The 57671-nt window shown below is 72.7% G+C and carries 44 protein-coding genes and 1 pseudogene (1 of these 45 cut by a window edge); 32 read left to right on the forward strand and 13 right to left on the reverse strand.

What is annotated here, in order from left to right:
• Positions 1-140: 140 nt before the first annotated feature.
• On the reverse strand, positions 141-1121 hold the full coding sequence (locus ACFXDJ_RS19105) for a LuxR family transcriptional regulator (RefSeq protein ID WP_384655794.1): 981 nt from the start codon (positions 1119-1121) through the stop codon (positions 141-143).
• Between the two features lie 148 nt (positions 1122-1269).
• Between ACFXDJ_RS19105 and ACFXDJ_RS19110 the strand changes: the two genes are divergently transcribed.
• The 11 genes from ACFXDJ_RS19110 to ACFXDJ_RS19160 all read left to right on the forward strand — a co-directional run bounded on the left by ACFXDJ_RS19110 (position 1270) and on the right by ACFXDJ_RS19160 (position 19697).
• Positions 1270-1440, forward strand: a complete 171-nt coding sequence (locus ACFXDJ_RS19110; protein WP_384655791.1) for a hypothetical protein — start codon at positions 1270-1272, stop codon at positions 1438-1440.
• A gap of 176 nt (positions 1441-1616) precedes the next feature.
• Positions 1617-3311: a condensation domain-containing protein gene (locus ACFXDJ_RS19115; protein WP_384655788.1), complete on the forward strand. Its 1695-nt coding sequence runs from the start codon at positions 1617-1619 to the stop codon at positions 3309-3311.
• Positions 3308-6829, forward strand: coding sequence for an amino acid adenylation domain-containing protein (locus ACFXDJ_RS19120; protein WP_384655786.1), 3522 nt, complete (start codon positions 3308-3310; stop codon positions 6827-6829). The genes ACFXDJ_RS19115 and ACFXDJ_RS19120 overlap by 4 nt, the downstream gene beginning before the upstream one ends.
• Complete coding sequence (locus ACFXDJ_RS19125) at positions 6829-8052, forward strand: cytochrome P450 (RefSeq protein ID WP_384655784.1); 1224 nt, start codon at positions 6829-6831, stop codon at positions 8050-8052. The genes ACFXDJ_RS19120 and ACFXDJ_RS19125 overlap by 1 nt, the downstream gene beginning before the upstream one ends.
• Positions 8053-8084: 32 nt before the next feature.
• Positions 8085-11939 (forward strand): type I polyketide synthase, encoded by a 3855-nt coding sequence (locus ACFXDJ_RS19130; protein ID WP_384849757.1) that lies wholly within the window; start codon positions 8085-8087, stop codon positions 11937-11939.
• A complete protein-coding gene (locus ACFXDJ_RS19135) occupies positions 11936-13309 on the forward strand; it encodes an MFS transporter (RefSeq protein ID WP_384657219.1) in 1374 nt (457 codons plus the stop codon). Before ACFXDJ_RS19130 ends, ACFXDJ_RS19135 begins: the two co-directional genes overlap by 4 nt.
• Before the next feature lie 11 nt (positions 13310-13320).
• Complete coding sequence (locus tag ACFXDJ_RS19140) at positions 13321-14586, forward strand: cytochrome P450 (protein WP_384657221.1); 1266 nt, start codon at positions 13321-13323, stop codon at positions 14584-14586.
• A 1-nt stretch (position 14587) separates the two neighbouring features.
• Positions 14588-15325: a thioesterase II family protein gene (locus tag ACFXDJ_RS19145; RefSeq protein WP_384657223.1), complete on the forward strand. Its 738-nt coding sequence runs from the start codon at positions 14588-14590 to the stop codon at positions 15323-15325.
• On the forward strand, positions 15316-16140 hold the full coding sequence (locus ACFXDJ_RS19150) for an SDR family oxidoreductase (RefSeq protein WP_384657225.1): 825 nt from the start codon (positions 15316-15318) through the stop codon (positions 16138-16140). Before ACFXDJ_RS19145 ends, ACFXDJ_RS19150 begins: the two co-directional genes overlap by 10 nt.
• Positions 16141-16216: 76 nt before the next feature.
• A complete protein-coding gene (locus ACFXDJ_RS19155; protein WP_384849760.1) occupies positions 16217-19009 on the forward strand; it encodes an amino acid adenylation domain-containing protein in 2793 nt (930 codons plus the stop codon).
• On the forward strand, positions 19002-19697 hold the full coding sequence (locus tag ACFXDJ_RS19160; protein ID WP_384657231.1) for a 4'-phosphopantetheinyl transferase family protein: 696 nt from the start codon (positions 19002-19004) through the stop codon (positions 19695-19697). Before ACFXDJ_RS19155 ends, ACFXDJ_RS19160 begins: the two co-directional genes overlap by 8 nt.
• A gap of 14 nt (positions 19698-19711) precedes the next feature.
• Here ACFXDJ_RS19160 and ACFXDJ_RS19165 read toward each other — a convergent pair whose 3' ends face one another.
• Positions 19712-20161 carry an Lrp/AsnC family transcriptional regulator gene (locus tag ACFXDJ_RS19165; protein WP_384657233.1) on the reverse strand — a complete coding sequence of 150 codons (450 nt, stop codon included), beginning with the start codon at positions 20159-20161 and terminating at the stop codon, positions 19712-19714.
• A 130-nt stretch (positions 20162-20291) separates the two neighbouring features.
• On the opposite strand from ACFXDJ_RS19165, the gene ACFXDJ_RS19170 reads away from it, so the two are divergent.
• A complete protein-coding gene (locus ACFXDJ_RS19170) occupies positions 20292-21293 on the forward strand; it encodes an asparaginase (RefSeq protein WP_384657236.1) in 1002 nt (333 codons plus the stop codon).
• 37 nt (positions 21294-21330) lie between these two features.
• On the opposite strand, the gene meaB is transcribed toward ACFXDJ_RS19170, so the two are convergent.
• The 4 genes from meaB to ACFXDJ_RS19190 all read right to left on the reverse strand — a co-directional run bounded on the left by meaB (position 21331) and on the right by ACFXDJ_RS19190 (position 27751).
• Complete coding sequence (gene meaB, locus ACFXDJ_RS19175; protein WP_384657238.1) at positions 21331-22368, reverse strand: methylmalonyl Co-A mutase-associated GTPase MeaB; 1038 nt, start codon at positions 22366-22368, stop codon at positions 21331-21333.
• Between the two features lie 5 nt (positions 22369-22373).
• Positions 22374-24569, reverse strand: a complete 2196-nt coding sequence (gene scpA, locus ACFXDJ_RS19180; protein ID WP_384657240.1) for a methylmalonyl-CoA mutase — start codon at positions 24567-24569, stop codon at positions 22374-22376.
• Entirely contained in the window at positions 24566-26425 is a 1860-nt protein-coding gene (locus tag ACFXDJ_RS19185; protein WP_384657243.1) for a methylmalonyl-CoA mutase family protein, read from the reverse strand. The genes scpA and ACFXDJ_RS19185 overlap by 4 nt, the downstream gene beginning before the upstream one ends.
• Positions 26426-26557: 132 nt before the next feature.
• Entirely contained in the window at positions 26558-27751 is a 1194-nt protein-coding gene (locus tag ACFXDJ_RS19190) for a cytochrome P450 (RefSeq protein ID WP_384849763.1), read from the reverse strand.
• A gap of 734 nt (positions 27752-28485) precedes the next feature.
• Here ACFXDJ_RS19190 and ACFXDJ_RS19195 point away from each other — a divergent pair.
• The 6 genes from ACFXDJ_RS19195 (at position 28486) to ACFXDJ_RS19220 (ending at position 34290) form a co-directional block, all read left to right on the forward strand.
• Complete coding sequence (locus ACFXDJ_RS19195; RefSeq protein WP_384659765.1) at positions 28486-29436, forward strand: TauD/TfdA dioxygenase family protein; 951 nt, start codon at positions 28486-28488, stop codon at positions 29434-29436.
• Positions 29437-29507: 71 nt separating this feature from the next.
• Positions 29508-30065 carry an NADPH-dependent FMN reductase gene (ssuE, locus tag ACFXDJ_RS19200; protein ID WP_384659768.1) on the forward strand — a complete coding sequence of 186 codons (558 nt, stop codon included), beginning with the start codon at positions 29508-29510 and terminating at the stop codon, positions 30063-30065.
• Between the two features lie 83 nt (positions 30066-30148).
• Positions 30149-31183: an ABC transporter substrate-binding protein gene (locus tag ACFXDJ_RS19205; protein WP_384659770.1), complete on the forward strand. Its 1035-nt coding sequence runs from the start codon at positions 30149-30151 to the stop codon at positions 31181-31183.
• Between the two features lie 8 nt (positions 31184-31191).
• Positions 31192-32022 (forward strand): ABC transporter ATP-binding protein, encoded by an 831-nt coding sequence (locus ACFXDJ_RS19210; protein ID WP_384659773.1) that lies wholly within the window; start codon positions 31192-31194, stop codon positions 32020-32022.
• On the forward strand, positions 32019-32921 hold the full coding sequence (locus tag ACFXDJ_RS19215) for an ABC transporter permease (RefSeq protein ID WP_384659775.1): 903 nt from the start codon (positions 32019-32021) through the stop codon (positions 32919-32921). The genes ACFXDJ_RS19210 and ACFXDJ_RS19215 overlap by 4 nt, the downstream gene beginning before the upstream one ends.
• 34 nt (positions 32922-32955) lie before the next feature.
• Positions 32956-34290, forward strand: a complete 1335-nt coding sequence (locus ACFXDJ_RS19220) for an LLM class flavin-dependent oxidoreductase (RefSeq protein WP_384659778.1) — start codon at positions 32956-32958, stop codon at positions 34288-34290.
• A gap of 101 nt (positions 34291-34391) precedes the next feature.
• Here the strand turns inward: ACFXDJ_RS19220 and ACFXDJ_RS19225 are convergent, their stop codons facing one another.
• Both ACFXDJ_RS19225 and ACFXDJ_RS19230 read right to left on the reverse strand, forming a co-directional pair.
• Complete coding sequence (locus ACFXDJ_RS19225) at positions 34392-35312, reverse strand: NADP-dependent oxidoreductase (protein ID WP_384659781.1); 921 nt, start codon at positions 35310-35312, stop codon at positions 34392-34394.
• Positions 35313-35407: 95 nt separating this feature from the next.
• Positions 35408-36112, reverse strand: coding sequence for a DUF2470 domain-containing protein (locus tag ACFXDJ_RS19230; RefSeq protein ID WP_384659784.1), 705 nt, complete (start codon positions 36110-36112; stop codon positions 35408-35410).
• 213 nt (positions 36113-36325) lie between these two features.
• Between ACFXDJ_RS19230 and ACFXDJ_RS19235 the strand changes: the two genes are divergently transcribed.
• The 4 genes from ACFXDJ_RS19235 to ACFXDJ_RS19250 all read left to right on the forward strand — a co-directional run bounded on the left by ACFXDJ_RS19235 (position 36326) and on the right by ACFXDJ_RS19250 (position 39096).
• Positions 36326-36721: a cell division protein SepF gene (locus tag ACFXDJ_RS19235; RefSeq protein ID WP_053691438.1), complete on the forward strand. Its 396-nt coding sequence runs from the start codon at positions 36326-36328 to the stop codon at positions 36719-36721.
• A 67-nt stretch (positions 36722-36788) separates the two neighbouring features.
• Positions 36789-38060, forward strand: a complete 1272-nt coding sequence (locus tag ACFXDJ_RS19240; RefSeq protein WP_384659787.1) for an ATP-binding protein — start codon at positions 36789-36791, stop codon at positions 38058-38060.
• Positions 38057-38488 (forward strand): nucleotide pyrophosphohydrolase, encoded by a 432-nt coding sequence (locus ACFXDJ_RS19245; protein ID WP_384659790.1) that lies wholly within the window; start codon positions 38057-38059, stop codon positions 38486-38488. The genes ACFXDJ_RS19240 and ACFXDJ_RS19245 overlap by 4 nt, the downstream gene beginning before the upstream one ends.
• Positions 38489-38610: 122 nt before the next feature.
• The gene (locus tag ACFXDJ_RS19250) at positions 38611-39096 is read left to right on the forward strand and encodes a DUF6099 family protein (RefSeq protein ID WP_384849766.1); all 486 of its coding nucleotides are present in this window, start codon (positions 38611-38613) and stop codon (positions 39094-39096) included.
• A gap of 74 nt (positions 39097-39170) precedes the next feature.
• On the opposite strand, the gene ACFXDJ_RS19255 is transcribed toward ACFXDJ_RS19250, so the two are convergent.
• On the reverse strand, positions 39171-39434 hold the full coding sequence (locus ACFXDJ_RS19255; RefSeq protein WP_384662523.1) for a hypothetical protein: 264 nt from the start codon (positions 39432-39434) through the stop codon (positions 39171-39173).
• Positions 39435-39661: 227 nt separating this feature from the next.
• Here ACFXDJ_RS19255 and ACFXDJ_RS19260 point away from each other — a divergent pair, with 227 nt between their 5' ends.
• The 3 genes and pseudogenes from ACFXDJ_RS19260 to mmuM all read left to right on the forward strand — a co-directional run bounded on the left by ACFXDJ_RS19260 (position 39662) and on the right by mmuM (position 44516).
• Positions 39662-41434: a recombinase family protein gene (locus tag ACFXDJ_RS19260; protein ID WP_384662509.1), complete on the forward strand. Its 1773-nt coding sequence runs from the start codon at positions 39662-39664 to the stop codon at positions 41432-41434.
• Positions 41435-42723: 1289 nt separating this feature from the next.
• Positions 42724-43541 (forward strand): annotated as a pseudogene (locus ACFXDJ_RS19265) (LLM class F420-dependent oxidoreductase); the annotation flags it as partial.
• A gap of 15 nt (positions 43542-43556) precedes the next feature.
• A complete protein-coding gene (gene mmuM / locus ACFXDJ_RS19270; RefSeq protein WP_384662512.1) occupies positions 43557-44516 on the forward strand; it encodes a homocysteine S-methyltransferase in 960 nt (319 codons plus the stop codon).
• On the opposite strand, the gene ACFXDJ_RS19275 is transcribed toward mmuM, so the two are convergent.
• Positions 44513-44758 (reverse strand): hypothetical protein, encoded by a 246-nt coding sequence (locus ACFXDJ_RS19275; RefSeq protein ID WP_384662515.1) that lies wholly within the window; start codon positions 44756-44758, stop codon positions 44513-44515. The genes mmuM and ACFXDJ_RS19275 overlap by 4 nt on opposite strands.
• Positions 44759-44851: 93 nt before the next feature.
• Between ACFXDJ_RS19275 and ACFXDJ_RS19280 the strand changes: the two genes are divergently transcribed.
• The 5 genes from ACFXDJ_RS19280 to argF all read left to right on the forward strand — a co-directional run bounded on the left by ACFXDJ_RS19280 (position 44852) and on the right by argF (position 52034).
• Positions 44852-46351: a 3' terminal RNA ribose 2'-O-methyltransferase Hen1 gene (locus ACFXDJ_RS19280; protein WP_384662518.1), complete on the forward strand. Its 1500-nt coding sequence runs from the start codon at positions 44852-44854 to the stop codon at positions 46349-46351.
• Entirely contained in the window at positions 46348-48933 is a 2586-nt protein-coding gene (locus tag ACFXDJ_RS19285) for a polynucleotide kinase-phosphatase (protein ID WP_384849769.1), read from the forward strand. The genes ACFXDJ_RS19280 and ACFXDJ_RS19285 overlap by 4 nt, the downstream gene beginning before the upstream one ends.
• Before the next feature lie 186 nt (positions 48934-49119).
• The gene (locus ACFXDJ_RS19290) at positions 49120-49587 is read left to right on the forward strand and encodes a hypothetical protein (protein ID WP_384656230.1); all 468 of its coding nucleotides are present in this window, start codon (positions 49120-49122) and stop codon (positions 49585-49587) included.
• An 83-nt stretch (positions 49588-49670) separates the two neighbouring features.
• Positions 49671-50900 carry an arginine deiminase gene (locus ACFXDJ_RS19295; RefSeq protein ID WP_384656227.1) on the forward strand — a complete coding sequence of 410 codons (1230 nt, stop codon included), beginning with the start codon at positions 49671-49673 and terminating at the stop codon, positions 50898-50900.
• Positions 50901-51023: 123 nt separating this feature from the next.
• A complete protein-coding gene (gene argF, locus ACFXDJ_RS19300) occupies positions 51024-52034 on the forward strand; it encodes an ornithine carbamoyltransferase (protein WP_384656224.1) in 1011 nt (336 codons plus the stop codon).
• Between the two features lie 58 nt (positions 52035-52092).
• Here argF and ACFXDJ_RS19305 read toward each other — a convergent pair whose 3' ends face one another.
• Complete coding sequence (locus ACFXDJ_RS19305) at positions 52093-52539, reverse strand: ATP-binding protein (RefSeq protein ID WP_384656222.1); 447 nt, start codon at positions 52537-52539, stop codon at positions 52093-52095.
• A 230-nt stretch (positions 52540-52769) separates the two neighbouring features.
• Here ACFXDJ_RS19305 and ACFXDJ_RS19310 point away from each other — a divergent pair, with 230 nt between their 5' ends.
• Both ACFXDJ_RS19310 and ACFXDJ_RS19315 read left to right on the forward strand, forming a co-directional pair.
• Positions 52770-53597 (forward strand): enoyl-CoA hydratase family protein, encoded by an 828-nt coding sequence (locus ACFXDJ_RS19310; protein ID WP_384656219.1) that lies wholly within the window; start codon positions 52770-52772, stop codon positions 53595-53597.
• Between the two features lie 19 nt (positions 53598-53616).
• Entirely contained in the window at positions 53617-55968 is a 2352-nt protein-coding gene (locus tag ACFXDJ_RS19315; protein ID WP_384656236.1) for a bifunctional salicylyl-CoA 5-hydroxylase/oxidoreductase, read from the forward strand.
• Positions 55969-55987: 19 nt separating this feature from the next.
• Here ACFXDJ_RS19315 and ACFXDJ_RS19320 read toward each other — a convergent pair whose 3' ends face one another.
• Complete coding sequence (locus tag ACFXDJ_RS19320; RefSeq protein WP_384656216.1) at positions 55988-56827, reverse strand: GNAT family N-acetyltransferase; 840 nt, start codon at positions 56825-56827, stop codon at positions 55988-55990.
• 90 nt (positions 56828-56917) lie between these two features.
• A protein-coding gene (locus ACFXDJ_RS19325) for a PaaX family transcriptional regulator C-terminal domain-containing protein (protein ID WP_384656214.1) crosses the window boundary here: on the reverse strand, positions 56918-57671 show its 3' portion. 47 nt of this gene lie beyond the right edge of the window; the window shows 754 of its 801 coding nt (coding positions 48-801); its start codon lies off the right edge, out of view — the gene reads right to left on this strand; its stop codon occupies positions 56918-56920.

Below are 57671 nucleotides of genomic sequence, written 5' to 3' on the forward strand. Positions count from 1 at the left end.
CGGGGAACCAGCCGGTCTGCGCGGTGCGGCGGCCGGGGAAGGCCGAGCACGGGGAGCGTTGCCCGCACAACGTACATGAAGGCACGGGGAAGGTGAAGCGGCCCTCGTCACAGGAGTGTTGCCGGCCGCACCCCGGCGGCCTACTCCGGGCCGTCCTCCAGGAAGCCGCTCTTCGCGATGAGGTAGGCCAGCTGGGCCCGGCTGCGGCTGCCGAAGAGTTCGGCGGCCCAGCGCATGTGGTTGGCGATGCTGCGGGTGCTCATGCCGAGCCGGGAGGCGATGGCCTCGTCCGTGTAGCCGTTGACCATGTGGCGCAGGATCGCGCGGCGGATGTCGTCGGTGAGCAGGGGCGGCAGCCGGCTGCTCGGGAAGTTGCGCAGGGGCGAGGCGCGCTGCCAGGCGTGGTCGAAGATCCCGACGAGGTAGCGGACCACGCCGGGGTGCTCGATGACCAGGGCGATCTCGCTCCGTTCCGAGCTGGGGTCGGGGACGAACGCGATCCTGCGGTCGCAGACGATCAGCCGGTCGAAGACCTCGTCCAGGGTGCGGACCTCGCCGCCGGCCTGGGAGATCTGTTCCACGTACTCCAGCGTGGGCTGGTGCGAGCGGACGGTGTGCTGGTAGATGGTCCGCTGCCGGATTCCGCGGCTCAGCGCGGTCAGGTCGCTGGCCAGTGCCTTGTCGAGGAGTTCCTGCGGACGGCTGCCGCCGGGCTGGGCGGTCAGCAGTTCCTCCTGGCAGGCGTGGACGGTCGCGGAAAGGGTCGCGCTGATGGCGCCCGCGCCCTGGAGCGCCCGGATCAGGTGAGAGTTCCCCTGGCCGTAACTGTCCAGATAGATCTCCTGCGCGCGGGAGATCGACGTGCGGACGGAGGCCAGTGCGTTCTTCTTCTCCTCGATGTCCTGTTCCAGGCGTTCCATACGGCTTCCGGCGGCCAGCCGGGGCGGTATGGGTGCGAGGGTGCCATTCGGCAGGAGTTGGACGAGTCCCAGGTCAAGCAGGCATTGCGGACATTCGCCGGAGGTGGCCCGGCCCTGCAGGGAGTCCGAGTAGTACTGAAGGCCGTCTGCGCAGATCTCGACCCTGTGGCCTTCTGCCGCTATGTCCGTTCCCGTGCACATATTTCCATCCTGCTGGTTCCCGCATTGCACGATCATCCTGCCTGATTTCCGCTGGTCGAAGGGCAATGGCCGCGCATGATTTCGGTGGGGAACCAAGGTCAGGTCTTTACCTCGGCAGACAGAACGATTCAGGAAGCAAGGTACAAAAATGATCAAGAACGCTCTCGGTCTCGCCCTCGCCGCACTCGCCCTTGCCGTCGTCGCCGCGGCCGGTGTCGCCACCGACTCGGCCCCCGCCCGGACGGTCACCGTCGCGGACTCCCAGTGGGGCCCCGCTCCCGCGCCGATCCGCGTGACGAACGACTCCCAGTGGGGCTGATCCCCCTCTCGGCGGGGCTGATCCCCCTCCCAGTGGGGTTGATCCCCCTCTCTCGTACCGCCCCTGACTCCCAGGGGTGTCCGGCGCGCACCGGCCGGACGGCCCCGGTCTAAGGGTCCGCCGATCCGCGGGGCGGGTCGCCCACCAACGCTCCCGCAGATTTCGGAGGTCCATTCGTGCTGCCCGAAGCACCGCACGCACCGTCACGCGCTGATCACACCTGGTATCCGGCCACCCGGGTGCAGCAGGGAATCTGGGTCCTGGACCGGGACGAACTGCTGAGGCCCACTCAGCTGGTGCCCACGGTCGTGGAGTTCACCGGACCGGTGGACCACGGGCTGCTGGTCGCCGCGGTCGGGCGGTCCCTCGCCCGGCACCCCTCGCTGCGGGCACGCTTCCGGCTCGACGTGAAGCGGCGCCAGGTCGAGTACCGGACCGACGGCCCGCCGGCCGAGGCCGGCTTCCTCGACGCACTGGCCGACGGCTGGAGCGAGGAAGAAGTCGACCGCCTCGTCAGGGCGTTGTGCGTCACACCCTTCGACCTCGCCAAGGACGCACCAGCCCGCGCCGAGATCATCCGGATCGGGCCGGAGCGAACCCTCCTCGTGCTGAACGCGCACCACATCGTCGTCGACGGGGTCTCGCGCACGATGCTCCTGGAGGAGATCCGCGACGTCTACCGGGCCGGCCTCGAAGGGGTGGAACCGGTACTGAGCGACCCGCCGCACCCGGCGGCCGTCATCGCCGACCGCACCCCCGAAGAGATCGCGGAGCAGGTACGGGAGGTCGTCGACCGGCTGCGCGGCGCGCCGGCGGAGGTCACGCTGCCCTTCACCCGCCTCGCGCACCAGGGGGGAGAGGCCTCGCTGCTCGGCGCGACCCTGGCCCTGTCCCTCGACGAGGAGACCACCGCGCGGGTCATGGAGGTGGCCACCCAGGAGGGCTGCACCCCCTTCATGCTCGGCGTCGCCCTGCTCGCCGGCACCCTCGCCCGCACCGGCCCCCAGCGCGACTTCCTCATCGCCTTCGCCTGGCCCGGCCGCGACGACCCCGCCACCGCCGACGTCATCGGGATGTTCATGACGACCGTGGTGCTGCGGGCCTCGCTGGAACCGGGGGACACCTGGCGCGACCTGCTGGGCGGCGTACGGATCAACGGCATGGAGGCCTTCGTCGACAGCGACGTCCCCCTCGACGCCGTCTCCGCCGCCCTCAACCCGGACCGCAATGCCCTGTGGCCGCCCCTGTCGCCGGTCCTGGTCAACCTCGACGAGGCCCCGCGGTCGCTGGAGCTGGCACCGGGCGTACCGGCCCGACTGCGCCCGCTCGACCCGATGTTCATCAAGTACGACCTGGCCATGTTCGTCCGGCTGGAGGAGACCGCCGAGGGGCGGCGCCTGGCGCTCTCCCTCGACTACCCGGTCAACGTCTTCGGCCACACCGACGTCTCGCGCTTCCTCAACGCTCTGCGGCACAGCGCCGCGGACCTCGCCACTCTCCCGGAGAATCCCGTGCTCGAAGAGTCCGTAACCGCCACCGCCCTCGCCACCCCGGACCTGGAAGACCCGGCCGCACGCCTCGAACTCGTCCGCTCCATCTGGCGCGAGGTCCTGGAGGCCGACGAGGTCGACGACGACGCCAGCTTCTTCGAGTCCGGCGGCGACTCCCTGCTCCTGGTGCTCCTCGTCGAGCGCCTCGGCCAGCTTTCCGGCCGCGAGGTCCGCACCATGGACCTCTTCCGCAACCCGACCGTCACCGGCCAGGCCGAGCTCATCGCGGGCGCCGCCCAGCCCGCCGCGGCCTCCGCCGGCACCGACCGGGCGGCCCTGCTGAACGCCGCCCGCTCCCAGGGCGCGGAGGCCGCCCGATGACCCCGTCGACGCCCGGGGCCGTGATCCAGGCCGCGGAAGCCCTGGCCGCGGAGATCCTGGGGAGCCCGGACGGGCCCGAGGGCTTCGACACGGAGAGCTTCATCTCCCTCGGCGGCGACTCCCTGCGCGCCATGCGCCTGGCCGCCGTCATCGAGGAGCGCCTCGCGCTGCGCGTCTCGATCCTGGAACTGCTCGGCGGCTCCCCGCTGGCCGAGGTACTGGACGCCGCCGTGCCCGCCGCCCCCGCGGCGCCCGAGCCCGCGCAGGCCCCGGCCGCCGGCGCCGAGCAGGCGCTCACCCCCGCCCAGCGCGGGATGTGGCTGATGGAGCGGGTCGCCGGGGGATCCCCGTACAACCTGGTCTTCCGCTGCTTCATCGAGGGCGGCCGCCTCGACCGCGGCCTGTTCACCAAGGCCCTCGCCGCCACCGCGGAACGCCACGAGGGGCTGCGCAGCGTCTTCCGCGAGTCCACCGACGACGTGGTCCAGGAGATCCTGCCCGTCCACACCCCCGAGCTCGCCGAGTTCACGTACGACGGGCCGGCCGAGGCCTTCGAGGGGTTCGTCCGCCGGGCCAGCGCCGAGCTCGGCCGCCTCCCCTTCGACCTGGCGGCCGAACCCGCCTACCGCTTCGCCCACTACGGCTCCGGCGCGCAGGGCGACGAGCGCTGCGCCGTCGTCCTGGTCGCGCACCACATGGTGCTCGATGGGTTCGCCGTCGGCTACCTGCTGCGCGAGGTCTTCGAGACGTACGCCGAGCTCAGCGACGAGCAGCAGAGCGCCGACCGGGCCCCCCGCGACCCCGGCACCCCGCTGTCCGCGCTCACCCGCCGCCAGGCGGAGACCAAGTCCCGCGGCGCCTGGGACGAGCAGACCGAGTTCTGGAAGCAGCACCTCGACGGTGCCCCCTCCGTCCTCGAACTCCCGGCCGACCGCCAGCGCCCCCCGGTCCAGGACGGCGCCGGCCACCGGCTCGGCCTGGACCTCGGCCCGGCCACGACCGAGCTCGTCACCCGGCAGGCCCGCGGGCTGGGCATCACCCCGTACTCCTTCCTGCTCGGCGCCTTCGGCCTGACGCTCAGCCGCCTCAGCGGCAGCCGCAAGCTGCTGGTGGGCGTGCCCCTGCTGGGCCGCGGCGCCTCCGAGCTCCAGCGGCTGATCGCCGTGGCGGGCAACCTCGTACCGGTCCGCATCGACGTGGACGACGACGCCCGGGTCGGCGACTACCTGCGCGCCGTGCACCACGGCCTGGGCGCGGCCATCGAGGCCGGCGACCTGCCCTTCGAGGAGCTGGTCGCGCGCCTCGGCACCGAGCGGAGCCTCGGCTGCCACCCGCTGGTCCAGGTCTGCTTCGGCATGCACGACCAGCTCGTTCCGCGCGAACTGACCGCCGGAGCGCTGCGGGTACGCGTGGAGGAAGGGCACGGCGGCGGCTCCCAGTTCGACCTCACCATGCTCATCGGCCACGCCGACCCCTCGCTGGCCGGGCACCTGGAGTACGCCACCAGCGTCTGGAACGAGACCGAGGCCCAGTCCTTCGTGTCCGACTTCCGCGCCGCCGTGGAAGAGCTCGCCGCCGCACCCGAGGCGCGGCTGGAGGACATCCGCTGCATCTCCCACGAGGGCCGCGCGCTCCTCGACGAGATCAACGAGAGCGGCCGGGACTTCCCCGCCACCTCGCTGGACGCCCTCTTCCGCGAGGTGGCCGCACGCCGCCCGGGCGCCGTCGCCGTCCGCGACGCCTCGCACACCCTGACCTACGGGCAGCTCGCCGCGGCCGCCGCCGAACAGGCCCGGCTGCTGCGCGCCGCCGGAGTCGGCCCGGGCGACCGGGTGCTCGTCGGCGTCGAACGCTCGGTGGCCGAGGCCGTCGCCGTACTCGGCGTGCAGTGGGCGGGAGCCGCGTACGTCGGCATCGATCCGGCCCTGCCCGACACCCACCTCGCCCGGATCCTGGAGCGGGCCGCGCCGGCCGCCGCGCTGACCGGTCCGGTCGACGCGCCGACCGCGCGCCGCTTCGCCGGGCTGGGCGTCCCGGCGGTGGCCACCTGGGAGCCGGACTGGCAGCCGGGCGCCACGGACGCCGTGCCGACGCCGCCCGAGGACCCGTCCCGGCTGGCCTACGTCGCCTTCACCTCGGGCTCGACCGGGCAGCCCAAGGGCGTCTGCGTACCGCACCGCGCGGTGATCCGCCTGGTCCACGAGGCAGGCTACGTCCGCCTCGGCGCGGGGGAGCGGATGCTGCGGCTCTCCCCGCTCTCCTTCGACGCCTCCACCCTGGAGCTGTGGGGCGCGCTGCTCACCGGCGCCTCCCTGGAGGTCCACCCGGCGGGCCTGGCCTCGCCCACGGAGCTCGGCGCCTTCCTGAAGGAGCGCCAGATCACCGTGGCCTGGCTGACGGCCGGACTCTTCCGGCTGGTCGAGGAGTTCGCCCCCGACTCCCTGGGAGGCCTGCGCCAGCTGCTCACCGGCGGCGACGTGGTCCCGCACGAGCACACCGCCCGCGTGCTCTCCCGCCACCCCGACATCATCATCACCAACGGGTACGGGCCGACCGAGAACACCACCTTCACCACCACCCACTCGGTGGCGCGCGCCTCGGACGTGGACGGTCCGCTGCCCATCGGCCGCCCGGTGCCCGGCACCCGCGTGTACGTACTGGACGCGCGCCGCCGCCAGCTCCCGCCCGGCGCGGTCGGCGAGCTGTACACCGGCGGCGAGGGCCTGGCCGACGGCTACCTCGGCGACGAGGCCGAGACGGCCCGCTCGTTCGGGCAGCTCTCGCCGGACGTCGACGAGCGCCTCTACCGCACGGGCGACCTGGTACGGATCGACACCCGGGGCCGGATCCGGTTCCTGGGCCGCGCCGACGACCAGGTCAAGCTCCGCGGCTACCGGGTGGAGCTGAGCGCGATCAGCGACGTGCTCGCCGGGCACCCCGAGGTGCAGGACGCCGTCGTCCTCGTCACCGACGGGGACAGCGCCGAGAAGCGCCTCGTCGCCGCGGTGGTCCTCGCCGACGGCGCGGCCGTGGACGCGGTCGCCCTGCGGGCCCTGCTGGGGGAGCGGCTGCCGTCCTACATGGTGCCCAACCTGTGGGCCGTGGTGGACCGCCTGCCGGTGACCGCCAACGGCAAGGTGGACCGGCGCGCGCTCGCCGCGGTGGCCGGTCCCGCGCGGAAGGCGGGCGTCGCCGCGGCTCCCGCTGCCGAGCCGGTCGCCGAGCCGGTCGCCGAGCAGACCGTCGCGACGGCAGCCGCGACGGGCGCCGAGCCTGCCGGCCCGGGCCTCGAAGAGCGCATCGCCGAGCTGTTCGCCGAGGTCATCGACAGCCCGGAGCCGGTCACCGGGGTCACCGCCGAGACCGACTTCTTCATGATCGGCGGCAACTCCCTCGGTGCCGTACGGCTGATGCGCAAGGTGAAGTCGGAACTGGGCGCGTCCGTCCGGCTGCGGGACTTCCTGCTCTCCCCGACGCCCGCCGGGCTGCGCGCGCTCATCGAGAAGGCCGCCGTCTGATGGCCCGTACCGCGGCTCCGGTCCCGCCGCCGTCCCTCGTGGACGGCGTGCGGGCCCCGGAGTGGGACGAAGGACTGGACTGCTGGGTCATCGCCGACCCCCGGCTGGCCCAGCAGGTGCTCAACCACCCCGGTTTCGCCTCCGGGACCTTCGAGCGCTCCTTCCAGCTCTACATGACGGACGCGGCCCGCGCCGAGTACCGGGAGCTCACCGAGTTCCTGAGGCTGTGGTTCGTCCAGGCCGACGCCCCCGAGCACATGGCGCTGCGCCGGCCCGTCCAGCGGATGCTCTCCGCCTCCTACGTGCGCTCCCTCGCGCCCAGGATCGAGGAGATCACCGACGAGTGCCTCGACGAGCTCGCCTCGGTGCGTCCGTACGACGTCATGCCGCCGGTCGCCGACGGGATCTCGGGCAAGGTGATGGCCCACGTGGTCGGGCTGGACCTGCCCCCGGTCGTGCTGCACCGGTGGTCGCGGACGCTGTCGCTGTTCATCGGCGCCATGTACCGGCGCGACCACGCGCTGGCGGCCCACCAGGTCATGGTGGAGATGTCCGAGGCGCTCGCCGGCGCCCGGGCGCTGGAGGGCTTCCCGACCGACACAGAGGAGGACCGGGCGCGGACCACCGCGACCTGGGCCATGTGCCTCTTCGGCGGCCTGGAGACCACGGCCTCCCTGCTCGGCTCCACCGTGCTCACCGCGCTCGAAGACCGCGCGCTGTGGGACGCGGTGTGCCGGGAGGTGCCGGGCGCGGTGGAGAACCTCGTCGAGTCCGTTCTGGTGAGCCGGCCGCCGCTGCGGCACCTGGGGCGGGTGGCCGCGTACGACCAGGAGTTCGCCGGAGTGCGGCTCAGCGAGGGCGACCTGGTGCTGGTCAGTCTCACCGGCGAGAACCCCCTGAACGACGCCGATGCCGAGGTCGGCACCGACATGGCGCCGGCCGCGGTCTGCCCGGTGACGGGTGCGGGCGCCGGTGCTGGCGCCGGTGCGGATACGGGTGCCAAGGCGGCGGGCGGCGGGTCGGAGCGGCACCTGATCTTCGGACAGGGACCGCACTACTGCGTCGGCGCCCCGCTGGCCCGTCTGGAGGCGGCCATCCTGCTCCGCCGCCTCGCCCGGCGGTTCCCGCACGCCCGGCTGGCCGAGGAAGCCGCCGTATGGGGGCCCAACCTCAGCTACGTGGGCCTCGACCACCTCTACGTCGACCTGGACGGAGACGCCTGATGTACTCCTCTCCCGCAACCCCCGCAACTCCCGTGACAGAACACGCCGTTGCCGTCGTCGGCATGGCCTGCCGGCTGCCCGGCGCCCGCGACGTCCGCGCGTTCTGGTCGATGCTCCGCGCCGGCCGGGACGGCATCAGCCGCCCCGCCCGCGAGGAACTGCTCGCGCTCGGCGCGGACCCGGAGTACGTGGGCCGGGAGAACTTCGTCGCCGCCATGGGGGTCATCGAGGACTCCCGCCGCTTCGACTGGCCGTACTTCCGGTACAGCCGGGCGGAGGCGGCGGCGATGGACCCGCAGCAGCGGGTCTTCCTGGAGTGCGCGGCCACGGCCGTCGACGACGCCGGCATCGACCCGGCCCGGTTCCGCGGCCGGGTCGGCGTCTACGCCGGGGCCGACCGTTCGGGGGTCGGAAGAAACGATGCGGCACTGAGCGAACTGGCCCGGTACATCGGGCGGGAGAAGGACTTCGTCGCGACCCGCGTGGCCTACAAACTGGGGCTGCGCGGACCCGCGATCACCGTCCAGACGGCGTGTTCGACCTCGCTGACCGCCGTGCACCTCGCGGTGCGCGCGCTGCTGGGCGGCGAGTGCGACGCCGCCCTGGCCGGCGGCGTCACGGTGATGCCGCGGGGCGAGTGGGGCTACCTGTTCGAGCCCGGCGGAATCCTCGCGGCCGACGGGCACTGCCGTCCCTTCGACGCACTCGCGGGCGGGACCGTGCCCAGCGAAGGCGTCGGCGTGGTCGTCCTCAAGCGGCTCGCGGACGCGGTACGCGACGGCGACCGGATCTCCGCGGTGATTGCGGGCACCGCCGTCAACAACGACGGCGCGGACAAGATGGCGTACACCGCGCCGTCCGCGAGCGGGCAGGCCGAGGTGATCCGCGAGGCGCTGCGGACGGCGGGGCTGGCCCCCACCGCGATCGGCCACGTGGAGGCGCACGGCACCGCCACCCGGCTGGGCGACCCCATCGAGGTCCAGGCGCTGAGCGAGGTCTTCGGGTCCGCCACCGACGAGGCCGGCTGGTGCGCGCTCGGCGCGGTCAAGGGCAACATCGGGCACACCGGGGCGGCGGCGGGCGTCACCGGGCTGATCAAGACGGCGCTGATGCTGGAGCACGGAGAGCTCGTCCCGACCGTGCACTACTCCAGCCCCAACCCGCTGCTGGAGCTGGACCGTTCCCCCTTCCGCGTCGCCACCGAGCACCGGCCGTGGCCGGTCCGGGAGGACGGGGCGCCCCGTGCGGCCGCCGTCAGCTCCTTCGGCGTCGGCGGCACCAACGCGCACGCCGTCCTGGTCCAGGCCCCCGAGCGCGCCGTGCGGCCGGCCCGGACCCGGTCTGGCGCGTACGCCGGACCGCACCTGCTGCCGCTGTCGGCCGCGACCCCGGCGGCCCTGGCCCGCCTGGACGAGGACCTTGCCGAGTGGTTCGCCCCGGCTCGAGTCCCTGCCTCCGCTCCCGTTTCCGCCTCCGGTGAGGGCGCGGCGCCGGTGCCCGCCGCCGCCGAGGCCGCGCGGACGCTCGGCGGCCGCCGCAGGCACAAGTACCGCCAGGCCGTGGTCGTCCAGGACGACGCCGAGCAGGCCGTGCAGGCGCTGCGCGCCGCGGCCGCGCGGACCGCGGCCACCGCCGGCGCCCCCCGGACCCTCGGCAAGGTCGCCTTCCTCTTCCCCGGCCAGGGCACCCTCAAGGAAGCCGCGGGAGAAGCCGCGCACCGGCTGCTGCCGGGATTCCGCGCGGCCTTCGAGGAGGTCCGCAAGATCGCGGCCGACGCCTGCGGGGTCGACCTCGCCCCCGTGGTCACCCCGGCCGGTCCCGGCGGCGCGGAGGACTGGTACGCCGACACCGTCCACCAGCAACTGGGCCTGTTCGCCCTCGGGTTCGCCTTCGGTACGCAGCTCCGGGAATGGGGGGTCGAGCCCGCCGCCATGCTCGGCAACAGCATCGGCGAGTACGCGGCCGCCGCCCTCGCCGGGGTGTGGGCCCTCCCGGACGCGGTCGGCGTGGTCCACCTGCGGGCGTGCGCGATGCGCGACGCCGAACCGGGCCGCATGGCCGTCGTCGGCGCCCCGGCCGAAGAGGTCGGGCCCCGGCTGCCCTCCGGCTGCGGCGTCACCGTCGCCGTCCGCGGCAACGGAACGGTCGTACTGTCCGGCAGCGAGCCGGCCATGAGTTCACTCCTCGCGGGGGAGGCCCTCCAAGGGCTGCGCGTCACCCCCGTACACACCCGGCGAGCCTTCCACTCGCCGGCCATGGACCCGGCAGCCGAGGCGGTGCGGGCACATCTGTCGTCGATGCCCTCCCGCCCGCCGCGGCTGCCGTACATCTCCAACACCACCGGCGACTGGGCCGACCCGGACACGGCGGGCGCGCCGGAGACCTGGGCCGCGCACCTGCGCGAGCCGGTGCTGCTCGACACGGGGACCGCCACGCTGCTGGCCTCCGGCTGCACCACCTACGTGGAGCTCGGACCGGGCGGGTCGATGACCGGCTCGCTGCGCGGCGCCCCCGGCTGGGACCCCGCCCACCGCACTGTGCGCCTCGCCCCGGGCGGCCGGACCGACGCCGGGACCGGGCTGCTCGAAGCGCTCGGCACCCTCTGGGAACTCGGGGTCGACGGGGCCCTGGAGACCGCGCACGAGACGCGGTACGCCGACGAGGGCGACCGGCCGGTGCGCTGCTCCCTCCCGGCCCACCCGTTCCTGGGCGAAGACCCCGAAGCGCTCCTGGAGGCGGCCGCCGTACGATCCGCTCCCGCGGCCCCTGCCGCCGCCGCCCCGGCCCGTACGGTCACACCCGCCCCGGCGGTGGCGCCCGTACCGGCCGCCGCGTCGGGAAGCGGGCAGCTGCGGGCGGTCCTCGAAGAGGCGTGGTGCCAGACCCTCGGGGTCGCCGCCGTCGCGGACGACGACGACTTCTTCACCCTCGGCGGGGAATCGCTCCTGGCGCTCGCGCTGACCACCGCCGTACGGGAGCGGACCGGCGCCGAGGTGTCGGTCACCGAGTTCTCCCTGACGGGAACCTTCGGCGGGCTCGTCGGGCTCACCGAGCGGCAGTTGCCCGCCGCGCCCACCGCCGCCACGGCCATCACGCCCGCCGTCGGCGCGGTGACCGCGGCGCCCCGGCCGGCCGCCCCGGTCACCCTGCGGGCGGGAGGCGGCCGCCCCCTCTTCCTCGTCTCCGACGCGAGCGGCAACGCCCTGCCCTACCGGGCGCTGGCCGCGCTGATCGCACCGGAGGGCGACCGTCCGGTACTCGCCCTGGAGCAGTCCGCCGGCACCGGGCGCGGCGGCCCGCGTTCCATCGAGGCCATCGCCGCGGCCCACGTCGCCACCCTGCTGCACGCCCGGCCGGCCGGACCCTTCACCCTCGGCGGCTGGTCCTTCGGCGCCGTCGTCGCCCACGAGACGGCCCGCCAACTCGCCCTCCAGGGGCGCGAGGTGGACCTGCTCGTCGCCCTGGACGGCTACGTGCCCGACACCGGGCGGCTGCCCGTCGCGGCGGCCCCCGACTTCCTGCTCGGCGGGGCGCGGGCCGGGCTCGACGCCCTGCTCCAGGTCGGCCCGCTGGCCGCGCTGCACCGCCGCAGCCCCGAACTTCGCCGGCGGTTCCTCGCCGGCCAGGCGGCCGTACTGGGCTACCGGCCGCGCGCCGTCGCCTGCCCCGCCGTGCTCTTCAAGGCGGACAGCGGCCCGGCGGGCGCCGCCCGGCTGGAGACCCGGCTGTCCGGCCTCTACCCGGCGGGCCTGCGGGTGCGGCCGGTGGGCGGAAACCACTGGTCGATGCTGACGCCGCCGCACGTCGGCCGGCTCGCCGCGCACATCAGCGAAGCACTGCCGGCCGAGATCCGGTCCGCAACGCACAACGAGAGGAAGCACCCATGACGGTCTCGGAGAAGCCGCCCGGCACGGAGACGGCGCCCCAGGAGGCGGCGCCGCAGGAGACGGCCCCGCAGGAGACGGCCCCCCAGGAGGCGGCGGCCCCCGTGGAGAAGCCGCTGCTGCGCAACAAGGACTTCCAGTTCCTGTGGACCAGCGAGGCGTTCGCCGCGATGGCCAAGGAGACGGCGGAGGTGGCCTACCCGCTGCTCATCCTGGCCACCACCGGCTCCGCCTTCTACGCGGGTGCGGTCGGCTCCGCCCAGCTGATCACCACCAGCGTCATGTCCATCGTCGGCGGCACCCTCGCCGACCGGATGGACCGCCGGCTGCTGCTGATCGCCTGCAACCTCGTCCGGGTGGTGCTGCTCGGCCTGTTCTGCCTGATGATCTTCGCGGACCAGGTGAACTACCCCGTCGTCTTCGCCATCGCGGTCGGATCGGCGGTGTGCCTGGGCATCTCCAACCCGACCGGGCTCGCCGTCATCAAGCAGCTCGTACCGCCCTCCCAGCTCACCCAGGCCACCGCCCAGAACCAGATCCGCTACTTCGCGGCGACCATGGGCGGACCGCCGATCGGCGGCTCCCTCTTCGGCGTCGCGCGGGCGTTCCCCTTCATGAGCGCCGCGATCGGCTTCCTCGTCTCCACCGTGCTGATGCTCTTCATCCGCAAGCCCCTCAAGGTGGAGCAGGCCGCCCCCGGCGAGAAGCGCAACACCGCCGAGGGCTTCCGCATCCTGGCCAAGCAGCCGGTCCTGCGCCTCCTGATCCTCTGGATCATGGGCTCGAACATGGCGTTCACCCACTCCGGCGTCTTCCTGGCGCTGATCGCCACCGCCGAGAGCCGCGGCGCCTCCTCCACCTTCACCGGCCTGCTGCTGTCCATCGCGGGACTCGGCGGTCTGGCCGGCTCCCTCATCGCCGGCCCGGTCATGAAGAAGTTCCGCCCCTCCACGCTCTTCCTGGCCGCCGCCTGGATCGGCCCGGTCGCCGCCATCCTGCTGGCCAACGTCTCGGGCCTGATCCCGCTCGGCCTGATCGTCGCCTGCGTCTTCCTGCGCGGCCCGATCACCAGCGCGCTGTTCCTCGCCTACCTCGCGGCGATGGTCCCCGACAAGGCGCAGGGCCGCGTACTCGGCGCCGTGATGTTCATGTCGATGATCGCCGCCCCGGTCGGCGTGTTCCTGATCGGCACCATCTTCGACCAGGCGGGTCCGGTCTGGGTGTTCACCACCATGGCCGTGATCTCCGGCCTGGCCGCCCTGCCCACCCTCAGCCCGCTCATCCGCAAGCTCGCGCCCCCGGAGGCGTACACGGACACCGCGGTCACCGCGGACGCCGACACCTCCGACGCCTCCGGCGCCCAGACCAAGTAAGGAGAATCCCCATGACGACCGAGCTGCCCGTCACCGGTGAACAGCTTCCCCCCGAGTTCTTCACCGCCCCCGAGGGCGGGGACATCCACTCCGGCAACACCCGGCTGCGCGCTTCCGGCTGCCCCGTCCGGGCCATCAACTACCCGGTGGGCGGCGAGGGTTACGTCGTCGCCGACTACGAGACCGCCCTCAAGGGGTTCAGCGACCCCCGGCTGTCCAAGCGCATCGACAACGCCCCCGCCTGGTTCCGCGACCTGGTCAAGGACGCCAGCCCCGTCCTGATCAGCAACATGCTGACCGCCGACCCGCCGGAGCACACCCGCCTGCGCAAGCTGGTCAGCCGCGCCTTCGTGCCGCGCCGCATGGAGGTGCTGCGCCCCCGCATCCAGCAGATCACCGACGAGCTCATCGACGCCTTCCCGGCGGAGGGCGAGGCGAACCTGATGGAGTTCGCGTTCTCCCTGCCCATGCGGGTCATCTGCGAGTTCCTCGGGGTATCGGTCGAGGACCGGCCGCAGCTGCACTCCTGGGGCAACTGGCTCAGCGGGGCCCCGTACCCCGACGCCGAGTCCAACGAGAAGCTCAAGGACGCCAGCGAGAACATCGAGCGCTACCTCCTCGACCTGCTCGCCGACCGCCGCGCCAACCTCGGCGACGACCTGGTCAGCATCCTGCTCCGGGCCGCCGACGAAGAGGGCCGGTTCACCAACGACGAGCTGGTCTCCACCCTCGTCCTGCTGATCATCGCGGGCCACAAGACCACCGCCAACCTCATAGGCAACGGCACCCAGGCCCTCCTGACCCACCCCGACCAGTTCGAACTGCTCCTCAACAAGCCGGAGCTGGCCGACTCGGCGGTCGAGGAGTTCCTGCGCTTCGAGTCCCCCGTCTACCGGGGCACCCTGCGCGTCGCCGCCGAGGACATGGAGCTGGGCGGCTGCCCGATCCCCAAGGAGAGCTTCGTCCACCTCCTGATGGGCTCGGCCAACCGCGACCCAGAGGTCTTCGAGAACCCCGACGAGCTGGACATCACCCGCACCGCCAACCGCCACCTGGCCTTCGGCCAGGGCCCGCACTTCTGCGTCGGCGCGCCGCTGTCCCGGGTCGAGGGCCAGATCGCCTTCACCACCCTGCTCCGCCGCCTGCCGGGCCTGCGCCTCGCCGTCCCCGCGGAGGAGCTCCAGTGGCTCTTCGACAACTCCACCAGCCGCGGCCTGGTGTCGCTGCCCGTCCGGTACGACGCCCGCCTCGCCGCCGACACCCCGCAGGATGCCTGACATGTCCGATCGCACCACACTCGTCTGCCTGCCCTTCGCCGGAGCCGGCGCCTCCTTCTACCGGCCGTGGCAGCGCCTGGCCGACGAGCACGGGCTGGACATCCTCCCGCTCCAGCTCCCGGGCCGGGAGCGTTTGATCGACGAGGAGCCGTACCGCGACGCCGCCACCGCTGCCGACGGCCTGCTGGCCGACCTGCTCGCGGCCTTCGCCGACTCGCCGCGGCCGTACCGGATCGCCCTCTTCGGCCACAGCCTGGGCGCGGTCCTCGCGTACGAACTCGCCCGTCGGCTCGCCGGGACCCCCGGGGTCACCCTCGCGGGCCTGTTCGCCAGCGGCTCCCCGCACCCGGCCGAACAGCGCGAGCGCCGGGCCACCGGCCTGGACGACGACGCCTTCCTGGCACGCGTCAACGAGTTCGCCGGATACACCCACGAGGCCCTCCAGGACCCCGAGATGCGCGAGCTGATCCTGCCCACCCTGCGCGCGGACGTGGAGATGCACGAGTCCTACGTGCCCGCGGACACCGAGCCGCTCACGGTCCCAGTCACCTGCCTGCGCGGCGCCGACGACACCCTCGTCAGCCGCGCCGAGGCCGCCGCCTGGGAGCGTACGACCGCCGGCGCCTTCCGCGCGGTCGAGCTGCCCGGCGGGCACATGTACCTCGCCGATCGCGCGCCCGAGCTCCTGCGCGTCGTCGCCGAGGACCTGAACCGCGTACGGGAGGAACAGTGCGTCTGACCGGGAAGACCGTACTGATCACGGGCGCCGCCCGCGGCCTCGGCCGCGCCACCGCAGTGGCCTGCGCCGCCGAGGGCGCCGACCTGGTCCTGCTGGACCTGTGCGGGGACCTCGACGGGGTCCCCTACCCGCTGGGCACGCGGGGACAGCTGGAGCACACGGCGACGCTGTGCCGCAAGGACGGCGCCGCCGTGCTCACCGCCCCCTGCGACGTACGGGACCTGTCCTCGGTGGAAGCCGCCGTGGCGCTCGCCGAGGAGCGGTTCGGGCACATCGACGCCGTCGTCAACAACGCAGGGATCGCCGCGCCTTCGGGGAAGACCGCCCACGAGATCACCGAGGACGAGTGGGCGCTCATGATCGACGTCGACCTGTCCGGGGCCTGGCGCGTGATCCGCACGGTCGGCCGGGCGATGAGCGCCCGCCGCTCCGGCAGCATCGTCAACATCTCCTCGACGGCCGGACTGGTCGGCTACCGGCACTTCGCCGGCTACGTCGCCGCCAAACACGGCCTGATCGGGCTGACCAAGGCCGTCGCCCTCGACTACGCGCCCACCAAGGTCCGGGTCAACGCCGTGTGCCCCGGCTCGGTGCGCGACGACTCCGGCGCCGAGGGCCGGATGCTCGCCGAGATCGCCCGCGCCCTGGAGGTACAGGTCGGGGAGCACGAGCAGACCTTCACCGAGGCCCAGCCGATGAACGCGCTGATCGAGCCGGAGGACGTCGCCGCGGCCGTGGTCTACCTGGTTTCGGACGACTCCCGCCAGGTGACCGGCTCGGTCCTGACCGTGGACGGCGGATTCACCGCGCGCTGAACGGGCGCGACCCCAGAGAGGCGACCGCTGTGAAAAGTCGCTGTGAAAAGTCGCTGTGAGAGAGGGAGGACACCCCGTGGTGGGTGAGCAGTGCCACGCCGTACAGATCCGGCTGAGCGGACCCGAGGCCGACACCGAGAGGCTGGCCGCCCGGCTGGCCGCCTTCGGACCCTGGCGGCTCTGGACGGACGACATACCGGCCGGCTCCGAGGACCCGGCGGCGGCCCGCCGCCGCACGGCCGAGCTGAACCGGCCGACGCCGAGCGTCCGCGCCGTCCTGCTCCGCCACCGGGACGGCGTCGCCGACCTGGTGGTCGTCGCGCACCGGGCCGTCCTGGACCGGACCGGCCTGGCCCGGCTGGCCGAGGCCCTGGCGGCTCCCGCCGGGGCGGCCGCCGCCGAGGGACCCGGGCCGCGGGCGGCGGGGCTGCCCGCCGCCGGGGCCGTCGGGGCCGTCGTGGCCGTCGGAGTCGAGGCCGCGCCGGACTGGGGCGGCGGGACGCGCGGGGACTTCGGCTGGGACACCGGGTCCCTCGACCTGCCCGCCGACGGCGCGGAGCCCACGGACACGGGCACGGGCACGGGCGCGGACACCGACGGCTGGCTGGCCGCGCTCGCGCTCACCCTCCAGCGGTACGCGGGCCACGGCGCCCCGGACGGCGCCGTCGTCGCCACCGACCTGCGCGGCGCGCTGGAACTCGCCCTGCCCGCCGGGGCCTCCCTCGCGGACCTGCGGACCGCCGCACGCGCCGCGGCGGCCGTGGACCGGCCCGTGACGGCCGGCCTGATCGAACCGGCCGCCGCCGACCGGACCAACGCCGACCGGGCCGGCGCCGCCGCGAGCGGTCTCGACGCCGACCGCTACCTGCCCTGCCTGGCGCCGCCGTTCCCGCTGACGCTGGCCCTGCTGCCGCTGCCCTCCGGCGGAGCACGGCTCTGGTGGTCCGCGCGGCGGAGCCACTTCTCCGCCGGGACCGCCGCAGCCTTCGTACGGCATCTCGCGCACCTGTACGGACAGCTCGCGCGGGCCCCGCACACCGCGGCCGCCGAAGCCGAGCTCCTCGACGCCGCCGAGCGCGAGCGGATCGCGCGCCTCGGGCGGCCCGCGCAGGCCCTGACCGGCGAACCGGACCGGCTCACCGACGCGTTCGCCCGCGTCGTCGCCGCGACCCCGGACGCCACCGCCGTCAGCGACGGGGACACCTCCCTCACCTACCGCGAGCTCGATGCCCGCGCCGAGCGGCTCGCCCACGGTCTGCTCGCCCGCGGCGTCACCCCGGGGGACCGCGTCGGCATCTGCCTGGAGCGGACCACCGAGCTCGTCGTGGCCATGATCGGCGCACTCAAGGCGGGCGCGGCCTACGTGCCCACCGACCCGGCCTACCCCGCCGACCGGCTCGCCCACACCGCCCAGGACGCGGGCCTCGCGCTCGTGATCACCCGCGCCCCCGAGTACCCCGCCGGGGCCGGCACCGCCGTCACGCCGGACGAGCTGGCCACCGCGCCCGCCCACCCGCTCCCGGCCGCGGGAAGCCCGGACGACCCCGCGTACGTCATCTACACCTCCGGCTCCACCGGCCGCCCCAAGGGCGTCGTCGTCCCGCACCGCAACGTCGTCGCCCTCATCGACGCCACCCGCGAGGAGTACGGCCTCGGCCCCGACGACACCTGGACCTTCTTCCACTCCGGCGCCTTCGACTTCTCCGTCTGGGAGATCTGGGGCTGCCTGCTCACCGGCGGCCGCCTCGTGGTCGTCCCGTACCTCGTCTCCCGCGAGCCGGAGGCCTTCCGCGACCTGCTGCTCCGCGACCGGGTCACGGTCCTGAGCCAGACGCCCTCGGCGTTCTCCCAACTCCTGGAGACCGACCACGCCCCGCTCCCCGTGCGCCTGGTGGTCTTCGGCGGCGAACCGCTGGACGCCAGGATGCTGCTGCGCTGGTTCGACGCTCACCCCGAGAGCGGCTGCCGCATGGTCAACATGTTCGGCATCACGGAGACGACCGTGCACGTCACCGCGCAGACGGTGACCCGCGAACTCGCCCTCGCCGGCTCGCGCTCCGTCGGCCCGGCCCTCCCCGGCTGGCACCTCTACGTGATCGACGCGCGGGGCCGCCTCGTCCCGCCCGGGGTGACCGGCGAGATCTGCGTCGGCGGCGCCGGGGTGGCCCTCGGCTACCTGGGACAGCCCGAACTCACCGCCGCCCGCTTCACGTCGGACCCGTACGCCGATGGGCGCCGCTACCACAGCGGGGACCTGGGGCGGCTGCGCCCCGACGGAACCCTGGAGCACCTCGGCCGGATCGACAGCCAGGTGAAGATCCGCGGCTTCCGCATCGAGCTCGACGAGATCCGCTCGGTGCTCCTGGAGGACCCCGACGTCCGCGCCGCGGCCGTGATCGTCCGCCGCGACGACCCCGACGACCCGGCGTCCGCCCGGCTCGACGCCTACGTGGTCCCCGCGGACCTGGACACCACCGGCGTCCGCAAGCGGGCCGCCGGGGTCCTGCCCGGGTACATGCTCCCCTCGACCGTCACCGCGCTCGACACCCTCCCGCTCACCACCAACGGCAAGCTCGACGCCGCCCGCCTCCCGCTGCCCGCGCGCACCGCGGCCCCGGTGCCCCGGCTCGCCGCCACCGGCGCCGGCGGGGAGGTGGACCGCGCCGCCGTCCTCCAGGAGATCTGGACGACGATCCTCGGGATCCCGGTCGGGCTCGACGACGACTTCTTCGAGCTCGGCGGCAACTCCCTCTTCGCCGTCCGCATCAGCGCCGCGCTGCGCGCCCGCGGCCTGCCCGCGATCCCGCTCCGCGACCTGTTCCGCACGCCCACCATCCGGGCCCTGGCCGGAACCGGCGACCATGGATGAGCGCCTCCTGGACGGCCGGGAACCCCGGACGGGCAGGGCCCCGCAGGGCCGCGAGGTCACCCTCTGGTGGCTCGACACCACCCGGGAGGTGGTCGGCGGCCACCGGGTGGAGAGCGCGGACGACCTGCTCGACGAGTCGGAGCGGTGCCGGGCGGCCCGGCTGCGCCGCCCCGGCGACCGCCACCGCTACCGCGCCGCCCACATAGGGCTGCGGCTGATCCTCGGCGGCTACACCGGCCTGGACCCGCGCTCCGTGCCGGTCACCCGCGAGGACTGCCCCTGCTGCGGGGAACCGCACGGCCGCCCCGCCCTGGAGGGCGGCGGTCCGCACTTCTCCCTGTCGCACAGCGACGACCTGGCGCTGATCGCCGTCTCGGGGGTGCCGGTCGGCGCCGACGTGGAGGGGGTCCCCAGAGCGGGCATCGCCGAGGAACTGCTCCCTTCCCTGCACCCGGACGAGAACAGCGCCCTGCGCGAGCTGGCCGACGCGCGTCGGCCGAAGGCGCTGGCCCGGCTCTGGAGCCGGAAGGAGGCCTACCTCAAGGGCACGGGCGTGGGTCTGGCCTACGGCTTCGCCGACCCGTACGTCGGCATCGCGGACGCCCCCGCCGAGATCAGCGGTTGGACCCTCCTCGACGTGACGGCGCCCCCGGCCTACGCCGCCGCCATCGCCCTGAGCGCGGTCTGAGAGGACCGCGGGCCTCAGACGGGGAGCCCCGTCGGTTCCTTGATGCGCTTCATGATGATCTGCGAGTTGACCTCGGTGACCCCGGAGAGGGCGGTCAGCTTTTCGATCCAGAGGCGCTCGTACGCGCGCAGGTCCGCGACCGCGATGCGCAGCAGGCAACCGGGACTGCCGAAGAGGCGGTAGGCCTCGATCACGTCGGGGATGTCCTGGAGGGCCGCCTCGAAGGCTTCCACCGCTTCGCGGTCGCGGCGGACCTCCACCGAGACCAGTACCTCGAACCCGCGGCCCACCGCCTCGGGGTCGATCACCGCGCGGTAGCCCTGGATGACCCCGTCCTGTTCGAGCTGGCGCACCCGGCGCATGCAGGGTGAGGGGGTCAGGCCCACGCGCTGGGCCAGCTCCTGGTTGCTGAGCCGGCCGTCGGCCTGGAGCTCGCGCAAGATATCTCTGTCGATGGCGTCCATTGCGCAATTATTGCTTAGCCCGTGTTACAGGAGGGGGTCAAAGTAGCAATCGTATTGCGCGTAGATCGGCCTACCATTGCCTTTTGTAGAAAATATGTACGAGCTTGTGCATGAGGGAAGGGCGGCCGACGTGGGACGCATCGTCGTCATCAGTACCGGCGGAACGATAGCCAGCCGCTGGCAGGGCTCCGGCTTCGCGGCCGATGCCGACGGGGCCGAGGTCATGGCGACCGCGCCGCTGCCCGAGGGCGTAACCGTCGAGGTCGTTGACCTCTTCAGTGTGAACAGCCCCCGGCTGACCACCGCCCACCAGCTGACCCTGCTGCGCACCGTGCACGAGGTGCTCGCCGACCCCGGCGTCGAGGGCATCGTGGTCACCCACGGCACCGACACGCTGGAGGAGTCGGCGTTCTTCGTCGACCTGCACCACCACGACGCGCGCTCGGTCGTCTTCACGGGTTCGCAGCGGCCCATGGGCGCGGCGGACGGGGACGGCCCCGGCAATCTCTACGACGCCCTGCTGACCGCGGCGACCACGCGCGGCCTCGGCGTCCTGATCGCGTTCGCCGGGCGGGTCCACGCGGCGCGGGGGACCGTGAAGGCGCAGGCGGTGGCGCTGGACGCGTTCGCCGACCCTTCGAAGGAACTGCTGGGCAAGGTCGGCTTCGGAAAGGTCACCGTGCTGCGGACCCCGGTCCGGCCGGAGCCGCTGGCGCTGCCGGGCATGCCGGAGGTTCCGCCGCGGGTGGACGTGGTGATGCACCACACGAGCGGCGACCCGGTGCTGCTGAACGCCGCGGTGGCGGCGGGGGCGAAGGGCATCGTGCTGGTCGGCACGGGGGCCGGCAACGCGACCCCGGAGATCGTGGAAGCGGTGAAGGCGGCGATCGCGGCGGGCGTGCTGGTGGCGCTGACCACGCGGGTCGCCGCCGGCCCGGTGACGGAGATCTACACGCACGGCGGCGCGGTGGACCTGGTCGCGGCCGGTGCCGTGCCGACGGGGACGCTGCGGGCGCCTCAGGTGCGGGTCGCGGTGCTCGCGGCGTTGCTCGCCGAGGAGGAGACCGCGGCGCAGGTGCGGGTGCTGCGGCAGGCGTTGGCCACGGACGGGCCGGTGCTCGTAGCCGCCTGAGCCGGTGTCGCCGGGGCTCTGCCCCGGACCCCGCGCCTCAATCTCCCCCAGCTACCGCTGGGAGGTGCCCCCGGGCGGGGCTGGATGGTGCGGCGGGGCTGGAAAATGCCGCCAAGAGCCGGTCCGCCGCCAGGGTCGGGGTCAGGGTGCCCTCGCGTACGGCCGATTCCAGGGCCGGCGCGAGGTCCCGTACCGCCGGGCTGGAGCGCAGGCGTTCCAGGAGTTCGTCGCGGACCATCGACCAGGTCCACTCCACCTGCTGGGCCGCCCGCTTCGCCGTGAGGCGGCCGTTCCGGTCCAGGAGCAGCCGGTGCTGCTCCAGGCGGTTCCACACCTCGTCCAGGCCCTTCGACTCCCGCGCGCTGCACGTCAGGACCGGTGGGGTCCAGGCGGCGTCGGCCGGGTGCATCAGGCGCAGCGCGCTGGAGAGCTCGCGGGCCGCCGACTTCGCGTCGCGTTCGTGCGGGCCGTCCGCCTTGTTGACGGCCAGGACGTCGGCGAGTTCGAGGACGCCCTTCTTGATGCCCTGGAGCTGGTCGCCCGTACGGGCCAGGGAGAGGAGCAGGAAGGAGTCGACCATGCCGGCGACCGTGGTCTCCGACTGGCCGACGCCGACCGTTTCGACGAGGACCACGTCGTAGCCCGCCGCCTCCATCACGATCATCGATTCCCGGGTGGCCTTGGCCACGCCGCCCAGGGTGCCCGCCGAGGGGGAGGGGCGGACGAAGGCCGCCGGGTCCACCGACAGGCGTTCCATCCGGGTCTTGTCGCCCAGGATGGAACCGCCCGTACGGGTCGAGGAAGGGTCGACGGCCAGGACCGCCACCCGGTGGCCCAGCCCCGTCAGCATCGTGCCGAACGCGTCGATGAACGTGGACTTGCCCACGCCCGGCACCCCGCTGATGCCGATCCGGCGCGCCCGCCCCGAGTGCGGGAGGAGCTCCGTCAGCAACTGCTGGGCCAGCGGCCGGTGGGCGGGCAGGGTGGACTCGACGAGGGTGATCGCGCGTGCGATGAACGCGCGCTTCCCGTCGAGGACACCCTTGGTGTAGGTCTCGATGTCGATCCTGGGCACGGCGGCTACAGCTCTAGGCCCAGATCCGCGGCCAGCCGCGTCACCAGGTCGTGCGCCGCGTCCGGGATGACCGTGCCGGGCAGGAAGACCGCCGTCGCGCCCATCTCCAGCAGGGTGGGGACGTCCGCCGGCGGGATGACCCCGCCCACCACGATCATGATGTCCTCCCGGCCCTCCTCCGCCAGCTGCCGGCGCAGTGCCGGTACGAGGGTCAGGTGGCCGGCGGCCAGCGAGGAGACGCCCACCACGTGGACGTCCGCCTCGACGGCCTGGCGGGCCACTTCCTCCGGGGTCTGGAACAGGGGGCCGACGTCCACGTCGAAGCCCAGGTCGGCGAAGCCGGTCGCGATCACCTTCTGGCCGCGGTCGTGCCCGTCCTGGCCCATCTTGGCGACCAGGATGCGCGGGCGCCGTCCTTCCGCCTCCTCGAAGCGGTCGACGAGCGCGCGGGTGCGCTCCACGGACGGGGACTCGCCTGCTTCGGTTCGGTACACACCCGAGATCGTACGGATCTGGCTGGAGTGCCGCCCGTACACCTTCTCCAGTGCGTCCGAGATCTCACCGACGGTCGCCTTCGCGCGCGCCGCGTCCACCGCGAGCGCGAGGAGGTTGCCCTCGCCGCGCGAGGCCGCGTTCGTCAGCGCCCGCAGGGTGTCCTGGGTGAGTGCCTCGTCGCGCTCCTCGCGCAGCCGGCGCAGCTTCTCGATCTGCTGCGTGCGCACCGAGGAGTTGTCGACCCGCAGCACGTCGATCTGCTCGTCGGTCGCCACCCGGTACTTGTTGACGCCGATCACCGGCTGGCGGCCCGAGTCGATACGGGCTTGCGTGCGGGCGGCGGCCTCCTCCACGCGGAGCTTCGGGATGCCCGCGTCGATGGCCTGCGCCATGCCGCCGGCGGCCTCGACCTCCTGGATGTGCTGCCAGGCCCGGCGCGCGAGATCGTAGGTCAGCTTCTCCACGTAGGCGCTGCCGCCCCACGGGTCGATGGACCGGCAGGTGCCCGACTCCTGCTGGAGCAGCAGCTGGGTGTTGCGGGCGATGCGCGCCGAGAAGTCCGTCGGCAGGGCCAGGGCCTCGTCGAGGGCGTTGGTGTGCAGGGACTGGGTGTGGCCCTGGGTGGCCGCCATCGCCTCGATGCAGGTGCGCGTGACGTTGTTGAAGACGTCCTGGGCGGTGAGCGACCAGCCGGAGGTCTGCGAATGGGTGCGCAGCGACAGGGACTTGGCGTTCTTCGGGTCGAACTGCTTGACCAGGCGCGCCCAGAGGAGGCGGGCCGCGCGCAGCTTCGCCACCTCCATGAAGAAGTTCATGCCGATCGCCCAGAAGAACGACAGGCGCGGGGCGAAGGCGTCCACGTCCAGCCCGACGGCCTGTCCCGCCCGCAGGTACTCCACGCCGTCGGCGAGGGTGTACGCGAGCTCCAGGTCGGCCGTGGCCCCGGCCTCCTGGATGTGGTAGCCGGAGATCGAGATGGAGTTGTAGCGCGGCATGTTCTGCGAGGTGAAGGCGAAGATGTCGGAGATGATCCGCATCGAGGGCTTCGGCGGGTAGATGTAGGTGTTGCGGACCATGAACTCTTTGAGGATGTCGTTCTGGATGGTCCCGGCGAGCTTGTCGGGGGAGACGCCCTGCTCCTCCGCCGCCACGATGTAGAGGGCGAGGACCGGCAGCACCGCGCCGTTCATCGTCATCGACACCGACATCTTGTCCAGCGGGATCCCGTCGAACAGCTGGCGCATGTCGTAGATCGAGTCGATCGCCACGCCCGCCATGCCGACGTCGCCGGTCACGCGCGGGTGATCGCTGTCGTAGCCGCGGTGCGTGGGCAGGTCGAAGGCCACCGACAGGCCCTTCTGCCCGGACGCGAGGTTGCGCCGGTAGAAGGCGTTGGACTCCTCGGCCGTGGAGAAACCGGCGTACTGCCGGATCGTCCAGGGCTGGTTGACGTACATCGTCGGGTACGGGCCGCGCAGGTACGGGGCCACGCCCGGGTACGTCTGGAGGAAGTCCAGGCCCTCCAGGTCCCGGCCCGTGTACAGCGGCTTCACGCCGATGCCCTCGGGGGTCTCCCACAGCAGCTCGGCGGCGCCGGAGCCGGTGGACTCCTTCAGGGCCGTGCGCCACTGGTCCTCGGAACCGGACGCGGGGGCCCCGCCGGTCAGCGCGAGTTCGGAGAAATCGGGGATCCCTGTGCTGCTCAAGACGACACTCCCATCCGGTCGAGTACGCGGGACAGCACGGCGACCGCGTCGCAGCCGGCGAAGACGTACTCGTCCACGGCCGCCGCGGCGGTGCCGGGCTTGCCGGCGAGAAACACGGTCGTCGCGCCCGCCGCGCGCAGGGCCCCGGCCACCGCCACGGCCTGCTCCTCGTACAGCGCGTCGCTGGAGCACAGCACCGCCGTGCCGTCCGCGCCGCTCGCGGCGTAGGCGGCCGCGGCCGTCTGCGGGGTCACCGACACCGGGTCGTGGACCGGGGTGACGCCGCCCGCCTGGAAGAGGTTGGAGGCGAAGGTGGCGCGCCCGGTGTGGGCGGCCGCCGGGCCCAGCGCGGCCAGGAAGACCGTGGGCCGCTTGCCCGTCGCCGCCAGGTGCGCGTCGCTGCGGGCGCGCAGGACCTCGTACGCCTCGTCGCGCCGGACTCGGGGGAGTCCGCCGGTGAGCGGGGCCGGCGCGGGTTCCCGTACGACCGGCTTCTCGGAGAGCAGCGGGAACTCGCTGACCCCGGTGATGGGCTCGCGGCGCTTGGCCAGCTTCTTCGACCGCTCCGCCCAGGTGGCGGCGAGGCGCTCGGCCACCAGCCCGGAGCGCAGGGCGGCGGCCTGGCCACCGGCCTTCTCGACGGTCTGGAAGAACTCCCAGGCGGCGTGGGCGAGTTCGTCGGTGAGCCGCTCGACGTAGTACGAGCCGCCGGCCGGGTCGATCACGCGGGCCAGGTGGGACTCCTCCATCAGGATGGTGGAGGTGTTGCGGGACACGCGGCGCGCGAACGCGTCGGGCAGGCCCAGTTCCTGGTCGAAGGGGAGCACGGTGACCGCGTCCGCGCCGCCCACGCCCGCCGCCATGCAGGCGACGGTGGTGCGCAGCATGTTCACCCACGGGTCGCGGCGGGTCATCATCACGGGCGAGGTCACGGCGTGCTGGTGCTGGGCTCCGGCCCGCGGGGCCCCGCAGGCCTCGGCGATACGGGCCCACAGGCGGCGCGCGGCGCGCAGCTTGGCGATGGTGAGGAACTGGTCGGCGGTGGCGGCGTAGCGGAACTCCAGCTGCCCGAGGGCGGCTTCCGTGCCGAGACCCGCCCCGGTGAGGGCGCGCAGGTACGCGACCCCGGTGGCCAGCGAGAGCCCCAGCTCCTCGGCGGCGCTGCCGCCCGCCTCGTGGTAGGGCAGGGCGTCGACGGTCAGGGCGCGTACGTGGGGCCAGGCGGCGGCCGTCTCCGCGGCGAGCGCGGCGGCCCCCGCGAGGTCCAGGGCCTCACCCGTACGGGCCTCGTGGCCCAGCGGGTCGGCGCCCAGGGAGGCGTGGGCGGCCCCGGGCTCCACCCCGCGCTCGGTGTACAGCGCGAGCAAGGCCCGCGCCGCCTCGGCGTATTGGACCCCGGGGTCGAGGGAGACCGGCGCGAGGTCGAGGTAGACCCCCTCCAGCGCGCGGGCGAGCCCGGCGGCGGGCAGGCCCGCGTCGCCCACGGCCAGCCACAGCGAGGTGGTGCCGTTCTCCAGGTCGGCCAGGGCCGCCTCGTTCACCCGTGCGGGGTCGGTGCCGGCGATCCGCTGGCGCACGTCCCAGCCCGAGGCGGCATTGCCCTCGGCAGTGCCGCCCCGCACGAAGGGCGCGAACCCCGGGAATCCGGTGTCCGGCGCGGTTTCGGGCGCGGTGTACAGCGGGCGGGTGGTGAGCCCGTCCTCAAGCTTCGTGGACAACGCGTCTTCCGCTGCCTCGCCGGAAACTTCCTTGCCCGACTTGCGCAGCACGCCCTCTACCAGGCGCTGCCACTGCTCATGCGTCGCGTCAGGGAATTCGGCGGCCAAGGAGAGCCCGTCATCAGGCAGGACCGTCATGGCTCGAATGTTAGGGGCGGTTCACTGACGCCGCCTATAACCACCGGATGTGATCTCTCCCTCTCATGTGAGACGGGTGGCAGCACGAAAGAGCGGGCCGGGGTGGGGGCGGGAGAGCGGGCGGGGCGGGGGCTACCAGCGCACGGGGAGCTTGGTGACCCCGCGCACCAGCGTGCCCGGGATCCACTCCGGCGGCCCCGCGTCCGGGTCCGCCGTCAGGTCGGGGAACCGTTCCAGCAGGGATCGGACGGCGATCTTGGCTTCCATCCGGGCCAGCGGCGCGCCGAGACAGAAGTGGATCCCGTGCCCGAAGGCCAGGTGCCCCTGGGCCGCGCGGCGGATGTCGAAGGTGTCCGGATCCGGGAACCGCTCCCCGTCGCGGTCGCCGGAGGCCAGCGAGACCAGGACGGGGGACCCCGCCTCGATGGTCACGCCGCCCAGGACCAGGTCCTCGGTGGCGAAGCGGGCGGTGGAGTTCTCCACCGGGCCGTCGTAGCGGAGCATCTCCTCGACGGCCCCGTCGAGCAGGCCGTCGTAGTCGGAGCGCAGGTCCGCGAGCTGCTCGGGGTGCGCGAGCAGGGCCCGTACCCCGTTGGAGATCAGATTGACGGTGGTCTCGTGCCCCGCGATCAGCAGCAGGTAGGCCATGCCGACGAGCTCGTCGGGGGAGAGGGAGTCGCCGTCCTCGTCCCGGGTCCGGATCAGCGCGCTGAGCAGGTCGTCGCCCGGCTTCTCGGTCTTGTCGGCCAGCAGGTCCACCAGATAGGCGGTCATCGCCGCGAACACCGGACCGAGCTGCTCGGCGCTGCCGATGGGAGCGGACACGATCCGGGAGGACCAGTCGTGGAACTGCTCCCGGTCGAGGTCGGGGACCCCGAGGAGCTCGCAGATGACGGTCATCGGGACCGGGAGGGCCAGGGACCGGATCAGGTCGGCGGACCGGGAGGGAGCGGCCTCCATCGCGTCGAGGAGCGCGTCGGTGACCTCCTGGACGCGGGGGCGCAGGGCCTCGACCCGGCGCGGGGTGAACTCCCGGGCGACGAGCTTGCGCAGCCGGGTGTGGTGGGGCGGGTCCGATTCGAGCATGTTGGTGCTGGTCGCCCCGAGCAGCGCCTTGTCGAACTCGGCGTAAGCGCTGGGGTTCTTGGCCAGCCGCGGGTGCCCCAGGGCCTGGCGGGCCTCTTCGTAGCCCACGACGAGCCAGAGCGGCAGGCCGTTGGCGCCCGTCACCCGGTGGACGGGGCCGGCCGCGCGGAGCTCGGCGTAGGTGGGGTAGGGGTTCGCGTTGAACTCCCCGTCGGGGGAGCTGAGGTCGACTAGAGCCATCTGGCCACCCTACGGCCGTTGTTGATCACCCGGCCGACTGTTTTCAGGCCACTCGTGCTGGCCGGTTCCGTCGCCCGGCCCCTTGTGTCGCCCGTCCTCCGGGCGTGGCGGGTGCGTTGCGGCCGCATGAAATCAGGCCACGGTTTTCGGCCGCTGCCGAAGCGCCGGGAACGGGCGAAAGGGCAGGTCGGAGGCGGTCCGCCGGGTGGTCAGGGGGCGCCGGATCGGGCCGTGGACCGGGGTTGACCGGCGGTGGGGGCGCTGGCAGTCTCCGGGACATGTCCGCGAACGAGTTCCTCGCCCCGCGGCTCCACACCCCCGGCCCCTGTACCGCGCCGGGCGAGTGTCAGGGCCGCTGTCCGGCCCCGCGCCTCTTCTGATCCAGAGCGCACCCTTCCCCCCCCGCCTGCGGCTGCTTCCGGCCGTCGGGTCCCCGGCCGCCCCGTCCAGGGGCCGACGGTGCCCGCCGCCGTCCGCTGCCTTCGGCTTCGTGCTGACTGTGGTGCGGCATCCGTGCTCCCGGTCCGGTGTCCCGGGTCCGGTGTCCGGTCCGTCGCTCACCGTCCTCGGTCCGGTGCCCGCCACCCGTCTGTGCCCGCGCCTCCGCCTCGCCCCGTCCGGCTCCGCCCTGCCCTGCCCGGTCCGTCCGGCAGCCCACGGGTGTCCCTACGCCGCTTTCGCTATCCCGCCCGCCGTCTTTCGCCCTCCCACTCCGGAAAACACAAGGAGCCACCATGACCACTGCCACCCGTACCGACATCACCGTCACCAAGATCGGCGGCCGGATCGGCGCCGAGATCGGCGGGGTCCGCCTCGGCGGCGAGCTCGGGGCCGACGCCGTCGCCGGGATCCGGGCCGCGCTCCTCACCCACAAGGTCGTCTTCTTCCGCGGCCAGGACCACCTCGACGAGGCCGGGCACGAGGCCTTCGCCCAGCTGCTCGGCGCGCCCGTCGCGCACCCCACCGTGCCCTCCGCCGACGGCCGTTACGCCCTCGGCATCGACTCCCACCACGGAGCCCGCGCCAACCAGTGGCACACGGACGTCACCTTCGTCCCCGCCTACCCAGCCTTCTCCATCCTGCGCGCCGTCACCATCCCGCCGTACGGGGGCGACACCCTGTGGGCCAACACGGCCACCGCGTACTCCCACCTCCCCGAGCCGCTGCGCGTCCTGGCCGACGGCCTGCGCGCCGTGCACTCCAACGAGTACGACTACGCCGCCCTGAAGCCCGACGCGCTGCCCGAGGCCCTCGCCCAGTACCGCGAGGTGTTCACCTCCACCACGTTCCTCACCGAGCACCCGGTGGTCCGCGTCCACCCCGAGACCGGCGAACGCACCCTGCTGCTCGGCAACTTCGTCCAGCGGATCAACGGGCTCACCGGCCGCGACTCACGCCTCGTCCAGGACCTCTTCCAGGCCCACATCGAGCTCCCCGAGAACACCGTCCGCTGGCAGTGGCAGGCCGGTGACGTCGCGATCTGGGACAACCGTGCCACCCAGCACTACGGGGTCGACGACTCCGATGACCACGAGCGCACCCTGCGCCGGGTGACGGTCGACGGCGACGTCCCGGTCGGCCCGGACGGGGTCCCGTCCCGGCTGATCAGCCCGGAGGCCGTCCCCGCGCCGTCCTTCGGCATCGCCTCCGGCGCCTCCGGTGCTTCCGAAGCCGCCGCCGTCTGACCCGCACCGCCTGCCGCCCGCTGTCCGCACCGCCCGCTGTCCGCTGTCCGCCGCCACCCAAGGAGCGCTCCGTGCCCAAGCTGCTAGCCCTCACCGGCAGCCCCTCCACCCACTCCCGCACCGCCGTCGTCGCCGACCACGTGCTGCGCCGCCTCGGCCACGCCGGCTTCGACACCGCCCACCTCGCGGTCCGTGAGCTCCCCGCCGCCGACCTGCTCTCGGCCCGCCGCGGCGAGCCGGAGATCCGGCGGGCCCTCGAAGCCGTCGCCGAAGCCGACGGGATCGTCATCGCGACCCCGATCTACAAGGCCTCGTACACCGGGCTGCTCAAGGCCTTCCTCGACCTGCTCCCGCAGGACGGGCTGGCGGGGAAGACCGTGCTGCCGCTGGCCACCGGCGGGAGCCTCGCCCACGTCCTGACCATCGACTACGCCCTGCGCCCGGTCCTCACCGCGCTCGGCGCCCGGCACGTCACCGCCGGCCGCTTCGTCCTCGACTCCTCCGTCGAGCGCGGGGGCGGCCCCGACCGGCTGCGGCCCGAGGCGGAGCTGGACCTCTTCCAGGCCGTCGACGAGTTCGCCGAAGCCCTGCGCGCGGCCGAGGCCGCCGCGCTCGCCACCGCGCACTGACCCCCGTACCGCCCGGTCAGCCCGTACCGCCCGATCAGCCCGATCAGCCCGGTCAGTCTCATACGCCCCGACAAGGAATCGTCATGCCCGCAGCAGCCTTCACCTCGACCCGCACCTCCCGGCGCCAGTTCCTCACCCTGCTCGGCATCTCGGCGGCCGCGGTGAGCTGCGGCACGGCAACCGCCACCGGCGCCCGTGGCGGCCAGGTCACCTCCCTCAAGTACCAGGGCAGCGTCGGAGCGGTCACCCTCCCGGAGCTCGCCGCCGACCTCGGCCACCTCGGCGACCTCACCCTGGACTGGGTCGGCAACACCATCAGCGGCCCCCAGGACATCCAGTCCGCCGCCACCGGCCAGATCCACTTCGGCGGCGCCTTCAACGGCGCGATCGTCAAACTCGCCGCGAGCAAGGCCCCGATCAAGGCGGTCGTCTCGTACTACGGCGTGGACGACAAGACGTACAGCGGCTACTACGTCCCGGAGGACAGCCCCGTCCGGTCCGCCCGCGACCTGCTCGGCAAGAAGGTGGGCATGAACACCCTGGGCGCCCACTCCCAGGCCCTCCTCGACATCTACCTGAGCCGCAACGGCATATCCAAGGCCGACGCCGCCAAGGTCGAGGCCCTCGTCGTCCCGCCGGTCAACACCGAACAGGTGCTGCGCCAGAAGCAGATCGACGTGGGCGTGCTGGGCGGAGTCCTGCGCGACAAGGCCCTGGCGGCCGGCGGCATCCGCCCGCTGTTCAGCGACTTCGACCTGCTCGGCAAGTTCAGCGCCGGCTCCTACGTGATGACCCAGAAGTTCATCAAGGAGAACCCGGACACCGTCCGCACCTTCACCACCGGCGTCGCCAAGGCCATCGAGTGGTCCCGTACGACCCCGCGCGAGGAGGTCATCGCCCGGATGACCGAGATCGTCAAGAAGCGCGGCCGCAACGAGGACACCGCGACCCTCCAGTACTGGCGCTCCTTCGGGGTCGCCGAGACCGGCGGCCGGATCGAGGACAAGGAGTTCCAGCTCTGGCTCGACTGGCTCGCGGAGCGCGGCGAGATCAAGAAGGACCAGCTGAAGGCGGCGGACCTCTACACCAACGAGTTCAACGAGTACGGGAAGGGCTGAGGCGCGCCATGGCGAAGATCGTGTTCGATTCGGTGACGAAGACCTTCCCGACGAAGGACAAGAAGGGCCGCCGGGACAAGGGGGAGTTCACCGCCCTCGACGGCATCGACCTGGAGATCGAGGCAGGGGAGTTCGTGGTGGTCGTCGGCCCCAGCGGCTGCGGCAAGTCCACCCTCCTCGACCTGCTCGGCGGCCTGACCCGCCCCACCTCCGGCCGGATCCTGCTCGACGGCGAGCCGGTCACCGGGCCGGGGCTGGACCGGGGCATCGTCTTCCAGCAGTACGCGCTGCTGCCCTGGCGCACCGCGCTCGGCAACATCGAATTCGGCCTGGAGGCCACCGGCGTCCCGCGCCGTCAACGAACGGCCCGGGCGCGTGAGTTCCTCGACCTCGTCGGGCTCACCGGATTCGGGGACCGGCACCCGCACGAGCTGTCCGGAGGCATGCGCCAGCGGGTCGCCATCGCGCGCTCGCTCGCGTACGACCCGGACGTCCTGCTGATGGACGAACCCTTCGCCGCGCTCGACGCGCAGACCCGCGAGTCCCTCCAGGACGAACTGCGCCGCATCTGGCAGAGCACCGGCAAGACGGTCGTGTTCATCACGCACGGCATCGAGGAGGCCGTCTACCTCGGGCAGCGGGTGGCCGTCATCACCTCCCGCCCCGGAAGGGTCAAGGAGGTCGTCCCGGTGTCGTTCGGCGACCGGTCCGCCGGGGCGACCGGCGAAGACCTGCGCTCCAGCCCGGAGTTCGCCCGCTACCGCCACGAGATCTGGACGCTGCTCCACGACGAGGTGGCCCGCGCCCAGCAACTGGAGAAGGAGGAGGCCACCGTATGAGCAGCACCGTGGTGGAGACGACCGCGCAAGCGGAAAAACCAGAAACGGCCGTACGAAGCCCTGCGCCCTCGGAGACACGCAGCCCGGCCCGGCCTCCGGCGCCGGCGACGACTTCGATCCCCGCCCCGGCCCTGCGCCTCCTGCGCGCGCTGCGAGCCGTGGCACTGCGCTCGGCGGCGATCCTCGCCCTGCTCGCGGTGTGGGAGGCGGCCCCCAGGCTGGGACTGGTCGACGCCACGTTCCTGCCGCCGGTCAGCGAGGTCGCCAAGGCTTGGTGGGGGCTGCTCGGCGACGGACAGCTCGCCGAGCACACCCGGGCCAGCCTGGTCCGCTCGTTCGGCGGCTTCGGCATCGCGGTGGTGGTCGCGGTCCCGCTGGGACTGCTGATCGGCTGGTACCGGCCGGTGGCGGTGCTGCTCGGACCGCTGCTGGAGGTGTTCCGCAACACGGCGGCGCTGGCGCTGCTCCCGGTGTTCGTGCTGCTGCTGGGCATCGGGGAGACCTCGAAGGTCTCGATCGTCGTGTACGCCTGCGTCTGGCCGATCCTGCTGAACACCATCAGCGCCGTCGGCAATGCCGATCCGACGCTCGTGAGACTGGCGCGGTCGATGGACCTGTCCACGCCCAGGCTGTTCCAGAAGGTGATCCTGCCCGCGTCGGTGCCCGCCATCTTCACCGGGATCCGGCTGGCCGGGGCGGTGTCCATCCTGGTCCTGGTGGCCGCCGAGATGATCGGCGCGAAGGCGGGCCTCGGCTACCTGATCAACGCCTCGCAGTTCAACTTCGCCATCCCGCAGATGTACGCGGGCATCGTCACGATCTCCGCGATCGGCGTGGCCTTCAACCAGATCCTCGTCGCGGTGGAACGCCGCCTGAGCCTCTGGCGCGTCCCGTCCTGACCCCGCACGCCATCATCCGACCGAGGAAATTGACATGACGACGACCGCACCCCGCACCCTGCACCTCAACGCCTTCCTCATGAACGCCGGTCACCACGACGCCGCCTGGCGCCACCCGGACAGCAGCCCCGAGCGGGTCACCGACCTGCGCTACTTCCAGGAACTGGCCCGCACCGCCGAGCGCGGACGGCTCGACTCGATCTTCTTCGCCGACGGGCTCGCGCTCTGGGGCAAGGCCCGCTACAACGCCCTCGGCGGGTTCGAGCCGCTCACCCTGCTCTCCGCCATCGCCGCCGTCACCGAGCACGTGGGGCTCATCGCGACCGTCTCCACCACCTTCAACGAGCCCTACAACCTGGCCCGGAAGTTCGCCTCGCTCGACCACATCAGCAACGGCCGCGCTGGCTGGAACATCGTCACCTCCGGCACCGTCGACGAGGCCCGCAACTTCAACCGGGATGAACACCTGGAACACGGCCTGCGCTACGACCGGGCCCGCGAGTTCCTCGACGTGGCCACCAAGCTCTGGGACAGCTGGGAGGACGACGCGGTCGTCCTCGACAAGGAGCGCGGCATCTACGCCGACACCGACAAGCTCCACCCCGCCGCTCACCAGGGCGAGTACTTCGGCGTCGCCGGACCGCTCAACGTCCCCCGCTCCCCGCAGGGGTACCCGCTCCTCGTGCAGGCCGGATCCTCGGAGTCGGGGAAGGAGTTCGCCGCGCAGCACGCCGAGGCCGTCTTCACCGCGCAGCAGACCCTGGCCGACGGCCAGACCTTCTACAAGGACCTCAAGTCCCGCCTCGCCAAGTACGGCCGCGCGGAGTCCGACCTCCTCGTCCTGCCGGGCATCGCCCCCGTCATCGGCTCCACCGAGGCCGAGGCCAAGGCGCTGGAGCAGCGGCTCACCGACCTCCAGGTGCCGGAGTACGGGCTGGCCCAGCTGTCCGGGATGCTCGGCACCGACCTCACCGGCCACCCCCTCGACGGCCCGCTGCCCGAGCTCCCCGAGGAGCGGGACATCAACGGCAACAAGAGCCGGTTCACGCTCGTCGCCGAACTCGCCCGGCGCGACGGCCTCACCCTGCGCGAGCTGATCGCCCGGCTCGGCGCCGGCCGCGGCCACCGGGTCTTCGCCGGGACGCCCGAGCAGATCGCCGACCAGCTGGAGGAGTGGTTCACGCACGGCGCCGCCGACGGGTTCAACATCATGGCGCCCGTCCTGCCCACCGGCCTCACCGACTTCGTCGACCAGGTCGTGCCGATCCTCCAGCGCCGTGGCCTCTTCCGCACCGAGTACACCGGCCGGACCCTGCGGGAGAACTACGGGCTGGCCCGCCCCGCCAACCGTTACGCGGCGGCGCGGTAGGGGACCCCGTGCCGTAGGGAACCACGTGCCGTACGGGACCACGTGCCGCCGGAGCGAACCGCTCCGGCGGCACGGGCGTGATGAGGGGCAGGCGCCGGGACTCAGACGGTCAGCACGATCTTGCCGCGGGTGCGGCCCGCCGCGCTGAGCTCCCAGGCCTTCGACGCCTCGGCGAGCGGCAGCGCGTGCTCCACGTTGACCGTGAGCGCGCCCCGGTCCGCGAGCTCGGCCAGGAAGGTCAGATCCGCGGTGTCCGGGCGGACCCACAGCTGGTGCGCGCCCTGCGCGGCCGCCGTGTAGTCGGCGATGGAGACCACCCGGTGGCGCTCCTTGACCAGCGACTGGAGGGTCGCGATCACCTCGTCCCCGAAGAAGTCGAGGGCGGCGTCCACGCCTTCGGGGGCCAGCGCGCGGACCCGGTCGGCGAGGCCCTCGCCGTACAGGACCGGCTCGGCGCCCAGCGAGCGCAGGTAGTCGTGGTTGTGCTCGCCGGCCGTGCCGATGACGCGCAGGCCGAGCGCGACGGCGATCTGCACGCCGAAGGAGCCGGTGCCCCCGGCGGCGGAGTGGATGAGGACGGTCTCACCGGCCTTGAGGCCCGCGCGCGTGAGCGACTGGTAGGCGGTGAGGCCGGCCAGCGGAATGCCGGCGGCCTGCTCGAAGGTCAGCTCGCGCGGCTTGCGGGCGAGGGTGCGGACGGGGGCGGAGACCAGCTCGGCGTAGGTGCCGAGCTCCACCCACTCCTTGCGCACGTAGCCGTAGACCTCGTCGCCGACCGCGTAGTCGAAGGTGTCCGGGCCGACCGCCTCGACGACTCCGGACACGTCCCAACCGGGTATGACCGGGTAGCGGACTTCGAGGATGGAGTCGAGGTATCCGGCGGCGAGCTTCCAGTCCACCGGGTTCACGCCGGCGGCCTTGACGCGGACGAGGACCTCGCCCGGTCCGACCTTGGGCGCGGGAGCGTCGACGAGTTCGAGGGAGTCGGGGGTTCCGTATGCGCTGTACGCGATTGCCTTCATGATCATCCCCAACGGGGAGGGCCCGAGGGCGTATTCCGGGCCCGGGCGACCTTTTCCGGAGTTTCGTCCTCCGGGCGGGGAAGCGGACAATCCGCTCAGGCGGGCAGGGTGTTGTGGTGGGAGCGGCGGCGGGCCGCGCTGAGCAGGGCCTGGATCTGCGCCCCGGACTGCTCCACGTCGTCGAGCGGGGAGGGGAAGGGGAGCCGAGCGTCGCGGTGGCCGCCGCGCTCCTCCAGCCGCAGGGTGATGCCGTAGCGGTCCATGGCGACGGGCAGGGCGCGCAGGACGGCGGACTGGGCCGGGGGCCCGTCCTGGGGCCGGATCAGACGCAGGAGGAGGGTGACGAGTTCGGCGTGGTCGTCGAGCAGGTGGGTGAGCATGCCGGCTTCGTACGGGGCGAGCGGGTCCGGACGGGCCGCGTCCAGCTCGTCGAGGCCCACGTACGAGCGGACGCCGTCGGAGGTTTCGAGGACGGCCCGGCCGAATTCCACGCAGGTTGAGTCGGCGCTCTCGTCCGCGTACGAGGTCAGGAGGTGCCCGAGCAGCGTGACGCGGGCCCGCACGCGGTCCCGTACGGGGGTGGGCGCGATGTCGGTGAACTCCATGCGGATCGCGGGCCGGTGCTCGGCGTGGCCGCCCGGTTCGGCGGGGTGCAGGTGCAGCCGGCCGAGGGGGTCCGTGCCGTCCAGGTGACGGATCTCCGTGCGCTGCCCGTCGGTGACGACGGTCATGGAGTGGGCGGCGGCCAGGATGGACCGGACTCGCTCGGCGTCGGTGGGCATGGGCGTGGGCAGGTGCATGAGGATCTCTCCGTCGTCCCGAGTGGCGGTGCACTGCGTACTGAGGCGCGCACCTGCTTGGGTGCTTACTTAGGCATGCCTAACCTAACTTATCTGGAGAGTGGAGGGTAGTCCGTGAGGGAGGGTCAGGCGCCTCGTGTCGGTGTTGGGCTGAACGGGTGAAACGCGAGAGGATGGGGGGATGCACATGAAGCGCAAGGCCGAGGCGGCCTGGTGAGCAGGTACGACGTCACCGACGAACAGTGGGAGGGGCTCGCGCAGGTGGTCCCCCTGCGCAGTCGCAACGAGTGGCCCTCCCGGGTGGACCACCGCACGATCCCCACGGCGCCGGGAGCGTCCGCGGCGGAGCAGCGGCGCTTCGTGGTGATCCGGGTCCAGGTCTTCGCGGACGCGCGGGAGGTGGCGGAGTACCTGATCGCACAGATCCCGGTGCTGCTGGACCTCACGGGCGCGGACAGCGAGGTGGCCAAGCGGATCCTGGACTTCAGCAGCGGCGTGGTCTTCGGGCTGGGCAGCGGGATGCACCGGGTCGACCGGAACGTCTTCCTGCTGGCGCCCGTCGGGACCGAGGTGGAGGGGATCGCGGCCGCGGCCGTCCCCCGATCGTAGGAAGGTCCCGCGGGCGGAACGGTTCGCCGGACCCACGGGGGGTCCGGCGGGCCGTACCGTCCCGCGCATGACCCCGCCTCCGGCCGCTCCGGCCGCCGCTGCTCCTGCTGCCGCTCCTGTTTCCTCTGACGCTTCCGCTTCCGCTGAAGCCTCGGCTTCTGCTTCCGCCGTCGCCCCTGTCCCCGCCTCCGGCTCCGCGCCGCAGGGCGGGGCGCCGTATCTGAGGCCCGTGGTCACCGAATTACGGCTGTCCGCCTACGGGGCGCACCGCGGGGCCCGGTTCGCGCTGGGGGCCGTCACCCTCTTCGCCGGGCCCAGCGGGAGCGGCAAATCCCAGGTCCTGGAGGCCTACGGGGCGCTGGCCGCGCTGGGGGCCGGGGCCACGCTGGACGAGGTGTTTCCCGAGCCGCGCGCCCGGATCCCGGATCTGGCGGTGCCCGACGCCGAGCGGCGCAGGGGGTTCCGGCTCGGCTGCACGGTCGACGGACCCGCCGGGCCGGTCCGGCTCGACCTCGCCGTGCAGGCGGAGCCCACGCTGCGGATCGTCGGTGAACGGCTCTCGGTGGACGGGCAGATCCTGCTGAGCACCGCCCTGCGCGACCCCGGGCGACGGTCCGTCCAGGCGGCCTGGCTGACCGGTGGGGCCACCGGGGTCACCAAGGCCCCGCTCCCCGACGACCGGCTCGGCACCGCCCTGCTCCCGCTGCGCGTGGCCGGCGCCACGGACGGGCAGCGGCGGGTGCTCGCAGCCGCCGAGCAAGTGGTGGTCGCGCTGCGCTCGGTGTTCCCCTGCGACCCCCGCCCGGAGCGGATGCGGGAGCCGGCCGGGCTGGGGGAGGGCCGGCTGCTGGGGGACTGCGCCAACCTGGCCGACGTGCTGCGCCGGACCCGCCTGGAGTGCGGCACCCGGTACGGGCTGCTGACCGAGGCCGCCCGTACCGGGTGTGCGGGGTGGGTGGCCGGGCTGGACGTACGGGCCCCCGCGGGCGGCCCGGTCACCGGCCTGCTCGACCGGGGCCCCGACCGGCCCGCGACCGAACTGGCCCGGCTCGGCGCGGGCGAACTCCGCTTCCTCGCCCTCGCGCTGGTCCTGCTGACCGGGCCGGGGGTGCTGGACATGGACCAGCCCGCCGAGCTGCTGTCCGCGCGCCAGACCATGACCGTCCTCGCCGACGGGTTCGACCGGGACCTGGACCGGCGGCAGGGCGCCGAACTGCTGCGGCTGGCGGTACTGGCGTGCGGGCGCGGCCAGGTCCGCCTGGCGGCCTCGGCCGGCGAGGCCTGCGCGGAGGCCGCCCGGCGGACCGAGGGCGTCTCGGTGGTAGACCTGGGGCCATGAACGAGGAACAGGGCGCGGGCGGCGAGCACGGTGCGGGCGACGGGCGCGGTGCGGGCGGCGACGGGCAGGGTGCGGGCGGCGAGCGGCTGGGCCGACTCCAGCGGCGGCTCGCCGAGTTCGCGGCGGCGCGTGGGTGGGAGCCTTACCACACGCCCAAGAACCTGGCGGTGGCGCTGAGCGTGGAGGCGGCCGAACTGGTCGAGATCTTCCAGTGGCTGACGCCGGAACAGTCGGCAAGGGTCATGGAAACGCCGGAAAGCGCGCACAGGGTGGCCGATGAGGTGGCCGATGTGCTTGCCTATCTGCTGCAGTTCTGTGAGGTCCTCGGGGTCGATGTGCTGGATGCGCTCGCCGCGAAGATCGAGCGGAACGAGCTGCGCTTCCCGGTTGGGGGCGCTCCGACGGCGGACCGTCACTCTTCGGAGTGATGGCGTTATTCACAACCATGTTTGTGTCCACAATTTCCGAATACCCCTGGCTTTACGCGCCCGTTGCCCTCACTCTGGGTAGTGGTGAGAACGGCGGATGTCGTGCGGACGGGGGACGGCAGATGGATGCGGTACGGCTCATCGCAGCCGGCCGGCACGCGCTGGCACAGAGCGGGGCTGCGTGGGACATCGTGGGCGAGGCCTGGCAGGCACAGGCCCTCGCGCAGGGGATAGGGAGCTGGCTGGCGGTCACCGGGCCGCCGGAGCTGAGATCGGAGGCACGGGGGCTGGGCGAAGCGGGGGGCAGAGGCTGCGGGGTGCTCGACCGGGCAACATTGCGGGGGGAGGGCTATGCGCCCGATCTCCCGCCGCGAGCGGCGCAGTTGACCGAAGTGACGGATGCACGACAGGCGCTGCTCGGGCTCCAGGCGCTCCTGGGCGAAGTGGGCATAGCGCTCGTCGGGGTCGCCTGCGGTACGGACGACGAGAGTCTGTACTGGCAGTGCATAGAGTCGATAGACGCGGCCGACGAGTCGAGCGACCGGGTACGGGCGATCCTGCGCCGGATGGCCGTGCGCGAGCGCGGCTCCGCGTCCGGGGTGGCCTGAGCTTGAGTGCTGAGCTCGGGCGCTGAGCCCGGGCACCGAGGTGGGGTCCCGCCGCGCGCGGCGGGACCCGTGGGTCAGTACGACCAGGAGGACGGACGCTGCTCGCTCTCCGGGGCGCGGTCCGTGGAGGACTGGAGGTCGGCGTCGAGCTGCGAGAGGTCGGCGTTCAGCGCCGCCATCAGCTCTTCCATCTGCTGCAGCAGGCCCTTCGGTGCGCCGCCCTGGGCGGGTACCGCGGACTCCTGAGGTGCGTGGTCGTGTGCTGCCTGCCCGGTCTGCTCGGTCTGTCCGGCCTGCCCGGCCTGTCGGTGGGGATCCGGCTCCGACTCCTGGGACATGGCGGCCTCCTCGGCCCTGGCCCTTCCAAGGCGGAAGGGGGCGGTGGACGCACCGGCGAAGGCCGCCGGCGCGCGGGCCGGGCGGTCCGGCTCCGTCCGAGCAAACGATCCCCGTCCGGGCTGGTCACTGGCGCGGGCGGCGGCGTGCCGCCCGCCCGGCGCAGATTCACCCGGCCGGGGCCGAAAGGGCTTCGACGCGTTCTTCGGAATCGGTACCGTATCTACCCATGGAGCTAATCGCCCTGGGAGATAGGGGCCAAGACGTAGTCAGGGCAAGGACTTACGGCCGGCAGAGTCACAAGAGCGAGAGCGACAGCCAGGCGTCACCGAAGATGCAGCGAGACACGGGCATTGCCTTCATCAACTCGCAGGCGGCATGGGAGCACACAGGGCATTACGAGGACGTCGGCCTCTCCGGCTACGACCCTAACGTTTACCGCCCCGACTTTGAGCGGATGCTGGAGGACGCTCGGAAGGGTGAGTTCGACGTCCTCGTCATCTACATGCTCTCTCGCCTCACCCGCCAGGGTGCAGCTGAGGCACTGAAGATCCAACAGGAGCTGGTCAAGTGCGGCGTCGCTCTCGTCTCGACGCAAGAGCCGTTCATCAATACGAGCGACGACAACCCGTTCGGAGTCGCCTTCTTCGCCTTGATTGCCGGTCTGGCGCATCAGGAGTCCAAGAACAAGAGCAAGTTCATCCGGGATGCCTTCGCTCAACTCAACGCCAAGGGTTCGCACAGCAGCGGACCTGTCCCGTTCGGATTCGTCGCGGATCAGTTGACCGCCGACGGTCTAACCATCCGCGTACTGAGTCCAGGGCCGACAAGCGAGAAGGAACTTGGCCCCGAGTGTCTGCCGGCCGACACTGTCAGCTACATGATCGAAATGGCTGAGGACGGTGTCGGCCCGAGCGCCATCGCGACGAAGTTGACGGAGAAGCGCGCACGCACACCGTACGGAAGCCTTGATGAGGAAGCGGCGAAGGAGCGACTTGCCGCAGCGAAGAAGAGCCGCAAGAGCGGCGCACCCGACAACGCGATCGCTGAATGGTCACCCACCGTCGTAGGCCGCATCCTGCGTGACCCGCGTCTTGCTGGCTTCGCTATCGGCCCCGTGGACCCAAAGACCAAGGTGCGCACTATCCTGCGGGATGATGAGGGGCAGCCTGTAACGCCGCACACGGGCTTCATCAGCCCGAAGCGGTGGTATGACATCCAGCGGTCCTTGGACGGCCGTAAGCGGACCGTGCAGCGCGACCGGACAGGGGAACGAACTCTGCTCGGGTCGTGGGGGTTCCTCCACTGCGGACGCTGCACCGTGGGAATGACCGTGGCCCGTCTGACGGGCACCTACGTATGCAACTTGCGCCGCGCGGTGGGCGACACACCAAGGCACACCCTCCGCGTCGCCATGAGCCACGCTGACGACGTCGTCGCTGCACGGGTGTGGGCTCGACTGGGTGGGTTGGACGCGTCTGATCCAGACGACGTCGAGTGGCTGTCGATCGCAGCAGAGCGATTCGCGGTACAGGGCACCGACCCGCAGGCCGCGGAGGAGTTGAGAGAGCAGGAAGCGCAACTACTCCATGTGCAGGCCAGCATGGAATCGCTCTACGCCGACCGAGCCGAAAGTCTCTACAGCGGCGTCGTCGGCAAGAAGGCGTTCAAGGAGACCATCCAGAAGTACAGGGCTCACGAGGAGGCTTGCACGGCCCGCATTAAGGAGCTGACAGCGTCGGCCACGACCGCCGCCCGCCTTCCGCTCGACGAGTGGTTCAGCGACACCGACAGCGACCCCTTCGCGGAGGGTGGCGTGTGGGGCAAGTGGGAGGTCGATGAGAGGCGCGCGTTCTTGGCTCTCTTTGTTGATGCCGTGACGGTGGCTCCGAACGTGTCAAAAGCCGGCGCGGCCCGAGATCGTGTAGACGGGCGCATTGAAATCATCTGGGCTTCGCGGCCTGTGGAGGAAGACGAGGCAGACCGCTCGGTAACGGTCTGATAGCGGATGCTGAGCGGCGTGGGCACTGATCGGCAAATCCGCGCCGCTCTCGTCCGCCCTCGTTGAGCCCTGATTGCGCACTCATTGAGGTCACCCTCAGTAGAGGGAAGATCGGCGACCGTCGCGGCTGGCGGACGGTCCGCTTCCCTCCGACGGCCGGCGCCGCTCCTGCGCTCCCCGCACTCTCCTCCGGGTAGACGCGCGGTAGAGCGGCGTCGGCCTGTCCCAAGAGCTCGTCGCATGGCACCTGCGCCACACCGTTCCCCGAACGAGCGGTCACCGGTTGGAATCCGGGCGACGAACAACTTCCCGTCAACGTCCGAGGGACGGACGGCGGGAGGAACGTGACGAGGCGGAACGGTAGCTCAGATGGAAGAGCAACCCTGGGATGTCTGCGGGCTACCCCAGGGCGTTGTCACGGGTTCAAATCCCGTCCGCGCCGCCTCGTTAATGAGTTGGTCGGAGCGCCGCCCTCGTAAAGCGCGTGTGGCGGGTTCGATCGTGTCAGGGGCTCTATTGAGGCACGACGCAGAGGACGAGGCCGTCGGTGCCCATGTGCGCCTGAGCAACTTCAAGAGTCTTTGGCCGGTACCGCGCCTGTGGGCAGTCTGTCTTGAGGCTTCCGACGTTGGACACGAAATAGGTGGTTACGCCGCCATGGTGGCTGCATGCTCCCTGGTGACCGACTGACCTCGATGACCAGCCATCTGCGCAGCCGGATCCCGAATAGCTCCACTTGATCGGCGTCGACGGCGTGGGGGCCAGGGGAGGCGACGCGGGAGCTGGCGCGGAGTTGTCCGCGTCTGTGACGGTTTCCATCCAGCCGATCAGGACAAGACCTGCGACACAGATCACTACGTAGAACACCTTGAATGTAAGGCGCGCCACGGCTATTGATCTTCGCCACGCGCTACGCCACGCGCTACGCCGCATAAGTTCCCCCCTTGGGCCCGAGCAATCGGGGAATGGGCCGACCTCCAACCGTTCACCAGGGCGGCCCCCGCCGACTCTGGACCAACCTTGAACGGATCCGTAGTCGACTCAACACTGAGGGAGCGCTACCGCTGTACGGAGCTCGCGCACGCATCACCCCCGACGGAGTGGTGCACCTGTCCCGCGGACAGTGGCGCGGGTCCATGGGCGAAGAATAGATCAACCCGCCAGCCCCGGTTACCTTTGGTGGCCGGGGCTTTTGCATGCTCGCAAAGTCGACGCAGACTAGATGTAGAGCCCACTGCCCATCTCAGGACGGTGATGCGCTATGGGTAGCAAGCTGACCGGATTTCTGTTCCGACCACTATCTGCGCATGGGTCGGCCGACGGCCTGCCCGGCCCCACGGACGCCTGGATCACCCTCGCGGGCCTGGCCCGCGAGACCAAGCGGATCAGGCTGGGCACGCTGATGACGGCCGGCACCTTCCGGCTGCCCGGTGTGCTCGCCATCCAGGTCGCCCAGGTCGACCAGATGTCCGGCGGCCGCGTCGAACTGGGTCTGGGAGCGGGCTGGTTCGAGGAGGAGCACAAGGCGTACGGGATCCCCTTCCCGGCGGAGCGTCTGGCCCGGCTGGAGGAGCAGCTGGCGATCGTCACCGGCCTGTGGGCCACCGAGGTCGGCGCCACCTTCGACTACGCGGGCACCCACTACCAGGTGGAGAACTCCCCGGCGCTGCCCAAGCCCGCCCAGGCCAGGATCCCCGTCCTGATCGGCGGCCACGGCGCGAAGCGCACCCCGCGCCTCGCCGCGCGGTACGCGGACGAGTTCAACATGCCCTTCGCCTCGATCGTGGACAGCGAGCGGCAGTTCGGCCGGGTCCGTGCGGCGGCCGTGGAGGCCGGGCGCAAGCCCGATGACCTCGTCTACTCCAACGCCCTCGTCGTGTGCGTGGGCAAGGACGACGCCGAGGTGGCCCGGCGGGCCGCCGCCATCGGCCGGGACGTGGACGAGCTCAAGGCCAACGGCCTGGCCGGCTCCCCGGCCGAGGTGGTGCAGCGGATCGGCGAGTACGAGGCCGTCGGCTCCTCCCGCCTGTACCTCCAGCTGCTCGACCTCGACGACCTGGACCACCTGGAGCTGATCTCGGCCCAGGTGCTGTCCCAGCTCGGCTGACGGAGGCGGGCGACCGTGCCCCGCGCGTCCCGGCCGCTCGCCGAGGCCCTGACCGGCCGCGGCGGCGGCCCCGGCCGGGCCCGCGCGGCCCTGCTCCTGGACGGCGGGCTGAGCAATCAGCTCGCCGACCAGGGTTGTGACCTGTCCGGCGGCCTCTGGTCGGGCCGGGTGCTCGCCGAGCGGCCGGACCAGGTGGCGTCCGCGCACGCCGCGTACGCGCGGGCCGGCGCCGAGGTGCTGATCACCGCCAGTTACCAGGTGGGGTACGCCGCCTTCGCCCGACACGGCTACGGCCGGGCGCGGACGACGGCCCTGCTGCGGCGCAGCGTGCGCCTCGCCGACGCGGCGGCCCGGGCGGCGGACCACGAGGTGTGGGTCGCCGCGTCCGTGGGCCCGTACGGGGCGGTGCTGGCGGACGGCTCCGAGTACCGGGGCCGGTACGGCCTGAGCGTGCGGGAGCTGGCGGCCTTCCACCGCCCCCGGATCGAGGCGCTGCTCGCCGCGGGCCCCGACGTACTGGCCCTGGAGACCATCCCGGACGAGACGGAGGCCGAGGCCCTGCTGGGCGTCCTCGCGGAGACGGGAGCCCGTGCCTGGCTGAGCTACACGGTGGCCGGGGGCCGGACCCGGGCCGGCGGGCCGCTGGCCGGAGCCTTCGCCCTGGCGGCCGGATCCCCGCAGGTCATCGCGGTCGGGGTGAACTGCTGCGACCCCGCCGATGTGCTGCCGGCCCTCGAAGCGGCGGCGTCCGTCACCGCCAAGCCGCTGCTGGCCTACCCCAACGACGGCTCGGTCTGGGAAGCCGCCGCCGGGACCTGGCGGTCCCCGCCCGCGCCCGTGCCCTGGCCCGTGGAAGCCTGGCTGCGCACCGGCGCCCGCCTCATCGGCGGCTGCTGCCGCGTGGGCCCGGACCGCATCGCGGAGCTGGCCCGCCGCCCGACGCGGGCCAGGCTGGATCCGAAAGAGACGACCTAGTCCTCGCCCATCACGGCCTCGCAGCCCGGGCAGGCCAGGTCCGCGTGGTCCGGCGGGCACCAGGTGCCCGGGTGCTCGGACGGGTTCCAGTCGGCCGTCTCCATGGCGAAGGTGTCCTTGCCGCACATGGTCCTGGGGCCGCTCTCGGAGCCGCCCCCCGGGGCGGTGGGCGCGGCGTGCACCCGCAGGACGGACCCTGCCGCCGGCTGGTCGAGCTCGTACACAACGACGATGCCGCTCATGCTTCGACGGTAGGCGTCCCCGGGCCCGGTGGAAAACGGGGCCGGTGGAAAATGGGGCGCGCCCACCTTCGCCGACCAGGAACAATCGATCACGTGTTCCTGACGATCTCCACCACCGGTTCCCCCGAACGACCCGCCACCGACCTGGGCTTTCTGCTGCACAAGCATCCCGGCAAGGTCCAGGCGTTCTCCACCTCCTACGGCACCGCCCACGTCTTCTACCCCGAAGCCACGGCCGAGCGGTGCACGGCGGGCCTGCTCCTGGAGGTGGACCCCGTCGCACTCGTGCGGCGCGGCCAGGGCAAGGGCCGGGGAGGCACGCCCGACGCGGCGCTCGCCCAGTACGTCAACGACCGCCCCTACGCCGCCTCCTCCCTACTGGCGGTGGCGCTCAGCGGAGTGTTCCGCACCGCGCTCAAGGGCGAGTGCGTCCACCGCCCCGAGCTGCCGGACGAGGTCCGCCCGCTGCGCGTGGAGATCCCGGCGCTGCCCGCACGCGGCGGGCCGGACCTGGTGCGCCGGCTGTTCGCCCCGCTGGGCTGGGACTCCGTGGAGGTGACGCCCGTACCGCTCGACGAGACGTTCCCGGAGTGGGGCGACTCCCGGTACGTACGCCTCGTCCTGGAGGGCGAGCTGCGCCTCGCCGACGCGCTGCGCGGGCTGTACGTGCTGCTGCCCGTGCTGGACGACGCCAAGCACTACTGGATCGCCTCCGACGAGGTGGACAAGCTGATGCGCGCCGGAGAGGGCTGGCTCGCCGAGCACCCCGAGAGCGCGCTGATCACCTCCCGCTACCTCGCCCGGCACAAGCGGCTGACCCAGGACGCCATGGAGCGCCTGGAGCTGGTCCGCCTCGCCGAGGCCGACGGCAGCGAGGTCGAGGAGCTCGACAACGCCGTCGACGGGGCCCGCTACATCGAGGAGGCCGCGGACCGGCCCGTGCCGCTCGCGGTCCAGCGCCGCGACGCGATCCTCGCCGGGCTCCGGGCCGCCGGGGCCGCCCGCGTCCTCGACCTGGGCTGCGGACAGGGCCAGCTGGTGCAGGCGCTGCTGAAGGACCCGGCGTACACCGAGATCGTCGGTGTGGACGTGTCCGTCCGGGCGCTGAACATCGCCGCGAGGCGGCTGCGGCTGGAGCGGATGGGGGAGCGGCAGAGCTCCCGCGTGCGCCTGATGCAGGGTTCGCTCGCGTACACGGACAAGCGGCTGGCCGGCTACGACGCGGCCGTGCTCAGCGAGGTCATCGAGCACCTGGACCTGGAGCGGTTGCCCGCCCTGGAGTACGCGGTGTTCGGCTCGGCCCGCCCGCGCACGGTCCTGGTGACCACCCCGAACGTCGAGTACAACGTCCGCTGGGAGTCCCTGCCCGCCGGGCACGTCCGGCACGGCGACCACCGCTTCGAGTGGACCCGCGAGGAGTTCCGCTCCTGGGCCGGCCAGGTTGCCGCCCGGCACGGCTACACCGTCGCGTACGTGCCCGTGGGGGACGACGACCCGGAGGTGGGTCCGCCGACCCAGATGGCCGTCTTCACACAGCTCACCGACACCGCCGCCAGCAACACCGATACCCCGAAGGAGGGCGAGGCAGCATGACCACCGAGACCGACATCCACACCGACACCCGCACCGACCGCAAGCGCGTACTTCCGGTCACCGACCTGTCCCTCGTCGTCCTGATCGGGGCCACCGGATCGGGCAAGTCCACCTTCGCCCGCAAGCACTTCAAGTCCACCGAGGTCATCTCCTCCGACTACTGCCGGGGGCTCGTCGCCGACGACGAGAACGACCAGAGCGCCAGCAAGGACGCCTTCGAGGTCCTGCACTACATCGCCGGCAAGCGCCTGGCCGCCGGCCGTCTCACCGTGGTCGACGCCACCAGCGTCCAGGCCGAGTCCCGCCGGCAGCTGGTCCAGCTCGCCCGCGAGTACGACGTGCTCCCCATAGCGATCGTCCTCGACATGCCCGAGGAGGTCTGCGCGGAGCGCAACGCGGCCCGCCCCGAGCGGGCGAAGCTGCCCCGGGCCGTCATCCAGCGCCACCGCCGCGACCTGCGGCGCTCGCTGCGCGGGCTGGAGCGCGAGGGCTTCCGCAAGGTGCACGTGCTGCGCACGCCCGAGGAGGTCGAGTCGGCCGAGGTGGTGCTGGAGAAGCGCTTCAACGACCTCACCCACCTCACCGGCCCCTTCGACATCATCGGCGACATCCATGGTTGCGCCTCCGAGCTGGAGACCCTGCTCGACAAGCTCGGCTACCAGGACGGCGACCACCGCGCCCACCCCGAGGGCCGCACCGCCGTCTTCGTCGGCGACCTCGTCGACCGGGGCCCGGACAGCCCCGGCGTGCTGCGCCGCGTGATGGGCATGGTCGGGGCCGGCAACGCCCTGTGCGTGCCCGGGAACCACGAGAACAAGCTGGCCCGTTACCTCAAGGGATCCAAGGTCCAGCAGACCCACGGACTCGCCGAGACCATCGAGCAGCTTCGCAGCGAGCCGGAGGAGTTCGTGCGGGAGGTCCGCACCTTCATCCAGGGCCTCGTCAGCCACTACGTGCTCGACGGCGGCAAGCTGGTGGTCTGTCACGCCGGTCTGCCCGAGAAGTACCACGGCCGCACCTCCGGCCGGGTGCGCTCGCACGCCCTCTACGGGGAGACCACCGGCGAGACCGACGAGTTCGGACTGCCCGTGCGCTACCCGTGGGCCGAGGACTACCGGGGCAAGGCCGCGGTCGTCTACGGGCACACCCCGGTCCCGGACACCAGCTGGATCAACAACACCATCTGCCTCGACACCGGAGCCGTCTTCGGCGGCCGGATGACCGCCCTGCGCTGGCCCGAGCGCGAACTGGTCGACGTACCGGCCGAGAAGGTCTGGTACGAGCCGGTCAAGCCGCTCGTCGCCGAGGTACCGGGAGGCCACGACGGCCGGCCGCTCGACCTCGCCGACGTCCACGGCCGCCGGGTCGTGGAGACCCGCCACCTGGGCAACGTCAACGTGCGCGAGGAGAACGCGGCGGCGGCCCTGGAGGTCATGAGCCGCTTCGCCGTGGACCCGCGCCTGGTGCCGTACCTCCCGCCGACCATGGCGCCCACCGCCACCTCGCAGATCGAGGGCTACCTGGAGCACCCGGCCGAGGCCTTCGCGCAGTACCGCAAGGACGGCATCGCCCAGGTCGTCTGCGAGGAGAAGCACATGGGCTCCCGGGCCACCGTGCTGATCTGCAAGGACGCCGGAGCGGCCCGCGAGCGCTTCGGGGTCGAAGGCCCCACCGGGTCCGTCTACACCCGCACCGGACGGCCCTTCTTCAAGGACCCGGAGGTCACCGAGGAGGTCCTCACCCGGCTCCGGGCGGCCGTCACCGACGCCGGGCTCTGGCAGGAGCTGGACACGGACTGGCTGCTCATCGACGGCGAACTGCTGCCCTGGTCGCTGAAGTCCGGCGGTCTGCTGCGCAGCCAGTACGCCGCCGTGGGCGCGGCCTCCGGCGCCGTCTTCCCCGAGGCGCTGGCCGCCCTGGCGGCCGCCGCCGGGCGGGGCATCGACACCGGGGAGCTCCTGGAGCGCCAGCGCGGGCGGGCCGCCGACGCGGCGAAGTTCACCGACGCCTACCGGCGCTACTGCTGGACCACCGACGGGCTGGACGGCGTACGGTTCGCCCCGTTCCAGCTGCTGGCGGCGGCCGGTCGGTCGCTGGCGGCCGTACCCCACGACGAGCAGCTGTTCTGGCTGGACCGCCTGGTCGCCGCCGACGAGGCGTCCGGCACGGGCCTGCTGCGCCGCACCGCCCGGATCCTGGTGGACCCGGCCGACGAGGCGTCCGTACGGGCGGGCACCGATTGGTGGCTGGAGCTGACGGCCGCCGGGGGTGAGGGCATGGTCGTCAAGCCGCTCCAGGCGTACGCCAAGGACGGCAAGGGCCGCCTGGTGCAGCCGGGGGTGAAGGTGCGCGGCCGCGAGTACCTGCGGATCATCTACGGTCCCGAGTACACGCGTCCGGATCACCTGGAGCGGCTGCGCCAGCGCCACCTCGGGCACAAGCGCTCGCTCGCGCTGCGCGAGTACGCGCTCGGGCTGGAGGCCCTGGACCGGCTGGCGGCCGAGGAGCCGCTGTGGCGGGTCCACGAGGCGGTCTTCGCCGTCCTCGCGCTGGAGTCGGAGCCGGTGGACCCGAGGCTCTGACGGCGTCGGCGTCAAGGAAGGGCCCCCGTACGGCCGGTCATTAGGTCGTATGGGGGAACTTTCGCCGAGAACTCCGGGAAAACCACCGGCGGGATCGTTCATCCAGGGCAGCGGAATGTCCGCGACCTCTGGAAGGACGGAACGTCACCTATGAAGATGACCGCGCGCGGAAGCATTGCGGCACTCATGACCTGTATGGCGGCGGCCGGCGCGGCCACCCCGGCCATGGCCGACGCGGTGCCCGTGGGTGTCCCCCTGGACGCGGTGCGCACCACGCTCGGCGTGGACGTCCCGCACATCGCCACCGGGGTGCCGGTGCCGGTCGTCGGCGCCCCGCAGGTGCCCGTGCACCACACGGGCGACCTGCTGCCGGCCCCGCTGCTCCCGGCCGTGCCGATCGCCACCGACCTCGGGGACACCCTCGTCACCTCCCCGGTGCCGAACCTGGCCGGCCGGCCCGAGACGGACGGCGAGGGTTCGGTGGACGCGCCCGCGACCACCGTGCACACCCGCAGCCCCGGCCTGATCCTCGGCGCCCCGCTGACCATGCCGGACGGATCCAACTACGGGCTGCCTAACCTGACCACGCCCAAGCTGGGTCTGGCCGCCCCGGAACTCACGGGTACCCCGGAGGCCCTCCTCGGCCTGCGCTGAGCCGGCCGGTCCGAACCGGCCGAGCCGAACCGGCCGGTCCGACGCCGCGTCAAAAAGCCGCCCGGTCTGCGAACGTGTACGGCATGGGATTCCATGTCGATTCCGAGACCGGGCGGCTTCGCCGCGTCATCCTCCACCGGCCCGACCTGGAGCTGAAAAGGCTCACACCGAGCAACAAGGACGCCTTGCTCTTCGACGACGTGCTGTGGGTGCGCCGGGCCCGCCAGGAGCACGACGGGTTCGCCGACGTACTGCGCGACCGGGGCGTGGCGGTCCACCTCTTCGGCGACCTGCTCACCGAGGCCCTCGACATCCCGGAGGCGAGACACCTCGTACTGGACCGCGTCTTCGACGAGAAGGAGTACGGGCCGCTCGCCACCGACCACCTGCGCTCGGTCTTCGACTCGCTGCCCTCGGCGGACCTGGCCGAGGCACTGGTCGGCGGGATGACCAAGAGGGAGTTCCTGGAGCGGCACGCGGAGCCGGTGTCGGTCCGCTTCCACGCCCTGGACCTCGACGGCTTCCTGCTGGGGCCGCTGCCCAACCACCTCTTCACCCGGGACACCTCCGCCTGGATCTACGACGGGGTCTCCATCAACGCGATGCGCTGGCCGGCCCGGCAGCGCGAGACCGTGCACTTCGAGGCGATCTACAAGCACCACCCGCTCTTCACCACCTCGGGTGCCTTCCACTACTGGTCGCAGGGGCAGGTCGACTACCCCTCCACGATCGAGGGCGGTGACGTCCTGGTCATCGGCAACGGGGCCGTGCTGATCGGGATGAGCGAGCGGACCACCCCGCAGGCGGTGGAGATGCTGGCGCGCGGGCTGTTCGCCGCCGGATCGGCCACCTCGATCGTGGCGCTCGACATGCCGAAGCGGCGGGCGTTCATGCACCTGGACACGGTGATGACGATGGTGGACGGAGATACGTTCACTCAGTACGCGGGCCTGGGCATGCTGCGCTCCTACACGATCGAGCCGGGCGACGGCGCGAGCGAGCTGAAGGTGACCGACCATCCGCCGGAGCACATGCACCGGGCCATCGCCGCCGTGCTCGGGCTGGACTCGGTCCGGGTGCTCACGGCGACCCAGGACGTCCATGCGGCGGAGCGCGAGCAGTGGGACGACGGCTGCAACGTGCTGGCGGTGGAGCCGGGGGTGGTCGTCGCGTACGAGCGCAACGTCACGACCAACACCTACCTGCGCAAGGAGGGCATCGAGGTGATCGAGATCCCGGGCAGCGAGCTGGGGCGGGGCCGGGGCGGGCCGCGCTGCATGAGCTGCCCCGTGGAGCGGGAAGCGGTGGCCTAGCCGGCCGGGGGCGCGTGGCCGGGCGGGGTCGGGGCGGAGAGCCGCGTACGGGGCTCTGTATATCAATGCATGGTGTCGTATAGACTTCCAGTGTTCCCCTGTCACCGTGACTCTGGAGTCCCCATGGCCACCGACCTCGTCGGCCGCAGTTTCCTCAAGGAGCTCGATTTCACCGCCGCCGAGTTCCGCGGCCTGATCGAGCTCGCCGCCGAACTCAAGGCGGCCAAGAAGGCCGGGACCGAGCAGCGCCTCCTCCAGGGCAAGAACATCGCCCTGATCTTCGAGAAGACCTCGACGCGCACGCGCTGCGCGTTCGAGGTCGCCGCCGCCGACCAGGGCGCCCACACCACGTACCTCGACCCCTCCGGCTCCCAGATGGGACACAAGGAATCGGTCAGGGACACCGCGCGGGTCCTGGGCCGGATGTTCGACGGCATCGAGTACCGGGGCGACGCGCAGGACACCGTCGAGGAGCTCGCCGCCCACGCCGGAGTGCCCGTCTTCAACGGTCTCACCGACGACTGGCACCCCACCCAGATGCTGGCCGACGTGCTGACGATGACCGAGCACTGTGCCAAGCCGCTGGAGCGGATCGCCTTCGCCTACCTCGGCGACGCCCGCTTCAACATGGGCAACTCCTACCTGGTCACCGGCGCGTTGCTGGGCATGGACGTACGGATCGTCGGGCCGGAGCACTACTGGCCGGCCGAGCCGGTGGTGGCTGCGGCGCGCGAGCTCGCCGCCGCGAGCGGCGCACGGATCACGCTCACCGAGGACGTGGCGGAGGGAGTGGGCCAGGCGGACTTCGTCCTGACCGACATCTGGGTGTCCATGGGCGAGCCCAAGGAGGTCTGGGACGAGCGGATCGAGGCCCTGACCCCGTACGCCGTCACCATGGACGTGCTGCGCGCCACCGGGAACCCGGACGTGAAGTTCATGCACTGCCTGCCGGCCTTCCACGACCTCGGCACCAAGGTGGCGCGGGAGATCCACGAGCGGCACGGGCTGGAGTCGCTGGAAGTGACGGACGAGGTGTTCGAGTCCGCGCACTCGGTCGTCTTCGACGAGGCCGAGAACCGGCTGCACACCATCAAGGCGGTCCTCGTCGCGACGCTCGCGAAGCCCGGCGCATAGTCATGCGCCGAAGGCGCGGCCGGATCCGGATCCGGGGCCGGTCGGGCCGCCGGCCGGTCTAGGCGGCGGGCCGGGCCGGCAGGGTGAACCACACGGCTTTGCCGTGCGGGGTGCGGCGGTGGCCGCAGGCCGAGCTCAGGGTCCTGATCAGCAGCAGGCCGCGGCCGTGCTCCTGCCAGGGGTCGGGGTGGGCGTCGTCCGGGCGGGCGCCGGTGAGGTCGGCGGGGGCGTGCGGATCCCCGTCGTGAACCTCGACCTGGCAGCCGTTCGCCAGCAGCTCCACGACGAGCTCGATCGGGGCGGTGCCGGGGGTGTGCTCGACGGCGTTGGCGACCAGTTCGGCGGTGAGCAGCTCCGCGGTGTCGCTGTCGGCGGGCGCGTCGATGTCCGCGAGGGCGGTACGGATGAGGGCGCGGGCGATCGGCACGGCCGCGGCCGTGTGCGGCAGGGCGATCCGCCAGGCGTGTGCGTCGCGGGGGTGGGGGATGTCGGAGTCGTCGGGCAAGGCAGGACCGTCCGTTCCGTGGGGTTGCAGGGGGTGTGGTGGGGGAAATCCTGCTTTCAACGATACGAAGTGGAAATGTCACGTCGTAGGGCACCCCGACGTGAGCGCAAGGGACGTCGGCCATCACCGGTTCGGGACTTTCGGTGCGTGTGGCGCTCGGGCCCACCAGCGGACACTCGTTTATCGCGCTTCCATGACGATGGTCACGATGCGGTGATACCTTCGGGAGCGTGAGCCCCTTCCTTGGTTCCACACCAGCGACCGAACGGTGGCGCCACCTGCGGGTGGACCGGCAGGACGGCGTCGCCACCGTCACCCTCGACCGCCCCGAAAAGCTGAACGCGCTCACCTTCGGCGCCTACGCCGACCTGCGCGATCTGCTCGCCGAACTGTCCAGGGAGCGTTCCGTACGCGCCCTCGTGCTCGGCGGAGAAGGGCGCGGTTTCTGCTCCGGCGGCGACGTGGACGAGATCATCGGCGCCACCCTCGCGATGGACACCGCCCAGCTCCTCGACTTCAACCGGATGACCGGCCAGGTGGTGCGCGCCCTGCGCGAATGCCCCTTCCCGGTGATCGCGGCCGTGCACGGGGTCGCCGCCGGGGCCGGAGCCGTCATCGCGCTCGCCGCGGACTTCCGGATCGCCGACCCCACCGCCCGCTTCGCCTTCCTCTTCACCCGGGTCGGCCTCTCCGGCGGGGACATGGGCGCCGCGTACCTGCTGCCCCGGGTCGTCGGTCTCGGGCACGCCACCCGGCTGCTGATGTTGGGGGAGCAGGTCAGGGCCCCGGAGGCCGAGCGGATCGGGCTGCTGAGCGAGGTCACCGAGGAGGGCAAGGCCTCCGTACGGGCCGCCGAGCTCGCCGCGCACCTCGCCGCGGGTCCGGCCCTCGCCTACGCGCAGACCAAGGCGCTGCTCACCGCGGAGCTGGACATGCCGCTCGCCGCGTCGGTGGAGCTGGACGCGAACACGCAGGCGCTGCTGATGAACGGCGAGGACTACCGGGAGTTCCACGCGGCCTTCACCGGGAAACGGCCGCCCCAGTGGAAGGGCAGGTGATCCCGTGTCCGCCGGTGACATGACCCACGACCGGATGCGGATCGCCGTCGTGGGCGGCGGACCGGGCGGGCTGTACGCCGCCGCGCTGCTGGCCCGGCAGGGCCATTCGGTGGAGGTCTGGGAGCGGGGCGCCCCCGACGACACCTTCGGCTTCGGGGTGGTGCTCTCCGACGAGACCCTCGGCGGCATCGAAGAGGCCGACGGGGTCGTCTACGCGGCCCTGTGCGCGGAGTTCGTGCGCTGGGACGACGTGGACATCGTGCACCGGGGGCGGCTGCTGACCTCCGGGGGCCACGGCTTCGCCGCGCTCGGGCGCCGCCGGCTGCTGGAGATCCTGCACGAGCGGTGCGCGGGCCTCGGGGTCCGGCTCCGCTTCCGCACCCCGGCGCCCGCCACGGGGACGCTCGCGGCCTCGTACGACCTGGTGGTCGCCGCGGACGGGGTGAACAGCCGGATCCGGGAGGGCGGGGCGGCGCACTTCGGGCCGACGGTGACGGGCGGGCGCTGCCGGTACGTCTGGCTGGCCGCCGACTTCGCCCTGGACTCCTTCCGCTTCGAGATCGCGGAGACCGAGCACGGGGTCATGCAGCTGCACGCGTACCCGTACGCCCGCCCGTCGCCCGACCACCACCCCTCATCGGGGCCCTCCGGGCCGCAGAATCAATTCGGCTCCTCGACCGTGATCGTGGAGATGCGCGAGGAGGTCTGGCGGGCGGCCGGCTTCGACCTGTGCGACGAGGCGGAGTCGGCGTCGCGCTGCGCCAAGATCTTCGGTGAGGCGCTGCGGGGGCGGCCGCTGCGCGGGAACCGCTCGGCGTGGACGCAGTTCCGTACGGTCGTCAACGAGCGCTGGTCGCACGGCAATGTCGTCCTGCTCGGGGACGCGGCGCACACCGCGCACTTCTCCATCGGCTCCGGCACCAAACTGGCGGTGGAGGACGCGCTCGCGCTGGCGCGGGCGGTGGAGGCCGGACCGGACGTGCCCGCCGCCCTGGCCGCCTACGAGGCCGCGCGGCGGCCGGCCGTCGCCTCGACGCAGCGGGCGGCCGCCGCCAGCATGCGGTGGTTCGAGGAGGTCGCCGGGTACGTGGAACAGCCCGCCCGGCAGTTCGCCTTCAACCTCCTCACGCGCAGCCGCCGGGTCACCCACGGGAACCTGGCCCTGCGCGATGCCCGCTTCACCCGGGCGGTGGAGCGGGAATTCGGGTGCCCCGACGCGAGCCCGTCGGATCCGACCCACCCGGCGACGCCGCCGATGTTCACACCGTTCGGCCTGCGCGGACTGACCCTGCGCAACCGGGTCGTGGTCTCCCCGATGGACATGTATTCGGCGGGGAGAGGGGCTTCGGCAGTCGCCGCCGACGGCGTGCCGGGGGACTTCCACCTGGTGCACCTCGGCGCGCGGGCGCTCGGCGGGGCCGGCCTGGTGATGACGGAGATGGTCTGCGTCAGCGCCGAGGGCCGGATCACGCCCGGCTGCACCGGCCTGTACACGCAGGAGCAGGCGGCCGCCTGGGCGCGGATCGCCGAGTTCGTGCACACCTCGGCGCCCGGAACCGCGCTCGGGGTCCAGCTCGGGCACTCCGGCCGCAAGGGGTCGACCCGGCTGATGTGGGAGGGCATGGACGCCCCGCTGCCCGAGGGCAACTGGCCGCTGGTGGCCGCCTCCGCGCTGCCGTACCGGCCCGGGGTCTCGGCCGTTCCGCGCGCCCTGACCACCGCCGACCTCGCCGCCGTCCGCTCCGATTTCGCGGCCGCCGCGGTCCGGGCCGCGAGAAGCGGCTTCGACCTGCTGGAACTGCACTGCGCCCACGGCTACCTGCTCTCCGGGTTCCTCTCCCCGCTCACCAACCACCGCACCGACGCCTACGGCGGCCCGCTGGAGAACCGGCTCCGCTTCCCGCTGGAGGTCTTCGACGCGGTCCGCGCCGTCTGGCCGGCGGACCGACCGATGACGGTCCGGCTCTCGGCCACCGACTGGGCGCCCGGCGGCACCTCGCCCGAGGAGGCCGTGGCCATCGCCGGGGCCTTCGCCGCCCACGGGGCCGATGCCATCGACGTCTCCACGGGTCAGGTGGTGGCGGAGGAGACCCCGGAGTACGGGCGCTCGTACCAGACCCCGTACGCCGACCGGATCCGCAACGCCCTGGGCGTGCCGGTCATCGCGGTCGGTGCGATCTCCTCCTGGGACGACGTCAACTCCCTGCTCCTGGCCGGCCGCGCGGACCTCTGCGCGCTCGGCCGTCCCCACCTCTACGACCCGCACTGGACCCTCCACGCGGCCGCCGAACAGTCCTACACCGGCCCGGCCGCGCCCTGGCCCTCCCCCTACCTCGCGGGCAGCCGCCCACCCCCGGCCGGGCGGGGCTGAGGCCCGCCGGGGACACCCCTCAGGCGAGGACGAGCTCGGCGCGGTCCTCGACCGGGGTGTAGCCGAGGCGCAGATAGATGCGGTTGCTGGTGGGGTTGGACAGGACCGTGAAGAGCAGCACCTCTTCGGCTCCGGCCGCGTACGCCGCTTCGCTCACCGCGTGCGTGACCCCGGCGCCGTAGCCGCGGCCGCGGTGGGCGGGCGGGGTGTAGACCGGGCCCACGCGGGAGGCGCCGGACGCCGGGCGGTGGAACCCGGCCATCGAGACGGGCCCGCCGCCGTCCTCCCAGATCAGCGTGCCCCCGTAGGAGATCCGGTCGAGCAGGAGCCCGTCGGGGACGGTGGCCGGGAGGCCCTCCTCCACGTGGAAGGCGGTCATCCACTCCCGCACGAGGGGCAGATCGGCTTCGGTGGCCCGCCGGCTCCGGCCCGCCGGGGCGGGGTCGGGGGCGAGGAGCCCCGCGAGCCGGTAGAGCCGGAACTCCTCGGTGACCTTCGTCGGCCGGCCCCAGGCCTCCGCGAGGACCTCCGCGTCGGCGCGGCGGGCGTTGAAGGCGCCGATCCCCCCGAGCCGGGGCTCGGAGGCGAGCGCGGCCCCCAGCGCGGGGACGGCCTCCGGCGGCAGCGCGCCGACCAGCAGCGGGTACGGCGGGGTACGGATCACGGCTCCGTCGACCCGGCCGCCGGGCCCGGTCCACCAGCCGAAGAGGGGCTCGCCGGAGCCGAACGCGTCAGGTCCGAGCCGTTCCAGGGAGCGCATGGCGGTGAGCAGTTGGGTATTGACCACGGGATGCGCGGCCACGGTGGCACGTGCCGCGGCCGAGAAGGCCGCCAGATCCGAGCTGAAGGTCCATGTCATGCCCCATCGTGGCGTGGGCGGGGCGGGACCCGCAGCCGCTTTTTCGCGGTCCGGACGGGCCCGGCGCTCCGGGCGGCCCGGGGCCACCGGTCACGGCTCCACGAACCCCGCGCCGACGTCCCGCAGCCGGGTGTGCAGTTCGCCGAAGACCGCCGCCGCGCGGTCGCCCGGCCAGTCCGCCGGGAGGAGGTCGCGGGGCAGGCCCGGGTCGGCGTACGGAAGGCGGCGCCAGCTGTCCAGGGCGAGGAGGTAGCCGCGGTAGGCGGCCTCCGGGGTGGGGGGCGGGCCCTGCTGGAGGGCGCGCAGGGCCGGTTCGTGGAGGTCCAGGAAGTCCTCGTGCTGCTTGGCCAGCGCCGGCAGGTCCCACCAGCGGGCCACCGCCTCCGCCGTCGGGGCGAAGCCGAGGTGGGCGCCGCGGAACAGCTCCACGTACGGGGTCAGGCGCAGCCGGTCCAAGGTGCGCCGGGTCTCCCCGTGCAGATGGGCCGGGGCGATCCAGACGCCCGGCGCCACCGCGCCGAAGCCGAGCCGGGCGAGCCGGGAGCGCAGCAGGTGGCGCTTGGCGCGCTCCTGCTCCGGGACGGAGAACACGGCCAGCAGCCACTCCTGCGACCGGCGCGGGGCCCCGTAGATCCGCCGGTCGCCGTCCTCCAGGAGCTCCCGCGCCTCCTCGGAGAGCTCGTAGCCCGCGGCGCCGTCCCCGGCCCGCGCGGGCAGCAGGAAGCCGCGCCGCTTCAGCCGGGACACCGACGAGCGGACGGACGGGGCGTCCACTCCGGCCGAGCCCAGCAGGCGGACCAGCGCGGATACCGGGACCGGGCCGGGGAAGGCCCGCCCGTAGGCT

The organism is Streptomyces sp. NPDC059443, assembly GCF_042750105.1.
In the GTDB taxonomy this organism is placed as follows: Bacteria; Actinomycetota; Actinomycetes; order Streptomycetales; family Streptomycetaceae; genus Streptomyces.

What these genes read in the sequence shown, in the direction of transcription:
- ACFXDJ_RS19165 (WP_384657233.1), bottom strand. Translation starts at nt 20,161, where the DNA reads ATGGACGCCATCGACAGAGATATCTTGCGCGAGCTCCAGGCCGACGGC.
- ACFXDJ_RS19275 (WP_384662515.1), bottom strand. Translation starts at nt 44,758, where the DNA reads ATGAGCGGCATCGTCGTTGTGTACGAGCTCGACCAGCCGGCGGCAGGG.
- ACFXDJ_RS19210 (WP_384659773.1), top strand. Translation starts at nt 31,192, where the DNA reads ATGGCGAAGATCGTGTTCGATTCGGTGACGAAGACCTTCCCGACGAAG.
- ACFXDJ_RS19260 (WP_384662509.1), top strand. Translation starts at nt 39,662, where the DNA reads ATGGAGCTAATCGCCCTGGGAGATAGGGGCCAAGACGTAGTCAGGGCA.
- ACFXDJ_RS19145 (WP_384657223.1), top strand. Translation starts at nt 14,588, where the DNA reads ATGTCCGATCGCACCACACTCGTCTGCCTGCCCTTCGCCGGAGCCGGC.
- ACFXDJ_RS19185 (WP_384657243.1), bottom strand. Translation starts at nt 26,425, where the DNA reads ATGACGGTCCTGCCTGATGACGGGCTCTCCTTGGCCGCCGAATTCCCT.
- ACFXDJ_RS19120 (WP_384655786.1), top strand. Translation starts at nt 3,308, where the DNA reads ATGACCCCGTCGACGCCCGGGGCCGTGATCCAGGCCGCGGAAGCCCTG.
- ACFXDJ_RS19315 (WP_384656236.1), top strand. Translation starts at nt 53,617, where the DNA reads ATGACCCACGACCGGATGCGGATCGCCGTCGTGGGCGGCGGACCGGGC.
- argF (WP_384656224.1), top strand. Translation starts at nt 51,024, where the DNA reads ATGGCCACCGACCTCGTCGGCCGCAGTTTCCTCAAGGAGCTCGATTTC.
- ACFXDJ_RS19160 (WP_384657231.1), top strand. Translation starts at nt 19,002, where the DNA reads ATGGATGAGCGCCTCCTGGACGGCCGGGAACCCCGGACGGGCAGGGCC.
- ACFXDJ_RS19140 (WP_384657221.1), top strand. Translation starts at nt 13,321, where the DNA reads ATGACGACCGAGCTGCCCGTCACCGGTGAACAGCTTCCCCCCGAGTTC.
- ACFXDJ_RS19245 (WP_384659790.1), top strand. Translation starts at nt 38,057, where the DNA reads ATGAACGAGGAACAGGGCGCGGGCGGCGAGCACGGTGCGGGCGACGGG.
- ACFXDJ_RS19250 (WP_384849766.1), top strand. Translation starts at nt 38,611, where the DNA reads ATGGATGCGGTACGGCTCATCGCAGCCGGCCGGCACGCGCTGGCACAG.
- ACFXDJ_RS19320 (WP_384656216.1), bottom strand. Translation starts at nt 56,827, where the DNA reads ATGACATGGACCTTCAGCTCGGATCTGGCGGCCTTCTCGGCCGCGGCA.
- ACFXDJ_RS19230 (WP_384659784.1), bottom strand. Translation starts at nt 36,112, where the DNA reads ATGCACCTGCCCACGCCCATGCCCACCGACGCCGAGCGAGTCCGGTCC.
- ACFXDJ_RS19240 (WP_384659787.1), top strand. Translation starts at nt 36,789, where the DNA reads ATGACCCCGCCTCCGGCCGCTCCGGCCGCCGCTGCTCCTGCTGCCGCT.
- ACFXDJ_RS19285 (WP_384849769.1), top strand. Translation starts at nt 46,348, where the DNA reads ATGACCACCGAGACCGACATCCACACCGACACCCGCACCGACCGCAAG.
- ACFXDJ_RS19255 (WP_384662523.1), bottom strand. Translation starts at nt 39,434, where the DNA reads ATGTCCCAGGAGTCGGAGCCGGATCCCCACCGACAGGCCGGGCAGGCC.
- ACFXDJ_RS19110 (WP_384655791.1), top strand. Translation starts at nt 1,270, where the DNA reads ATGATCAAGAACGCTCTCGGTCTCGCCCTCGCCGCACTCGCCCTTGCC.
- ACFXDJ_RS19125 (WP_384655784.1), top strand. Translation starts at nt 6,829, where the DNA reads ATGGCCCGTACCGCGGCTCCGGTCCCGCCGCCGTCCCTCGTGGACGGC.
- ACFXDJ_RS19220 (WP_384659778.1), top strand. Translation starts at nt 32,956, where the DNA reads ATGACGACGACCGCACCCCGCACCCTGCACCTCAACGCCTTCCTCATG.
- ACFXDJ_RS19105 (WP_384655794.1), bottom strand. Translation starts at nt 1,121, where the DNA reads ATGTGCACGGGAACGGACATAGCGGCAGAAGGCCACAGGGTCGAGATC.
- ACFXDJ_RS19190 (WP_384849763.1), bottom strand. Translation starts at nt 27,751, where the DNA reads ATGGCTCTAGTCGACCTCAGCTCCCCCGACGGGGAGTTCAACGCGAAC.
- ACFXDJ_RS19205 (WP_384659770.1), top strand. Translation starts at nt 30,149, where the DNA reads ATGCCCGCAGCAGCCTTCACCTCGACCCGCACCTCCCGGCGCCAGTTC.
- ACFXDJ_RS19195 (WP_384659765.1), top strand. Translation starts at nt 28,486, where the DNA reads ATGACCACTGCCACCCGTACCGACATCACCGTCACCAAGATCGGCGGC.
- ACFXDJ_RS19225 (WP_384659781.1), bottom strand. Translation starts at nt 35,312, where the DNA reads ATGAAGGCAATCGCGTACAGCGCATACGGAACCCCCGACTCCCTCGAA.
- ACFXDJ_RS19135 (WP_384657219.1), top strand. Translation starts at nt 11,936, where the DNA reads ATGACGGTCTCGGAGAAGCCGCCCGGCACGGAGACGGCGCCCCAGGAG.
- ACFXDJ_RS19290 (WP_384656230.1), top strand. Translation starts at nt 49,120, where the DNA reads ATGACCTGTATGGCGGCGGCCGGCGCGGCCACCCCGGCCATGGCCGAC.
- ACFXDJ_RS19295 (WP_384656227.1), top strand. Translation starts at nt 49,671, where the DNA reads ATGGGATTCCATGTCGATTCCGAGACCGGGCGGCTTCGCCGCGTCATC.
- ACFXDJ_RS19215 (WP_384659775.1), top strand. Translation starts at nt 32,019, where the DNA reads ATGAGCAGCACCGTGGTGGAGACGACCGCGCAAGCGGAAAAACCAGAA.